We start from the raw sequence: 56317 nt of genomic DNA, 5'->3' as shown, positions 1-56317 counted from the left end.
TCGGGCACCAGGGCCGCCACGACCGTCACCCGCCCGGCGGCGGGGGAGGTGTGGGTGGCGATGGTGCCGTTCCGGGACCGCGCGGAGGCGGCCCGGCACTACTGCGTGATCGTGGGCGTCCAGCAGGGCTACGCGGAGGTCCTGCAGATCACCAGCAAGGACAAGGACCACCGCGACGACTACATCCGGATGGAGAACGAGGGCTGGGACCGCACCGGCAAGCCGTCCTGGATCGAGATCGGGATGGTGCCGCGCCGGGTGCCGTACGAGAGCTTCCTCTCCGATCGCCCGCAGGGGCCGTGCCCGCCGCGGGTCTGGCGCGAGATCCAGCGGCGCCAGGCCGCGCTCGGTCCGGGCCGGCCGCCGCGCCCGCGTCCCTCCGGCGGCCCGTCCGGCGGTCCCGCCGCCTCGGCCCGCGGTCCGCGCCGCCCCCCGAACTCGGCGCGCGGCCGGCAGTCCTGAGCCCGGCGGTCCCGGGCCCGGCGGTGCGGGCGGGTGCGGGGCGCGTGCGCCGGCCGTCCGGGGTACGTTCCTCCCGCGGTTCTGTCACACGGAGCGGCCGGGATCCGTCAAGGAACCGACGGATCCCGACGCGAGGGTGTGACGGATGAGCGGGGAAGAGTTCCTGGCCGAGCGCTTCGAGGAGCACCGGCCGCATCTGCGGGCGGTCGCCTACCGGATGCTCGGCTCGCTCGGCGAGGCCGAGGACGCCGTCCAGGAGGCGTGGTTCAGGCTGAGCCGCTCGGACGCCGGCGGGGTCGTCAACCTGGGCGGCTGGCTGACCACCGTGGTCGGCCGGGTCTGCCTGGACCTGCTGCGCTCGCGCGCCGCCCGGCGGGAGGACCCGCTGCAGGACCCGGAGGGACGGCCGGTCCGGCTGCCCGACCCGGTCGTCTCCGGGGCGTCGGCCGTCGACCCGGAGCAGGAGGTCCTGATCGCCGACTCGGTCGGCATCGCGCTGATGATCGTGCTGGAGACGCTCTCCCCGGCGGAGCGGCTGGCCTTCGTGCTGCACGACACGTTCTCGGTGCCGTTCGACGAGATCGCCCCGGTCCTCGGCCGCACCACCGTCTCCACCCGTCAGCTCGCCAGCCGCGCCCGCCGCCGCGTCCAGGGTGCCGCGCCCGCGCCGGACGCCGACCTGGCGCTGCGCCGCGCGGTCGTGGACGCGTTCCTGGCCGCCGCCCGGGGCGGGGACTTCGACGCCCTGCTCGCCGTGCTGGACCCGGACGTGGTGGCCCGCGCCGAGGGCGGTGGCCTGCGGCCGGCGGTCCTGCGGCGCGGCGCGGCCGAGGTGGCGGCCGGGGCGAGCCGGTTCGGGGTGCAGTTCACCGGCGAGTCCCGCCCGGTGCTGGTCAACGGCGAACCGGCGGTGGCCACGTTCGTCGACGGCCGTCCGGTCTCGCTCGCGGCGTTCACCGTGCGTGGCGGCCGGGTGGTCGGGCTCGACGTCTTCACGGACCCGGAGCGGCTGGCCCGGCTGGGCCTGGCGGCGTACTGACGGCCGCCGGGTGCTGCCGCCGCGGTGCCCCCCGCCGAGTGCCGTCCGGGCGGCCCCTCACCCCCGGGCGGCCCCGAGCGGCCGGTACAGCAGCCACCACAGCGCCGACCAGCAGACCGCCACCCCCAGGCAGGCCCCGGCCGTCATGGTCAGGTACAGCGCGTCGGTGGAGTGCCGGGCGGCGCTGAGCGGCCCGCCCACCGCGACCACGGCGCCGAAGTACACGACGTTCAGGGCGAACGCGACGCCGCCGTGCCCGGTCTGCTCCAGCAGGGTCAGCGCGGTGAGCGCCAGCGCGGTGCAGCCGAACGAAGGCCCCGCGAGGTGGAGGAAGCGGACGGCCTCCTCCGCGGTGGCCGGATCGGCGGAGAGCCGGGCGGCCAGCCGCGCACCCGCCGGCCACAGCACCGCCGTCACGGCCAGGTAGCAGCCCGCCGTCAGCAGCCCGCCGGTGCGCACGGCCCGCCGGGCGGCGGCGCGGTCGCCGGCCGCGCCCGCCTGGTTGACCAGGATCGCGACGGCCGAGCCGAACCCCACCGCCGGGACGATCACCGCGCTCTGCAGCGTCGAGCCGAGCGTGAACCCGGCCACCGCGCCCGGCCCGAACGGGGTGACGACCCGCAGAAGCGCCAGGTTCACGACGCAGAGCAGCAGGAACGAGGCACCGACCGGCACCCCGACGGACACCACCGCCGCCCGGACCTCCGCGCCGCGTCCGGTCCCGTCGCCCCGCCCTGCCCCGCCGCCGCTCCTCCCGCCCCGCCCCAGCAGGCCCGCCCGCCGCAGCAGCACGGCGCCGAGCAGCACCTCCACCACCCCGGCGCCCAGCGAGGCGACCGGCAGCGCGGTCAGCCCCCAGCCGGCGCCGAGCCCCAGACCGCCGACCCCGGCCAGCAGCAGCCCCGCCGAGGTGAGCGTCAGCAGCATGCCCCGCCCGGTCGCGCCGGAGCCCCGAAGGACGGCGGCGCACAGCTCGCCCAGCGCGCCGACCGCGTTCACCGCCACCATCGCGGCGAGGAAGGCGAGGAACGGCGTCCGGTCGGCACCCGGCACGTCGAGCAGCGCGCCCAGCGGCTCGGCCCCGGCCAGCACGGCGGCGCCGCAGACCAGGTAGCAGAGCGCCCCGATCCGGGTGGCCGCGGCGAGGTGCCCGGGCAGGTCGCCGCGCCGCCCGCAACCGGCGGCCCGCGCGGCCACCACCTGGAGCGCGACCGAGAGGCCGGAGTTGAGGGCGACCAGCAGGAAGCCGACGGGCGTGTAGAGGGAGCGCAGGTAGAGGGCGTGCCCGCCGGCCGCGCCCAGCATCGCCACCACGGCGAACTGCGCGCCGAGGGCGACCGCCTCGCTCAGCACGACGGGCGCGGCGAAGCCGGTGATCCGGCGGACCGTCGGCGGCGGGACGCCCGTCGGCGCCGCCGCCTCGGTGGTGGGACTCGCCACGGATGCACCGCCCCCTTCGCGCCGCTGTCCGTCGACCATCCCAAAGGTGCACGCTCCGGCGGAACCCCGTACGCGCCACAAGTGCGCTGCAAGCGCTCCCCGTTGACGGCCGCCCCGGCGTTTCCGGCCGCCCCGGCCCCCGGCCCCGCTCACCCGTCGGGCCGCCCCGTTCCGCGCGCCTTCCCCACCGCGCGGAAGGATGTCGAAAAAATCCCGGTCAAGGATGTCGAGTCCGCGTACCCGGCTCCGACCGAGGGGTGGGAGCACGCCGGACGAGGCGGGCCGAACGGGAGGGACACCCGACATGAAGTACCTCGCGATGATCTACGGCAACCAGGCCAAGTGGGACGCCTTCCCGGCGGAGGAGTGGCCGGCCGCGATCGCCCGGCAGGAGGCGTTCAACACCCGCTACCGCGAGAGCGGCGAGCTGCTCGGCGCCTACGGCCTGGCCGACGCCGCCGCCGCCCAGCTGGTCCGGCGGGCCGACGGGCTGCCGGTGGTCACCGACGGGCCGTACCTGGAGACCAAGGAGTACCTCGCCAGCTTCTACCTCCTCGACTGCGAGAGCCTGGAGCGCGCCCAGGAGATCGCCGCCGACATGCCGTTCGCGGACGTCGACCCGGTGGAGCTGTGGCCGGTCCTGCACGAGTCCCCGGCGAACGCGGCGGACGTGTGAGCGGGCGGGAGCCGTCGTGGCCGGCCGGCCCGGCCGACCTGGAGGGCCTGCTGCGCGACCTCGCGCCGCAGGCCCTCGGGGCGCTGGTCCGGCGGTACGGCCGGGGGCTGTTCGACGCCTGCGAGGACGCCGTGCAGGAGGCCCTGCTGGCCGCCGCCACCCAGTGGCCGGCCGACGGGGTGCCGCAGAACCCGCGCGGCTGGCTGGTGACGGTCGCCGGCCGCCGGCTGACCGACACCGTGCGCAGCGAGGTCGCCCGCCGGCGCCGCGAGGACGCCCTCGCCCTGGCCACCCCGCAGTCGGCGCTGCTCGGCCCGGCTCCGGACGCCACGTCGCCCGCCGACCGGGACGACTCCCTCCAGCTGCTGTTCCTCTGCTGCCACCCGGACCTGTCCGCGCCCAGCCGGATCGCGCTCACCCTGCGGGCGGTCGGCGGCCTGACGACGGCGCAGATCGCGGCGGCGTTCCTGGTGCCGGAGTCCACGATGGCGCAGCGGATCAGCCGGGCCAAGCAGACCGTGCGGACGGCCGGACTGCCCGCCCGGCGGCTCCCCGAGGGCCTCGCCGAGGTCCGCCAGGTGCTCTACCTGATCTTCAACGAGGGATACGCGTCGAGCGGCGGCGACGCCCTCACGGCGCCCGCGCTCTCCACCGAGGCGATCCGGCTGGCCCGGCTGCTGCTGCGCCTCGCCCCGGACGACGCCGAGACCGCCGGGCTGCTCGCCCTGATGCTGCTGACGGACGCCCGCCGCCCGGCGCGGACGGGGCCGGCCGGGGAGCTGGTCCCGCTGGCGGACCAGGACCGCTCGCGCTGGGACAGCGCGCTCGTCGACGAGGGCGTCGCACTGATCAGCCGGACCCTGCCGCGCGGCAGGGTGGGGCCGTACCAGGTGCAGGCGGCGATCGCGGCCGTCCACGACGAGGCGCCGGACGCGAAGTCCACGGACTGGCCGCAGATCCTGGCGCTCTACGACGTGCTGGCCGGGTTCGGCGAGAACCCATTCGTCACCCTCAACCGGGCGGTGGCGCTGGCGATGACCGACGGCCCGGAGGCCGGTCTGGCCGCGCTGGCCCCGCTCGAAGCGGACCGGCGCCTCGCCCGCCACCACCGCCTCTTCGCCACCCGGGCCCACCTGCTGGAACTCCTCGGCGACCCGTCCGCCGGGGGCGTCTACCGCGAGGCCGCCCGCCGCGCCACCAGCGCCCCGGAACGCCGCCACCTCACCGAACAGGCCCGCCGGCTCGAAGCGGGCGCCGATCCCGACCGCACCTGAGGAAGACCGTGACCCAACTGCTGAGAGTCCAGAACTTCAACGTCTCGGCCGACGGCATCGCCGCCGGCGAGGACCAGAGCCTCGAACGGCCCTTCGGCCTCGACGGCGCCGAACGGCTGTTCTCCTGGGCCGGCGCGACGGCGAGCTGGCCGATGCGCGGCGACGCCGGGGGCAGCCGGGGGCTCGACGACTACTTCACCCGGGACTTCACCCACAACATCGGCGCCGAGATCATGGGCCGCAACAAGTTCGGCCCCCAGCGCGGGCCGTGGAAGGACGAGGAGTGGCGCGGCTGGTGGGGCGACGAGCCGCCGTTCCGCACCCCGGTGTTCGTCCTGACCCACCACGAGCGCCCGTCGATCACGCTCTCCGACACCACCTTCCACTTCGTGGACGCCGACCCGGCCACGGTGCTCGCCCGCGCGAAGGAGGCGGCCCGGGGCAGGGACGTCCGCCTCGGCGGCGGCGTCACCACCGTCCGCGAGTTCCTGGACGCGGACCTGGTGGACACCCTGCACGTGGCGGTGGCCCCGGTGGAGTTCGGCACCGGCCTGCGCCTCTGGGAGTCCCCCGACGACCTGCGCGACCGCTTCCACCTGGACGTGGTCCCCAGCCCCAGCGGCGTCACCCACCACCTCTTCTGGCGGAAGTGACCCCCCTCCGGAACCGCCCCGGGAGGCCCCTCCGCCTCCCGGGGCCGCCCGGCCGCCGGGGCCGGACCCCGGCGGGCCCCGGCGGTCGTGGGGTGCCGTGCGGGGCTCAGGAGCCGGAGAGGCCGCCGCCCTCCGGGCCGGCGCCGTTGGTCATCAGCTCGGCGACGCGGTCCACGAAGCGCTTCATCACGTCGAACGGGACGATCTGCCCCGGGTCGAAGCGGAAGTAGGGCGGTTTCTCCTCCTCCGGATCGTGGGCGACGACCGTCACCATCACGACGCCCGGCATCACCACCCCCTCGCTCGCCGAGCCCGACCAGGAGGCCGGTGCCCGGCGGGCCTCGCTCAGTTCGAAGACCCACGCCCCCTCGGCGTCCACGTGCGTCGACTGGAAGCAGTAGAGCTCGTCCTCGTCTTCCCACACCTCAGTAGCCATGGGGGGATCATCGCAAGCCGCGGTGTCCGCCGGGTGTCGTACGGGCCGACGGTCTCAGGAGGGCGGGCCCGCCGCGGGGCCGGGCCCGGAGTGGAGGATCTCGCGGGCCTGTTCGGCGGCGCGGACGATGGCCTCGGAGACGAAGTCGACGAAGCGGGCGATGTTTTCGAGACGCGCGCCGGCCGGGGTGGCGGGGCCGAGGACGCCGACGCCCTGCCGGGCGGTCTCGGCGAGGTGGGCGGTGCCGCGGGCGCTGGCCATCATCGACTGGTAGAAGACGTCGTTGTCGACGACGTAGCGCTCGCGGCGGCGCTCGTCGCGTTCGCGGCGCACCAGGCCCTGTTCGTCGAGGAACGCGATCGCCTTGGAGACGGACGCCGGGCTGACCTGGAGTCGCAGGGCCAGCTCGGAGGCGGTGAGGCTGCCCGCGTCGTTGGTGAAGAGGCAGGTCAGCACCCGGGCCGTCATCCTGGGCATGCCCGAGTGGACGAGGACGGTGGTGAGCACCTCCTCGTACGCCAGCACCGCCCCGGGGTCGCGCCCGTGCGGCTGCGGGGCTGTTTCCGGGTCGCGGGGCGCGGTCCGGGGGCGGCGCTGGGCGCGGCGTTCGGTCGCGCGGTGGGCGAGGTCGGCGCGGTAGGCGGTGGGGCCCCCGTTGCGCATCACCTCGCGGGTGACCGTCGAGGTCGGCCGGCCGATGCCCCGGGCGATCTCCGCGTAGGCGAGGCCGTCGGCCAGCCCGACGGCGATCTGGCGGCGTTCCTGCTGGGTGAGCCTGCCTCCCGGCATCGCGTCTCCTTCGTCCCCGTCCGTGCCCGACGGCTCCCAGCATAGCGTTCACCGTCAATTCATTGCAACGAGTGATCATCGGATTGTTGCATTGACGTTCAGATCGTTGCAATGAAATGACGTTCATGACCTGCAAAAACAGGGAAGTTGAGCAATAAGCGTGTTGCCTGAATCGTGAATGCTACGTAGCGTTTCCTTCATCGGAAACAACGAGTCACAGGAGCGCACGATGCAGAGGTTCGACACCCCCGCCGCCGTCTCGGTCGTCCTCGACGTCCCCGCCGGGCACATCCGGCTGATCGCCGCCGACCGGGCCGACACCACGGTCGAGATCCGTCCCGCCGACGCCTCCCGGGCCCGTGACGTCAGGGCGGCGGAGGAGACCGGGGTCGCCTTCGCCGACGGCGTCCTGCGGATCGGGGTCCCGTCGGGGCCCCGGATCCTCGGAGCCTCCGGGGCCGTCGAGGTGACCGTTCAACTGCCCGCCGGCTCCCGCGTCGAGGCGAAGGCGGCGGCCGCCGAACTCCGCGGCGTCGGACGGCTCGGAGACGTCGCCTTCGAGGGCGCGCAGGGCACGGTCAAGCTCGACGAGACCGCCGGTGCCCGCCTCGCCGTCCAGGACGGTGACATCACCGTCGGCCGGCTCGGCGGCCCGGCGGAGATCACCACCGCCAAGGGCGGCATCCGGATCGCCGAGGCCGTCGCGGGCGAGGTCGTGCTGCGCACCGGGTCCGGCGACATCACGGTCGGCGCCGCCCGCGGGGTCTCCGCCGTCCTCGACGCCGGCACCGGCCACGGCCGGATCCGCAACTCCCTCGGCAACAGCGGGGGCGCCGCCGCCGGTCTGCGGATCCGCGCGACCACCTCGTACGGCGACATCACCGCCGCCGGCCGCTGAGCCCCGCCACCCTGCCGGCCCCCGCCCCGCCACCCTCCTTCCCACCGAAATCCCTCCCACCGAACAGAGGAACCACCATGAGCGAGTCACGTCCGGAACTGCAGCAGGCCGCCCGGGAGTTCGTCGACGCCGGCTTCGCCGGGATGCAGCTCCGGGTCCGCGACGACCGGGGCGAGTGGACCGGCAGCGCCGGGGTACGCGCCCTCGGCGAGCCCGGACCGCCGCCGACCGACGGGACGTTCTGGGTGGGCAGCAGCACCAAGACCTTCGTCGCGGCCCTGGTGCTGCACCTGGTCGCCGACGGCCTGACCGGGCTGGACGCCCCGGTGGCCGGCCACCTGCCCGGACTCGGTCTGGACGGGCGGATCACCGTGCGGATGCTGCTGCGGCACACCAGCGGCCTGGCCAGTTACACCGGGGACCCGGGCCCCGACGGGGTGTTCGTGCCGGGGCTCCCCGCTACCGGCCGGGCGTGGGTGGAGAACCGGTTCCACGACTACCGGCCGGAGGAGCTCGTGCGGTTCGCCCTCGCCCTGCCGCAGCGGTTCGAACCCGGCGCCGGCCAGAGCTACTCCAACACCAACTACACGCTGGCCGTCCTGCTGGCCGAGAGCCTCACCGGCCGCCCCTGGGCCGAGGAGATGCGGCGGCGGATCCTCGACCCGCTCGGGCTGCGGGACACGCTGGTGCCGGGCGGCTCGGTCGACCTCCCGGCCCCGCACGCCCACGGCTACTGCCGCTACCAGGACGCCGACGGCACCTGGCGGGTCGTCGACGTCAGCCGCCAGAACTCCTCCCTGCTGACCGGCGCCGGGGACATGGTCTCGACCACCCGGGACCTCGGGACGTTCTTCGCCGCGCTGCTGGGCGGCAGGCTCCTGCCGGCCCCGCTGCTGGCCGGGATGCTGGAGCCGCACGGCCCGCTCGGCTACGGACTGGGACTGTTCGTCCAGGACCTCGGCACGGGCGCCGGCACCGTCGTCCACCACCACGGCGGGGCCCCGGGCGGCTACGGGGCGCTGATGATCGCCACCCCCGACGGCCGGACCGTGCTGACCGCCGGGCTGACCATGGGCGACGCCCCGATCGACCCGGCGCAGGTGTTCCCGGCGGCCCTGGACCGGCTCGTCACCGCCGTCTTCCGCACCGGCCGGCCGCGGGACTGACGGGCGGCCGGGCCGGCCGGGGCGTCCACCGGTCGGTGGACACGGGGTTCAGTCCGGCGGGCGTGCCGGCGGGAGGGGCCGGGCGCGAAGGATCGGGGGCATGAGTCAACTCCCCGTGCGGATCGCCCGCTGGAGCGCCCGGCACGCCCGGACCGCCATCGCCGGCTGGTTCGCCTTCGTCGTCCTCTGCCTCGCCGCCGGCGCCGCCGTCGGCACCAACGAGGCCACCGGCGTGGACTACCGGGTCGGCGAGGCCGGCCGGGCCGAGGCCCTCGCCGCCGGAGCCGGCCTGGAACGCAGGCCCGTGGAGCACGTCGTCCTGCGCACCGCCGCGGGAGGACCGGCCGGGGAGGCCGCCGCCGCGGCGGCCCGGGAGATCACCGAGCGGATGCGGGCCCTGCCCGAGGTCGCCGAGGTGGCGGCGCCCGTCCGCTCGGAGGACGGCGAGGTCCTGCGCGTCTCCGTGGTGCTCAGGGGTCCGGAGCTGGCGGCGCGGAAGAACGTCGGCCCGCTCCTCGCCCGGACCGCGGAGGTGCGGGCGGCCCACCCGGAGCTGGTGGTGGAGGAGACCGGGTCGCCCTCCATCAGCAAGGGAGTCAACGAGCAGCGCGGGGCGGACCTCGCGCTCTCCGAGCGGATCACCCTGCCGGTGACCCTGGTGACGCTGCTGCTGGTCTTCGGTTCGGTGGTGACGGCCTGTGTGCCGCTGCTGCTGGCGCTCTCCTCGATCGCCGCCGCGCTCGGGCTGTCGATGGTGGCGTCGCACCTGGCCCCCGACGCCGGGGTCGGCACCAACATGATCCTGCTCATCGGCCTGGCGGTGGGCGTCGACTACACCCTCTTCCACCTGGAGCGCGAACGCGAGGAGCGGGAGCGCGCCGGCGGGCGGCTCGGGCCGGAGGCCCTGGTGGAGCTGGCTGCCGCCACCGCGGGACGGGCCGTGGTGGTCTCCGGGCTGGCCGTGATCGTCTCCACCGCGACCCTCTACGTGGCCTCCGACGTCATCTTCTCCTCCCTGGCGACCGGCACGATCCTGGTCGTGGCGGTCGCCGTGGCCAGCTCGCTCACCGTCCTGCCCGCCCTGCTGGTGACGATCGGCCGCCGGGCCGAGCGGCGGGCGGAGCGCCGGGCGGGCCGGCCGTCCGGGCGGCGTGCGGCCCGCCGGTCCGCCCGGCGCCCGGCGGCCGGGACGGGCCGGCTGGTCGGTGCCCTGCTCCGGCCGGCCCGGCGGCGCCCCGCGCTCACCCTGGCCCTCTCGGGCCTGCTGATGCTCGGCCTGGCGGCGCCCGCGCTCGGGCTGAGGCTCGTCGACCCGGGCAAGGACACCTTCTCCCGCGACATCCCCGCGATGCAGGTCCACGACCGGCTCACCGCGGCCTTCCCCGGGCTCCTGACCCGGCACGAGGTCGTCGTCCGCGCCGACGCCGGCCGGTCCGGGCAGGTGCGGCAGGCGCTGGCCGATCTCGGCCGGCGGGCCCGGGCCGACGCCCTGTTCGCCACGGACACCGAGCCGGTGCTGCGCACGTCCGCCGACGGCCGGACCGGCGTGCTCGAACTGTCCGTTCCGTTCCCCGCCTCGTCCACCGGGGCGATCGCCTCCCTCGACCGCCTCCGGCACGTCCATCTCCCCGCCGCCCTGGGGCCGGTGGCCGGGGCCGAGAGCGCGGTGAGCGGCGACGTGGCCCGGGGGCGCGACTACGTGGCGCACGAGCGGCGGACGCTGCCGCTGGTCGTCGGGCTGCTGCTGCTGGCGACCTTCCTGATGACCCTCTGGGCCTTCCGCTCGCCGGCGCTGGGGCTGATCGGCGTCGTCCTCAACCTGCTGTCCGCCGGGGCCTCGCTCGGCCTGCTGGTGGTGGTCTTCCAGGGGACCTGGGCCGAGGGGCTGCTCGGCTTCGACTCGCTCGGCGCGATCGCCTCCCGGGTGCCGCTGTTCCTCTTCGTGATCCTCTTCGGCCTGTCGATGGACTACCAGGTGTTCGTGGTCAGCCGGATCCAGGAGGCCGTGCGCGACGGGATGCCGGCCCGGGAGGCGGTGCTGACCGGGATCGGCCGGTCGGCCCGGGTGGTCACCAGTGCGGCGGTCGTGATGGTGACGGTGTTCGGCGCCTTCGTCGCCCTGCACCTCACCGAGATGAAGCAGATGGGCTTCTGCCTGGCCGCGGCCGTGCTGCTGGACGCCGTGGTCGTCCGGCTGATGCTGCTGCCCTCGGTCCTGCTGCTGCTCGGCGACCGGGCCTGGTGGCCGTCCCGCCCGAACCCGGGCCCGAACCCTGGCCCGAACCCGGGTGAGGACCCGGGCCGGAGCCCGAACCCGGGCCCGGGGTCCGGCCCGGCCCACGCCCTAGGCTGACCGGCATGAGCCGACGCCCGCAGCCCGACGACCCGTTCCGGTTACGGTCGCTCCGCCGCTGGTACGAGGTCGCGTGGATCGTCCTGGGGATCGCCCCGCCGGTCGTCTCCGTGCTCGGCGACCCCGGTGCCACCACGTTCTGGTCGATCGGGCTGGCGGCCGCCCTCGCGCTCTGCCGGGCGGCCGTGTCGGAGCGCCCGGCCCGTCCGCCACTCCCGCCGCACGTCTTCCTGGGGGCGCTCGTCCTGGGGATGGGAGCGCTGGCGCTGGTGCGCGGCGACGGCGCGGCCCTGTACATCGTCTCCCTGCCGCACTTCTGGCTCCTGACGGGGAGCCCGGGCCGCGCGATCGCCGCCGGCACCGCCGCCGCGGCGGCCACCGTGGCCGGAATCCTCCGTCACCAGGCCTGGGAGGCACAGCAGTTCGCGGCCGGCAACGTCGTCTTCACGCTCATCGGCTGGGCCGCGGGCGTGCTGGTCGGGCTCGGGGTGGTGCGGATCGTCGAGCAGGGCGACGAGCGCGCCCGGCGGCTGGGCACCGAGCTGGAGGCCGCCCGGCTGCGGCTGGCCGAGGCGCACCGGCTCCGGGGGGCCACCGAGGAGCGCGAGCGGCTCGCCCGGGAGATCCACGACACCCTCGCGCAGGGCTTCGCCTCCATCATCGTGCTGGCGGAGGCGGCCGCGTCCGGGCTCGCCGCCGATCCCGGACGGACCGCCCGGCAACTGCTCTCGATCGAGCAGACCGCCCGGGAGAACCTCGCCGAGGCGCGGGTGCTGGTGGGGGCGGCCCCGCAGAGCGGGCTCGCCCCGGGCTCGATCGCGGCGACCCTGCGCCGGACCCTGGACCGGTTCACCGAGGACACCGGACTGCCCGTCACGGCGGAGCTGGCGGAGGTCGCCTGCGACCCGCCGACCCGGATCGCGCTCCTGCGGTGCACCCAGGAGTCCCTGGCCAACATCCGCCGGCACGCCGGGGCCTCCCAGGTGGCGGTCGTCCTCGCGCCCGCGCCCGGCGGCGTCGAACTGGAGATCACCGACGACGGGAAGGGGTTCGTGGTGGCGGACTCGGACGGCTTCGGACTGAACGGCATGCGCCGACGGCTGGCCGAACTGGGCGGCGAGCTCAGGGTGACCAGCTCGGTCGGCGACGGCACCCGGGTGCTCGCCGCGCTTCCCACGGACGGCCGGGCGTGAACGGGGTGCGGGCGGAACCGGGGCGGGTCCGGATCGTCGTGGCCGACGACCACACCGTGATGCGCGCCGGGCTGGTCGCGCTGCTGTCCTCGGAGCCCACCGTCGAGATCGTCGGCGAGGGCGGCGACGGCCGCGCGGCCGTCGAGCTGGTCGCCCGCCTGCGGCCCGATCTGGCCCTGCTCGACCTGCGGATGCCGGTGCTCGACGGCGTGGGCGCCACCGCCGCGATCACCGCCGCGGGCTCCGCCACCCGGGTGCTGATCCTGACCACCTACGACACCGACGAGGAGATCGAGCGCGCCGTCGAGGCCGGGGCCATCGGCTACCTGCTCAAGGACGCCACCCGTGACCAGCTCGTCGACGCCATCCACTCCGCCGCCAGGGGCGAGACGGTCCTGGCCCCGCGGGTCGCCGCACGCCTGGTCGCCCGCCTGCGCCGGCCGGCCCCCGTCGCCCTGACCGCCCGGGAGACCGAGGTGCTGACCGCGGTGGCCGACGGCCTGTCCAACGCGGAGATCGGCCGCCGCCTCGTCATCACGGAGGCCACGGTGAAGACCCACCTGCTGCGGATCTTCGCCAAGCTCGACGTCGGGGACCGCACCCACGCCGTCGTCACCGCCCTCGACCGGGGCCTCCTGGCGCGGCCCTAGTAGTGCTTTGTTAGGTGGTGTCGTAGGGCTGCCATGGGGCGGGTTGTCGGCAGGTGGGGCAGTGGCCGGTCCAGGTGGCGACGAGGTGTTGGAGGAGGTCCAGGGCCTGGCCGGAGGTCAGGCCCTGGACAGGGCTTTTGGGAGGGTGCGCTGTTCGGTGAGGAACAGGTGGGCGGCGCTGACGAGGGTGACGTGGCGGTGCCAGCCGGTCCAGGAGCGGCCCTCGAAGTGGTCCAGCCCGAGGCGGGTCTTCAGCTCGCGGTAGTCGTGCTCGATCCGCCATCGTGACTTCGCGAGTCGGACGAGGTCCCTGGCTGGGATGTCGTCGGGGAGGTTCGAGATCCAGTACTTGACCGGCTCGGCCTCGCCCTCGGGCCACTGGGCGATCAGCCAGGTGAGGGGGATCGTGCCGTCGGCGGCCGGTTTGGGTCGGCGTCCGGCGAGCCGGACGCGCAGGAGGACGAAGTGCGCGCTCATCGCGGCTCTGGAGCCCTTGCGCCAGGTCACGCTCCGCCCGGCCCCACGGCCGGCGGCCAGCACGTGCTCGCGCAGCGGAAGCGGGCGGGTTCGGTAGCGGGCGAGTGGCCGCGGCCCCAGGCCGCCGTAGAGCGGCCGGTGCGGTTCGGCGTCCTCCCGGTGGGCGGTCATCTCGCCCTTGGCCTGCAGCACGTAGGCCAGGTGCCGGTCCTCCAGGCCGTGGCGGAAGTCCGCGTTCGCGCCGTAGGCGGTGTCCGCGACCAGCACGGCGGGCCGCAGCCCGGTGGCGGCGAGTTCGTCGGGCATGTCCAGGGCCGGCTGCCATTTCGGCCGGTGGTGCTCGCCGTCGGGGATCCGGCAGGCCTCCCTGCGTGCGGCGGCCTCGGGCCCGTCCCAGGACCCGGGCAGGAACAGGCGCCAGGACAGCGGGCAGGAAGCGGTGCCGGACAGAGCGTGGACACTGACACCGATCTGGCAGTTGCCGACCTTGCCCAGCGTGCCCGAGTACTGCCGCGCGACCCCGGGCGAGGCCTTGCCGTCCTTGGGGAAACCGGTGTCGTCCACCGCCCACACCTCGGGCCGCACCGCCCGCACCGCTCGCCGCGCCAGACGGGCCCGGACGTCCTCGACCGGCCAGGTCGAGGACGTCATGAACTGCTGCAACCGCTGGTGGTCGACCCCGAGGCGTTCGGCCATCGGCTGCATCGACTTGCGCCGGCCCTCCAGCAGCAGCCCCCGCAGATACAGCCCGCCCTTGGCCCGCTGATCACGCCGGGCCAAGGGCGCGAACACCTCCGCCGCGAACTCCTCCAACCGCCCCCGCCACAACGCAAGCTCCCCAGCCCTCATACCAACAGAGAACTACCGACCACACGACGTGACAAGCCTCCTAACAAAGCACTACTAGCTCCGTGAACGCGCCCGACCGGCAGGCCCGGTGGGCGCCTCCCGGGCCGGGGGCCACAGCGCCACCCGCTGCCAGGCCCCGCCGGGGCCGGCCGCCACCGGGGCCGCGGCGAAGTCGTAGCGGACGTCCCCGGCGCCCGGGTCGCCGCCGCCGAGGGCGAGCAGCGAGATCGAGGACGAGCCCCAGATCCGCCCGTCCCCGAACTCGCGCCGCTGGACCAGGGCGGCCGGGTCGTCCAGCGCCAGCCCGTCGCCGGCGACGACGGGCAGCCAGCCGCCCCACGCCTGCTCGGCCGTCCCGGCGCCGGGACGGGGATCCGGCCGGGGCACGGCCTCGAAGCGGGCGCGGAAGCGGGCGGCGCGGGCGGCCATCAGGGCGCGGATCCGTTCGGAGGCGGTGCGGTTCTCGGCCGCCCCCTCCGGCCCGTCGTTGAGGACGACGCTCAGGCCGGTCGGCAGGTCGAGTTCGGCGAGCCGGCTGCCGGGGCCGCCCCAGCTGAGCACCCGCGCGCCGGCCGGGCCGGCGGCCACCAGGTGGAACGGGTCGTACCGGTCGAGGTCCAGGCCGTCGAGCCGCCCGCCCCGGGCGGCGAACAGCGGCAGCCCGCCGCGGGAGAGGCGCCCCTCCTGCGGAGCCGGGGTGCCGAAGCCGTTCAGCAGGCAGGCCGCGACCGGGCCGCTCCCCGCGCCGCTCGGTTCCACCGCCAGCCAGGTGCCGCCCGCGACCAGGTCCAGCCCGCCGACGGCCGACGGCTGCGCGGGCCAGTGGTGCCCGGGCGGCGCCCACCGCCGTCCGGCGTACTCGTCCCGCACCGACAGCAGCAGTACCGGCACCGCCGCCGCCGGCTCCACGCTCACGAAGGCCGTACACACGTCCCGTCCCCCTGACCCCGGCCGAACCGTCCCTCCCGCGATCCTCGCACGCCTGTTCGCCCACCGGGAGGGCACCGGGCCCCCGCCGGGGGCGGACCGGGGGGGCGGACCGGGCGGCGGAGCGCCGCCCCGCCCGAAGTGGCCCACGGTCCCCGTGCCCGAACGTACCCCCGCACCGGACCGCCGGGTCCCTAGGCTGGCGGTCATGACGACCACGAACGACGACACCGCCGGCGCGACCGCCCCGGCCGCCACCGGCGCCCCCGTGCCCGCCCCCGCCCAGCGGATCTCGCTGCCCGACCTCGCGCCGGACTTCTACCGGGCGATGTCCGCGCTGGAGCGCGCCTCCCGCCAGGGCGTGGACCCGGTCCTCGCGGAACTGGTCAAGGTGCACGCCTCGATGATCAACGGCTGCGCGTTCTGCATCGACATGCACGCCACCGACGGGCTGAAGGCCGGTGAGCAGAACCACCGCCTGCTCTCCCTCCCGGCCTGGCGCGAGACGCCCTGGTTCACCGCCAGGGAGCGCGCCGCCCTCGCGCTGACCGAGTCGGTCACCCTGCTCACCGAGGGCCACGTGCCGGACGCCGTCTACGACGAGGCCGCCGCGCACTTCGCGCCGGCCGAGCTGGCGCAGCTGATCGCGCTGATCGTCACCATCAACGCGTGGAACCGGATCGGCGTCACCTCCCGCCTCAGCCCGGCCGCGAAGTAGGGCGGCGGCCGTGTCGACGGAACAGCGGGAGAAGGCGCGCGTCCTGCGGGAGCTCCACCGCCCCGGCGAGCCGCTGGTGCTCGCCAACGTCTGGGACGCGCTGAGCGCCCGGGTGGTCGCGGCCACCGGCGCCCGGGCGCTGGCCACGGCCAGCGCGGGCGTCAGCTGGGCGCTCGGCAGCGCGGACGGCGAGGCCGCCGACCGGGACGCGGTGCTGGCGCAGACCGCGCTGATCGTCCGGGCCGCCGGGCCGCTGCCGGTCAGCGCCGACCTGGAAGGCGGGTTCGCCGGCACCGCCGAGGGCGTCGGCGGGACGATCACCGCGCTGCTCGCCACCGGGGCGGCGGGCGTCAACCTGGAGGACGGCCTGCCGGCCGCCGAGGGGGTGGGCGTCCGGCCGCTCGCCGAGGCGGCCGGACGGATCGCGGCGGCCCGGGAGGCGGCCGGGGCGGCCGGGGTGCCGCTGTTCGTCAACGGCCGCACCGACGTCTTCCTGCGGCAGGTCGGCGAGCCGGAGGGCCGGCTGGACGAGGCGGTCACCCGGCTGCGGGCCTACGTCGAGGCGGGCGCGGACGGCGTGTTCGTGCCGGGCGTGGCCGATCCGGCGGTGATCGCCGCCCTGGTGGAGGCCGTTCCGGCACCGCTCAACGTGCTGGCCGGGCCGGGCTCGCCGTCCGTGCCGGAGCTGGCGGCGCTGGGGGTGGCCCGGGTCAGCCTGGGGCCGGGCCCGGCGAAGGCGGCGTACGCGGCGGTGCGCCGCGCCGCCGAGGAGGTGCACGCGCGGGGCACGTACACCGCGCTCGACGGCGGGCTCACCTACCCGGAGCTGCAGGGCCTGTACGTCAGGCCGTGAGCGACCCGACCGTGCCGACGGCGTGGTCGAGCAGGGAGCCGTGGGCGCAGGCCGAGGGGCCGGCGGCGTGGCTGCCGAGCGCCGGGACGACCGCCACCTCCTGGAGGCAGGTGGCCGCCGCGCCGAAGCCGGGGGCGGGCGCGGGGGCCGTCGGGCCGCCCCCGGTGAACGCGGACGCGGGCGCCGGAGCGGCGGCCAGCGCCAGCGCGGCCAGGGAGAGCGCGCCGGCCCACCGCGCGCCGGTCACAGGCCGTGCCCGATCTGGCCGCTGAGGCCCGGGTGGGACATCTGGTCGGTGCCGATCGCCTCGACCTCGCTCGCGGCCTTGCCGACCAGCGGCAGGCTCTTGGCCTCGTGGATGACGAGGTCGGCGGGGGAGAGGGTGAGCCCGTTGGACAGGCCGCCGAGCGCGTCCGGCGAGGCGGCGGTGGAGGTGGCGGCGGACGCGGCCGGCACGGCGGCGGCGAGACCGGCCATGGTGAGGGCGGCCAGGGTGGCGAGTTTCTTCATGAACCCCCCAACGACCCCGGCCGCCCTCGGTCACAGCAATCCCCGGTCCGTCACCCGGAGTCCGTCACCCGCAGCGCTTCACCCGGTGACCGTCACCGGGAGCGTCCGCACGCTGTTGCTGACGAACGACCCGATCGGCTCCGGCGCCGGCCCGTCCGCGAGCGCCAGCGCGGGGTAGCGCTCGAACAGCAGCCGCAGCGCCGTCTCCGCCTCCAGCCGGGCCAGTCCGGAGCCCAGGCAGAAGTGCGGGCCGTGCCCGAAGGACAGGTGCCGGTTGGGCTGCCGGGTGATGTCGAAGCGGTCCGCGTCCGGGTAGTGGGTGCCGTCCCGCCCGGCGGCCGCGTACGAGGCGAGCAGCGCCTCGCCCCGGCGGATCACCACGTCGCCGACCGGGATGTCCTCGGCGGCGTAGCGCAGCGGGAACTGGCCGACCGGCGAGTCGTGGCGCAGCGTCTCCTCGACCGCCGCCGACCACGGCACCGTCCCGTCCAGCACCAGCCGCAGCTGGTCCGGGTGGGCGAGCAGGGCGCGGACGGCGTTGGTGATCAGGTTGAGCGTGGTCTCGTGACCGGCCACCAGCATCAGCAGCAGCGTGCCGACCAGCTCGGCCTCGCCGAGCCGGTCGTCGTCGCTGCGGGCGGCGATCAGGTCGGTGGTGAGGTCGTCGCCGGGCTCGGCCCGCTTGGCGGCCACCACCGAGGCGAGCAGCGCGAACAGCGAGCGCTGCGCGGCGACGGCGCTCTCGGGCGTGGCGGAGCTGGAGACCAGGGTGTCGGAGAGCTCGTGCAGCTCGTCCTGCTGCCTGGGCGGCAGGCCGAGCAGCTCGCCGATCACCTGCATCGGCAGCGGGTAGGCGAAGTGCTCGCGCAGGTCGAACGGGCCCTCCAGCTCCGCCGTCCGGTCGAGCAGGGCGGTGGCCCGGGCCTCGATCGCGGGCCGCAGGGCGGCGACCCGGCGCGGGGTGAACGCCTGGGTGACCAGCGCGCGCAGCCGCCGGTGGTCCTCCCCGTCGGCGGTGATCATGCCGGGGACGGTGACGAAGGTGATCAGCGGCCAGCCCTCGGGCAGCCGGCCCTCCCGGAACGTCGTCCACAGCCGCGGGTCCTTGCCGACGCGCGGGTCGGCGAGCAGCCCTTGCAGGGTGTCGTGGTGGGTCACTGCCCAGACCACCACCCCGCCAGGGAGCTCCACCAGGACCGCCGGCCCGGCTTCCCGGAGCCGGGCGTTCTCCCCGTGCTGGTCGCGTCCGAAGGCGTCGAGCCGGACGGGAGCGCTCCCGTCCCCGCCGGTTCCGGTCGCCCGGTCGGGTCTGCCGGTGCCGGCGTCGGCTGCGGTACCTGCGGCGGTGTCCATGCGGAGGGCCTCTCGGGGGCTGGCGGGCGGGGCGGGGTGAAGGCGCTGTAGAGCACCGGCAGGCTGGCCAGGGCGCGCGACCACGGGGACGGCCGCCAGGCCAGCTCGTTCGGGGGCACGGCCAGTTGGAGGTCCGGCAGGCGGTGCAGCAGGGTCTCGACGGCGGTCTCGACGATGATCCGGGCCGGCTGCTGGGCCGGGCAGACGTGTTTGCCCGCGCCCCACGCGAGGTGCGCTCGGTTGCCGCCGAACGCGGTGTGCCCGGGCGTGCCGGGGCCCTGGGCGGCCGGGTCGGCGTTGGCCGCGGCCAGGCCGAGGACGAGCATGTCGCCCCGGGCGATGTACTGGCCGCCGAGGATGGTGTCGCCGGTGGCCCAGCGGCCGGGGAAGTTCTGCGTCGGCGGGTCGCGCCACAGCACCTCCTCCAGCGCGTCGGCGACGGTCAGCCGGCCGCCGGTGAGGGTGGCCCGGAAGCGGCGGTCGGTGAGCAGCAGCCGCAGCGTGTTGCCGGTCCAGCAGATGGTGGTCTCGTTCCCGGCGACCATCATCACCACCAGGTGGTGCACCGCCTCCTCGTCGGTCAGCGCGGCCGGGTGGGCCAGCAGCCAGGAGGTGAGGTCCGCGCCGGGCGTGGCCCGGCGCTGCCGCACCAGGTCGACCAGGAGCGTCTGGAACTCCTGGTTGGCGCGCACCGATTCGGCCCCGCTGTCGGCGATGTGGCTGATCAGCCGGATGAGGTGGGTGCCGGCGTCGGCGGGCAGGCCGAGCAGCTGGGTGAAGACCAGCAGCGGCAGCCGGCGCGCGTACTGGGTGACCAGGTCGGCGGTGCCGTCCGGGCCCCAGCTGTCGATCAGTGCGTCGGCGGCGGCCTCGGTGGTCTCGCGCAGCTGCCGGTGGTCGATCCGGGCGAGCGTGTCGGCGACGGCGGCGCGCAGCCGCTGGTGCTCGGCGCCGTCCAGGTTGAGCAGGGTGGGGCGCCAGGAGGTCATCGGCTGGAGCCGCGAGTCGGCGGCCAGCCGGCCTTCGGCGGGCACCCGCCAGCGGCGCGAGTCCTTGGAGAACAGCGCCTCGTTGCGGGTGAGTTCGAGCAGTTCGGGGTAGCCGAGGACGAGCCAGGCCTCGACGCCGGGCTCCAGCTCGATCGGTGCCACCGGGCCGTACCGGGCGCGCAGCCGGGCGTACAGGCCGTGCGGGTCGTCGGCGACGGCGGCCCCGTACAGCGGGGTGAGCGGCACGCCGACGGGCAGCCCGCCGGGCACCGTCCCGGCGTGGGCGGTCCCGGCGTGGGCCGCACCGCCGTGGGCCCCGCCGCCCGCGTGCGCGGGGCAGCCGGGCGGCGGCACGGCGGCCCCCGGCGCACCGGGCGCACCGGGCTCGGGAACGTTCATCGCTGCAGCTCCAGGACGGAGGTGCGGTGCAGGTGGTCGACGAAGTCGATCAGCAGGTCGTACGAGGCCCGCCGGTCCCGGGCGTCGGCGTACAGGATCGGGGCCTCGGGCAGCAGGTCCAGCGCCGAGCGCAGCTCCTCCTCCGGGTACGTGGGCGTGTCCGGGAAGGTGTTGACGGCGACCGCGAACGGGATCTGCTGCTCCTCCAGCCGGCCGAGCACGTCGAAGCTCTCGTCCGGGCGGCGCAGGTCGACCATGGCGATCGCGCCGAGCGCCCCGCGCGACAGGTCGTCCCAGAGCGGCCAGAACCGCTGCTGGCCGGGCGTGCCGAACAGGTACAGCGCGAGCCGCGGGTTGAGCGTGATCCGGCCGAAGTCCAGCGCCACCGTGGTGGTGGTCTTGCCGCCGCGCCCGGTGAGGTCGTCGACGCCGGCGCTGGCGGCGGTCATGGTCTCCTCGGTGCGCAGCGGGGTGATCTCGCTGAGCGAGCCGACCAGCGTGGTCTTGCCGACCCCGAACGGGCCGGTGACGAGGATCTTCACCGCGCCCTGGACGGACGGCGGCAGGTACTGGGGTTCGGCGGGCGGGCCGGACACCGGGTCGGGGACCGCGCCGGGAATCGTTCCGGGGACCGGCCCGGCGATCGGGTCAGCGGAGTTGGCGGAGGCCAACGAGCACCTCTTCCAGAAGAGTGGTGGGCAGGCGCTCGGCCTGCGGGACGGGCGGGAGGACCTGGACGGCGCCGAGGTCCCAGAGGTCGCCGACCAGCACCTTGACGACGCCGAGCGGCAGCCCGAGGTGGGCGGCCACCTCGGCGATCGACAGCAGGCTGCGGCAGAGGTCCAGGATCCGCTGGTGCTCGCGGTTGAGCAGGGCGTCGTCGGGCAGTGCGGGCCGGTCCGGCAGGGCGCTGACCAGGCTCTCGACGGCCAGCTCGGCGCGGGTGGACCGGCTGCGGCCACCGGTGATGACGTAGGGGCGGACCGGACCGCCGCTCACCGGTGGCCCCCCGCCGCGAGGTCTGCGCGCGGCGGGCTCGTGAGGTGGGTGCCGATCCGCTCGACGAGGACCTGCATCTGGTAGGCGACCAGGCCGGCGTCGACGCCCTCGCCGGTCACCACGGCCAGGTGGGCGCCGGCTCCGGCGGCGACGACGAAGAGGTAGCCGCCGCCGTACTCGATGATGATCTGCCGGGTGGCGCTGCCGTGACCGCCGAAGCCCTGGGCGACGCCCCGGGCCAGCGACTGCAGGCCGGAGCAGGCGGCGGCGAGCCGTTCGGCGTCCTCCCGCACGATGCCCTCGCTGCGTCCGATCTCCAGGCCGTCGTTGGACACCACGACGGCGTGCTGGACCTCGGGGACGTTGATGATGTCGGCGAGCAGCCAGCCGAGGTCAGGGGTGGTGGTCATGGAACTCTCCGGAGCGCTGGGGAAGCTGGGGGGAAGCGGGAAGGGAAGGGTCGTGCGGGGCCGGGGAGTGGCCCGGGGAGGGGAACCGGTTCTCGTCGTACCGGCCCCGGGGGTGGGCCTGGTACGCGTCCGGGCCCGGGTGGGCCTTCGGGTCCGGGTACGCCGCGGGATCCGGACGGGTGGCCGGGTCCTGCGGCGCGGCGGGGCCGGCGTACGCCTGCGGGGCGGGGGAGTTGGCCCGGGCGGCCGAACGGCCGCTGGCGGTGCCGGCCTGGAACATGGTCATGAACGCCTGCGCCTGCCGGGCCGACCGGTAGGGCGGGGCGGGCGGCGGGGTGCCGGCGTTCGCGGCGGGCCGGCCGGCGGCGCGGCCGCGGCGGTGGCTCCGGCGGGGCAGCGGCGGCGGGGCGGCGTCGGCCGGCGGCGCGGGAGGCGTCGCGGCGGGCGGCGGGCCGGCCGGGGCGGCGCGGCCGCCGGCGGGCGGGTAGCCGGTGACCGGCGGGTACGCGGGCGGGTACCCGGAGGCCGTCGCCGGGTCGTAGGGCGCCGGGTCGTGGGGCGCCTGGCCGTGGGGCGTCGGGTCGTACGGTGCCGGGGCGTCGTACGGGGCCGAGTCGTACGGCACCGCGCCGTGGGGCATCGCGTCCTGCGGGACCGCGTCGTAGGGCATCGACCCGTAGGGCGCGGGGGAGTACGGCGCCGGGTCGTGGGTTCCGCCCGGGCCCTGGACGCCCTGTCCGGGGGCGCCGGCCCGTCCGGGCCGCGCCGGGCGGTGCGGCGCGGCCGGCGGGATGTCGCGGCGCGGGCCGCTCCCGAACACCGCGTCGTCCAGGCCGAGTCCCGGCACGGTCGGCGGCAGCGGGTCGGTGAGCAGTGCGTTCGGCAGCAGCACCACGACCCGTACCCCGCCGTACGGCGAGGGCGCGGAGCCGAGGGTGACCCGGAACCCGTACTGGTCGGCGAGCCGGCCGACCGCCGCCAGGCCGAGCTGCGGGACCTCGCCGAGTCGGGACAGCTCCAGGGTGGAGCCGCCGGCCAGGGCGGCGGAGGCCTTGGCCACGGCCTGCTCGGGCATGCCGACACCGCCGTCGTCGATCTCGATGACGGCGCCGTTGTGCACGGGCATCAGCGCCACGAACACCTGGGTGCTGGGCGGGGAGTAGCGGGTGGCGTTGTCCAGCAGTTCGGCCACGGCGTGGATCAGCGCCTCGGCGGCCGCGCCGACCACGGCGGTCTCGATCCGGCTGCGGATCATCACCCGCTGGAAGGGCAGGATGCGGGACTGGGCGCCGCGCACCACGTCCTCCAGCGAGACCGGCTCGGGCCAGTGGCGTCCGGCCCGGGCGCCGCAGAGCACGGCCAGGGTCTGGGCGAGGCGGGCCTGTTGGGCGGCGGCGTGGTCGGCCTTGAGCAGGCCCTCCAGCAGGGCCGGGTCGTCGTGGGTGCGCTCCATCTCGTCCAGCAGGGCCTGCTGGTCGTGCGCCATCACCAGGATCCTGCGGGCCACGCTGAGGAAGGCGCGCTGGGTGGAGGCGTTGAGCTCCTGCTCCTGCTGGACGGCGGCCAGTTCGGCGCCGCGGCGGGCGAGTTCGGCGTCGAGCTGCTCCCTGAGCCGGGTGATCTCGCGCTGCTGCTTGACGACCCGGCGGCGCTGGGTGGCGGAGACCGCGCGGTAGCGGGCGGCGGCCACGAGGGCGAGGGCGGCGAGCACACCTGTTGCCGTTGCGCACCACTGAGTCATCGTCACGCCGCGAATTCTAGGGTGATGATCCTACGAAGGTGTGAACGGATCCCGCCAAGTGACCGGATCTCGTCGATATCCTGTCAATACCGTGCCAATCCAAATTGCTTCGGGCCCGATCGGACGGTGCGTGGACCCCCGACCGGTGTCCCGTCAGCCCCTCTGGTGCACAGCCGACAACCGGTGCAACAGCAGTAACGCGACATCGTCCGGACGCGAACGCCGTTCGGTCACGTTGAGGGTGAGCAGATCGGCCAGCCGTTCCAGGGCCGGACCGGGCTCGACCCGGACCGGACCGGCGTTGCGCGCCCACAGTTCCAGCCCGCCGAGCATCCGCTGCACGGACTCGTCGTAGTCCTCCTCGCGGTCCTCCACCAGGCCGTCGGTGTAGACGAGCAGCGTCTCGCCCGGCGACAGGTGCTCCACCGCCAGCGGGTACGGCCGGTCCGGGGCGACCCCCAGCGGCGGACCGCCGGGCAGGTCCAGCTCCACCGCCCGGGCGTCCTCGGTGACCCGCACCGGCGCCGGGTGCCCCGCCCGGGCGGCCCGCAGCGTGCCGTCGGCCGGATCGAGGGTGAGGTAGAGGCAGGTGGCGAACAGCTCGGTGTCCAGTTCGGCGAGCAGCCGGCTGGTCCGGGCCAGCGTGGCGGCCGGGTCGTGCCCGTCGGTCGCGTACGCGCGCAGGCCGCTGCGCAACTGGCCCATCACCGCGGTGGCCTCCGCGTTGTGGCCCTGGACGTCGCCGATCACCAGACCGATCCGGCCGTCCGGCAGCCGCAGCAGGTCGTACCAGTCGCCGCCGATCTGCATGCCCTCGGTGCTCGGCAGGTAGCGGGCGGCGCTGGCGATCCCGGGCAGCCGGGGCAGGGTGCGCGGCAGCATCGCGCGCTGCAGCTCGGTGGCCCGGTGGTGGTGGGTGTCGTAGAGGCGGGCCCGTTCCAGGGACTGGGCGAGGATCCCGGCGAAGGCGGAGTAGAGGGTGCGGTCGTCGCGGCTGAAGACCCGCTCGGTGGCGAAGGTGATCAGGCAGGAGCCGACCTGCCGCCCGGAGGCGACCAGCGGCAGCACCGCCCAGGCGGCCGGGGTGAGCCGGCTGCTGGCACCGTTCGTCCGCCCGCCGCCGTCCTCGCCCGCGCCGCCGCCGGTCCCGCAGATCGTCCCGGTGCCCGCCGGCCGTCCCCGGCCGCGCACCCGCACGCGTCTGGCCGGCTCGCTGAACAGCGGGGCCGAGCGGGCCAGGGCGCGCTGCATCACGCCCTCCGAGAGGTCGGCCAGCCGGGTCAGCTCGGTGCGCCGGGGCCCGCCGTAGACGGTGTGCGAGACGGGCAGCAGCCGGCCCTCGTCGACCAGGTCCAGGACGATGCTCGCCGCCCCGAAGGCGGGCCGGGCGACGTCCGTGACGGTGGTGGTGACGTCCCGGACGGTGACCGCCCGGGACAGCGCCCGGGTGAGCGCCAGCAGCAGCGCCGACCGGGCCGCGGCCGAGGAGGCCCGCTCACCGCCCACCCCGGCGGCGTGCCGGGCGGACCGCTCCCCGCGGGGACGTTCGTCGGGGGCGCGCCCGTGGTCGAGGTCGGCGATCAGCCCGGAGATCCGGACCGGCCGGCGGTGCACGTCCAGCATGACCTCGCCGGTCTCCTCGATCCGGGTCACCCCGCCCGCCCGGCGCGGCACCCGGTAGCGGATCCGGTACGGCCCGCCGGTGGCGAGCGCCTCGGCGAGCGCGGCCTGGACGTCCGGCAGGTCCTCGGGGTGGACGACGAGGTCGAGGTCGGGAGCGGGCGCCGGACCGCCGTCCTCCGGCGCGGGCCGGCCGACCAGCCGCAGCGCCTGGGCGTCCCAGTAGGTCTCGCCGGTGACCAGGTCGCGCTCGAAGGCGCCGTGCCCGGCGGCCCGGACGGCGAGCGAGAGCAGCGGGTGCGCCGTCCCGGAGGCCGGGTCGCCGCCGGGCCCCGGTCCGGGGCGCACCCCGTTCGCCGGGGTGCCGGGCGCTCCGGGGGGCCTGGCCGGGGCCGGGCGGGCATCCGTCCGGGCGTGCTCCAGCAGGTGGGCGAGCCGGTGCGCGCAGGCGTCCGCGAGGGTCTCCAGCACGTCGAGGTCGCGCCGCGGGACGGTCCCCCGGTGGGCGAGCGCGAGGGCCAGGACGCCGATCGGCCGCTCGTCGACGAGCAGCGGCAGGGTGACGATGGCGACCATGCCGGTGCCCATCCCGGCGTTGCGGTTCGGGTAGTCGACGCTGGTGCGTTCGGGGCTCAGCAGGTAGGGACGGCGCAGCTTGAGCGCCATCGCGGCGGGCAGGTCACTGGCCGGGTCGACCACGCTGTAGCGTTCGTGGGCCCAGTCGGGCAGACCGTGCGAGGCGGTGAGCCGGAGCGTTCCGGCGGGGTCCAGCAGGTAGAGCGCCGAGCCCTCGCCGGTGATCCATCCCGGCCCCTCGGCGAGCACGGTGGAGAGCAGGTCGGCGGCGCTGGTGCAGCCGAGCAGTAGGCGGACGCAGCGCATGGCGCTGCGCGCGGTGGGGCTGCTGCGCGGGTCCACGGGATTCCCGGCCTCTCCGGTTCCTTATGGGGCAGTTAATTCTTAATACCTTATTTCTTAAGCCTGTGGTGGGTGGGCAGAACGGCAGGCCCCGTGGCACCTGTTCTCCCGGTGTGCGGACACCCCCCGCGGGTCCGGTACCCTTCTCCGTACGACGTGCCGCCGTGAGGCGGGGTCGGACGGTACGGGGCTATAGCTCAGACGGTTAGAGCGCTTCCCTGATAAGGAAGAGGCCACAGGTTCAAGTCCTGTTAGCCCCACACCAGAGCGAAGGGCCCGGAGCATCCCGCTCCGGGCCCTTCGGCGTTCCCTGCCGCCGTGCTGTGCTGCCGTGCTGTGCCGCCTGCCGCTTGCCGCCGTACGGCGGCCGCGCTCAGGACCGGGGCCAGTCGCGCAGACCGGCGGTCAGCACGGTGATCAGGCGGTCCTGGGTCGTCGTGAGGTCCTCGGCGAGCCGGAAGGCGCCGCCGGTCGACAGCGCGGCGAAGCCGTGGGCCGCCGCGCGGAAGGTGCGCGCGGCGTGGATCGCCTCGGAACCCTCCAGCCCGTACTCCCGGAGCACCGCGACGATCACCCCGACCAGCCGGGCCGCGGCCGCGGCCAGGTCCTCGTCCGGCTGCGGGGCCTGCGGCAGCGCGGCGTACCGGTGCGGGTGCTCGGTGGCGTACGCGTGGTACGCGCGCAGGACGGCGGCGACCGCGGCGTCCCCGCTCCGGCCCAGCGCCGCCTCGGCGAGCCGGTCGGCCAGCTCCCCGGTCACCCGGACGGCGATCAGCCGGCGCAGCTCGGCCAGACCGCCGCTGACGTGCTTGTACAGCGAAGGGCCGGCGACCCCGGCCCGGGCGGCGACGGCGGCCAGCGTGAGGGCCTCGGGGCCCTGGTCGTCGATGAGGGCGAGGGCGTGGCCGACGACCTGCTCGGGGGTCAGTCCCACTCGGGGCATCGCGGTTCTCCTGGGAGGGCTGGGGACGGTCGGGGGGCTGCCGGGGCCGGGCCGGCCGGGGCGGCCGGGCGGTGCTCAGACCAGGTCGGCGAGGAAGGTGAGCAGCGCGTCGGCGGTGGCCCGCGGGTGGTCCGCCATCGGGTAGTGTCCCGCGCCCTCGATCATCACCTTGCGCGCGTTCAGCGCGGCGGCCTGCCGGTCGGCGACCAGCTCCGGCCGGGGGAAGTCGGGGTCCTTCGAGCCCATCACGACCAGGGCCGGGCAGCGCACGGCGGCGGTCCAGCCGGCGGGCGAGGAGTCGCCGTGCACGTAGCCGCGGGTGGCGGCCTTGCGGCCGGGGGTGCGCATCGCGGCGACCAGCCCGGCCACGTACTCCTCGTGGTCGGCCGGCCTGGGCCCCGGGTAGGCCGCCTTGCGGTGGTAGAGGCCCCAGAACGCGGGCGAGTGCACCAGCAGTGCGCCCATCGCGCCGACCACCAGGCGCTGCAGCGCGGTCGGCGGCACGTTCTCGACGAAGGCGTCCAGCAGGACGATCCCGGCGACCCTCCCGGGCGCCTCCCCGGCGGCCCGGACGACGCTGGCGCCGGTGTACGAGTTGCCCGCCAGCACGGCCCGGTCGATGTCCAGGTGGTCCAGCAGGGCGAGGACGTCACCGGCGATCGCCGCGGGGGAGTAGTCGTCCCAGTGGATCGAGGACTCGCCGAACCCGCGCAGATCCATGGTGATCACCCGGCGCCCGGCGGCGGTCAGCAGCGGGCGCAGGTGGCGGTAGGCGGCCCGGCTGTCGAGCATCCCGGGGAGCAGGACGACCGGGACGCCCTCGCCGTGGCCGGTGTCGTCGAAGGCGATCCGCCCGCCGGGCAGATCCAGGTGACGGGTGGCGGGGGCGACGGTGCCGTTCATGGGTGCCTCCTCGGGCGGGGATCGTCGGCGAAGCGCCGATAGCCATAAAGCTAAGGCTAATAGCCTTAGCCGTCAAGCTATTGCGCCTCTCTTCCGGTCCGCCGGCCGGGCGGACCGGTCAGACCCCCTCCACCCTGAACGGGTCGTGCTCGGTCAGCAGCTTGTCCAGCCGGGCCTGGTCGACCCTGGTGACGAGCTCGGTGGTCTCCTGCCGGTCCCGGACCACCTTGGCGAGGGTGAAGGTGGAGGTGATCGTGTAGAGCAGGCCGACGGCGAGGAAGGCCCGGGTCCACGGCCCCACCGGGAGGAAGGCGATCCCGAAGCCGAGGGCGGTGGCGGAGAGGGCGAAGGAGAGCACGGCCTGGATGTGATAGGCGGCCGTGGTGCGGGACTGCATCGGTGTGCTCATGGCGCCAGGATGGCCGCGGATCCGCGCCCGGCACATGAGTAGGGGTACTCAGATGGGGGGTCGTTCGTTGACGTCCTATCACGTTCGGTAGTGTCAGTTGTCGTCAAACGTCCCAAAACGCCCATCGGGCCGCGTGGTGCCCGGTCCGTATCCCGCCGTCACCAACGGATGGCTTGGAATCGGGGGCCTCTCGGATTAACGTTTGATAACGCAGCGCGGTCCTCAACGCCGTACCCAGACGGCACCGTGCGCCGTCGCCTAATCCCGCCGGCCGGCCCAAGGGCAGGCCAGGGAGCCGGGGAACCACGTTCCTTGGGGTGAATCGGCAGGCCCCGGCACCGTCCGGGACCAGCCGTAGGAGACCTTCCTGCTCCGAACCCGTCAGCTAACCCGGTAGGCGCGAAGGAAGGAAAGGAGCGCGCCTCCGTGGCGTCGACGCACACCCCGGCACACCCCTCCGGCTCCGCCGGTACCCAGCTGCTCGACCACCCGGGCCCCTTCGGCGGTCCCGGTCCGTTCGCGGGCCCCGCCGACGAGACGGCCCCGCCCGCCGTCGAGACCAACCGGCACCGGATGCCCCGTCAGGGCCGCGGCACCGCTCCGCTGCTCGGCGTCACCGCCGTCGCCGCCACCCTGGGCGCCACCGGCTTCGCCTCGGCCACCCCGGCCGCCGCGCCCGCCGTCGAGTCGCCCGACGAGGCCCCGGTCGCGCTCTCCGCGGACCCCGGCCTCGCCCTCGCCGCCCGGATCCAGCTGCAGGCCGACAGCCAGCGCACCGCGGCCGAGGAGCAGGCCCGCGTCCAGGCCGCCCAGGAAGCCGAGGCCAAGCGCGCCGCCCAGGTCGCCCAGCAGGAGCAGGCCAAGCGGGTCGCCGAGGAGGCCGAGAAGGCCAAGCTCGCCGCCATCACCCTGCCGGTGCGCAACTACCGGCTCTCCGCCCACTACGGCCAGAGCGCCCGCTACTGGGCCAAGCTGCACACCGGCCTCGACTTCGCCGCCGACACCGGCGAGCCCGTCCTCGCGGTCGGCCAGGGCACCATCACCTCGGCCGGCTGGGCCGGTTCCTACGGCTACCGGATCGTCGAGACCCTGCCCGACGGCACCGAGATCTGGTACTGCCACCTCTACTCGATCAGCAAGGCCTCCGGGAAGGTCCTCCCCGGCCAGCAGATCGGCAAGGTCGGCGCGACCGGCAACGTCACCGGCTCGCACCTGCACGTCGAGGTCCGCCCCGGCGGCGGCGCCCCCGTCGACCCGGAGAGCTGGTTCGAGCAGCGCGGCGTCAGCCTCTGACGCCTCCCGGCCCGGAGACCCCGGCCCCTCCCGGGAGCGGTGCCGCTACTCCCCGGGGCCCACCGGCCCCCCGGCGTGCCCGTCCTCCTGCTCGTGCCCGTCCTCGCTCCCGTCCGCCTGCTCCAGGCCCGCCAGATAGGCGTCGATCTCCGCCTGCCCCGGCTCCGGCGCCAGCTCCGGGAACTCGTTCACCAGCAGGCCCGGCAGCCCCGGCACCGTCCACGTGCCCGCCAGCTCCAGCGCCGCCAGGGCCGCGGCCTCCTCGAACGCCCCGAAGTCCCCGGCCAGTTCGTCCGGCATCGGCCGGCCCAGCGTGGTCAGCTCCGCCAGGTTCCGGTAGCTGCGCCGCATCAGGCCCTGCTCCAGCAGCCGCCGCGCGCCGTCCGTCGCCATCCCCACCGCCAGCGTCCGGGCCCCGGCGTACCAGCCCCCGTCGTCCACCGGATCCAGGGTGCCGTCCTCCTCCAGCGCCGAGAACGCCGCCGACCGCTCCTCCTCCGGCAGCGCCCGGAAACCCTCCAGCCAGGCCCGCACCGCCGCCCCGTCGCCGGTGTCCACCCCGGCCGCGCGCAGCAGCAGCGTGTACAGCCGGGGCCAGGTCACCAGGTCCGCCCGGCGCAGCAGCCCGGCCGCCACCTCGCCCTGCCACTCGGCCTCGGCGTGCAGCCGCTCCTGCCGCTTGGCGTTCAGCCGCTTCGCCGCCCGCTGGTGGTCGATCAACAGCCGCACCGCCGCGCCGTACGCCAGCGGGTCCTGGCCCGGCTCCGGCTGGACGTACAGGTACAGCCGCTCGTACAGCAGGTGCTCCACCGCGGCGGAGGTCAGCTCGGGCCAGCCGTCGTGCACCCTGCCCCCGCCCAGCTCCAGCAGCGCCAGCACCGCGCGCAGCGGGGCCCCGGCGACCGGCTCGCGGCCCTGCGCCTCCGCCCAGGCGAGCAGGTCGGCGGCCTTGGTGCGCGGGGCGAGCCGCAGGTCTTCGTCTTCCATAACCACGAACCGTAACCGCTGGTCGGGGATAGGGTCGGGAGCCATGGTCCCCGTCCGACTCACCGGCCCCCGGCTGGCCATCCGCGAGTTCCACCAGACCCCCGAGGACGCGGACGCGCTGCACGCGGTGTTCGGCGACCCGGAGGCGACCCGCTTCCTCCCGTTCGAACCGCGCGACCGCGAGACCTGCGCCGACCAGATCGCCCTCTTCCTGGAGGAGGCGGAGAAGGAGGAGCGGGAGGTCTACCGGCTGGCCGTCACCCGCCTCGCCGACGCCGACGACCCGGCCCGCGCCGTCCCGATCGGCAGCGCCGCGCTCGGCCTCGCCCCGAACCGCGCCGCGTCCCTCGGGTACGCGCTGCGCCGCGACGTGTGGGGGCTCGGCTACGCGGGCGAGGTCGTCGGGCTGCTGTGCGGCCTGGCCTTCGGGACGCTCGGCCTGCACCGGCTGGAGGCCCGGACGGACGTCGGCAACACCGCCTCGGTCCGGGTGCTGACCAGGGCGGGCTTCCGGCTGGAGGGCCGGGTCCGGCACGACTTCCCGCGCCACGACGGGTGGCGCGACGCGTACCAGTACGCGCTCCTCGCCGACGACGTCCGGCCGGGCGCCGGGCCGGGGTCCGCCGCGGGTCCGGCGGTGCGCGGGCGCGCCGTTCAGGGGGGGATAACCCCACCCCGGTCCGGCGGGGAGCCGGATGTCGGCCGCCTCGCGTTCCTGACAGGCTTCAGGGGTCGGAAGGACCCGTCCGACGAGCCCGAACCGCGACCGACCCGAGGGACCGAGAGCCGGCCATGAGCACCCACACCATGTACCGCACCGAGGACGACGCGTACGACGGCCGCCCCGGGTACGACGCGTACGGCGGTGACGACGGCGGTCAAGGCCGCCGCGCCGTCGCCCGGCGCACCGAGGACCCGCCGTACGCCTGGCGGGCCCCCTTCACCTCCTACTTCTACCGGGAGGTCGGCTTCACGCTGACCGGCCTGCCGGTGGCACTCGCCGGCTTCGCCGTCTCCGTGGCGATGTTCTCCATCGGCCTCGGCACCTTCGTCACCGTGCTCGGCGTGCCGGTGCTGGCCGCGCTGACCACCACCGCCCGGGGCTTCGGACGGCTGGAGCGCTCCCGGGTGCGCGGCCTGCTCGCCCTGGACGTGCCCGCGCCGGCGCCGGTCAAGCCCGCCCGGCCGGGCTTCTGGGGCGCCGCCGTCGCCCGCCTCGCGGACGCGGCCGGCTGGAAGGCCGTCGTCCACCAGGTGGTGATGTTCCCCTGGGCGATCCTCAGCGCGGTGATGTCGGTGACCTTCCTCTGCATCGGTTGGTCCCTGGCGCTCTACCCCGTCTACCACTGGGTCTTCCCGCGGTACACCGACTGGCCGGGCTACCGGATCGTCAACTTCGTCGAGGACGACGGCAGCCAGTACGCCTACTACATCCAGTCGCCGCTGCAGATCGCCGCCGTCTGCCTGCTCGGGATGCTGTTCGTCTTCCTCACCCCGCAGCTGGTGCGCGGTCTGACCAACGTGAACCGCCTCGCCGCCCGCGGCCTCCTCGGCCGCTGAGGGCGGGCCGCCCGGCGGCCGGAGCGCCCCCGCCCGCGCGGACGCCCCCGGGTGCAGTGCCCGGACGCGGTCCGGGTGCGGCCCCGGCCGGCCCGTGGTCGGATGGCCGCGATGGCCGACCGAACCGCCCGCACCCCGCCCGCCGGCCCGCCCGCGCCCCTGGTGACCTCCCGCTCGCTGGACGAGTACTGCGGCCTCTTCGGCCTCACCCGCGCCGCGATCGCCGCCCTCCCGGGCCCGCTGCTCGACTGCCCGGGGGGCGCCGCCGCGCTCGTCGCGGAGGCCCGCCCGCTCGGCTGCCGGGTGATCGCCGCCGACCCGGTCTACGCCCGGCCGGCCGAGGAGGTCTCCGCCCGGGCGCTGGCCGCCCGGTTCGCGATGGCCGCCGCGATGGAGGCCCGACCCGACCTCTACCCGGGCCGCCGTCACCGCCCGCCCGAGCGCTACCTGCGCGGCTGGGACCGGGCCCGCCGCCTCTTCGCCGCCGACCGGGCCGCCCACCCCGGCCAGTACGTCGCCGCCGCGCTGCCCCGGCTCCCGTTCGCCGACGGCACCTTCGCCCTCGCGCTGAGCGGCTACCTGGTCTTCGCCTATCCGGACCTCTTCGGGCCGGAGCGGCAGGTGGCCGCGCTGGCCGAGCTGGTCCGGGTGACCGCGCCCGGCGGCGAGGTCCGCGTCCACCCGCTGTACGACGGCGCGGGGCGCCGGGCGGCCCACCTGGACGCCGTCCGGCACGCGCTCGGCGAGCGGCGGATCACCAGCGAGGTCCTCCTCGTGCCGGCGGGCGGCCCGGCGGACGGCCGGCCCCGGCGGGTGCTCCTGCTGCACCGGGCGGACCACCGGGCCCGGGCAGCTGGGTAAGGGGTGACAGGGGCCTGTGCCCCTATACTTCTGCCCATGACCGAGATGACGATCAGGCCGGCCGCCGCCCGGGACGCCGACCGGCTCACCGCGCTGGTCCAGAACTGTTCCGCCTACCGCGGCGAGTACGCGCCGATGATCGCCGGGTACCGGGTGACACCCGGGTACCTGGCCCGGCACGAGGTCCACCTCGCCGCCCGCGCCGGCGACGACCACCTGCTCGGCTTCTACGCGCTGATCACCGATCCGGCCGAACTCGACCTCATGTTCGTCGCCGACGAGGCGCAGGGGCTCGGTGTCGGCCGGCGGCTCGTCGCCCACCTGCTCGACCGGGCCCGCGCCCTCGGCGTCACCGGCGGCATCAGGGTGGTCTCCCACCCGCCGGCCGAGGCCTTCTACCGGCGGATGGGCGCCGAGCGGACCGGAACCTTCCCGGCGCGGCCGCCGATCGGCTGGGACCGGCCCGAGCTGCGCTTCGTGCTCTGAGCCCGTCCGCGGCGGCGGGACCCGGTCAGCCGCCGGCCGCGCCGACCGCCCCGTTCGTCCCGGTGGCCGGTGCTCCCGGCCCGTTCGCCCCATTCGCCCCGCTCACCTCCGCAGCGGTCCCGTCCGCGGTCGGCCCGCCCTGCTGCTGCGGAAGGAACACCGGAGCCTCCAGCCCGGACAGGATCTTCTCCGCCAGCCAGCTCCGGTCCGAGCCGTACGGGATCCCGTCCGCCGCCATCAGCCGCCCCGCCACCGCGTCCCGCAGCCGCCGCGCCTCCTCGGCCGGCAGCCGGGACATCAGTCCGCGCGCGGCCAGCAGCGCGTGGTACTGCTCGAAGCCGGAGCGCGGACGCTCTATGGCCTCCAGCACGCTGGGCAGGTCGGCGAGCGCCGGATCGCCCTGCATCAGGGCGAGCGCCTGGATCCGCCGCCCCTCCGAGCCGTCCGCGAACAGCTCCTGCACCTGCGTCGCGGTCAGTGCCGAGCGCCGGGCGGTCGACCGCACCTCGGCCACCACCCGCTCCGGCCCGGCCGTCCGGTCGACCGGAAGCATCGAGCCCGGCAGGTCGCCCGGCTTCTCCGTGCTGGCGCCGACCAGGCCCAGGTGCTGCATCGCCCGCATCCGCAGGTCGTCGGCGCCCACCTTGTCGCCCTTGCGGTCGTGGTCCTGCCCGGCCAGGAAGAGGTCCAGGGCCCGGTCCGCGTCGGAGAGCACCCGCGGCAGCGTCAGCCGGGTCAGCAGCCAGCCGGCCAGGAAGCCGAGCAGCAGGAAGTAGAGGACGAGCGCCGCCGCGAACGGTGCCGTGCCCGTGCCCCCGCCCAGGGCCGGGGCGAGCGCCTTGCCGAGCCGGTCGAGCCGCTCGCCCAGTGAGCCCAGCTGGGTCAGCCCGACGCCCAGCAGCACCTTGGTGAGCCAGTCCGAGACCTGTTCGAGGTTGGTGTTCGGCGCGTACGGGCCCCGGCCGCCCCCGCCCTTCCCGGTGCCGCCGTCGCCGCCGTCACCGTCCCCGGTGGAACCGCCGCGCACCCGGGGCACCCCGAACAGGAAGCCCAGCGCGCCGCCGGCCAGCGTCGCCGCGCAGGACACCACCAGCCCGCCGCCCAGCGCCTGCCAGGGGTGCGGGCGTCCCAGCGAGAACAGCACCAGCCCCAGCAGTCCCGAGCCCAGCAGCGCCCCGGCCGCCGCCCGCTGTGCCGTCCGTACGACCGCCGCGCCGCCGGCCCGTCCCGTCGCCCTCGCCATCGCCCATCACCCCCGGTGCCCGCGCCCCGCCCCTGCGGAGCGCGCGCCGACTCTAGCGGGGACGCGGTCCCCCCGACGTCCAGCGGCATGCCCCGCCGGGACCGCGGGAACACCCGCGCCGGTCCCGGAAACGCAGACAGCCCGCGGGCTGCTCCTCGGTGCCGCGGCCCGCGAGGGGCCGGGCGCCGGGGCACCGGGGATGTTCCGGTGAGCCCGCGGGCCGGGTGACTGCTGGGAATTTCGCCTGCCGGAGGCCTGGGGCCCCACCCTGCGCAGGCAGGGGCGGCTCTAGCGAGCAGCCACCTCACACATCCTGACGGAACTCAATTCAGGATCACCTCCTTTCAGTGTGCCGCCACCATAGGCAGCCCGCCGGAGGGAGGGCAACGCATTTAACGCGGGGCGTCCGACGACCGGCCCCGGCGGTCCGGGAAGGCCGGCGGAGGCCGGTCAGGCGGTCTTCGACTGGGACTTGAACACCGAGTAGTCGATGACCTGGTCGGCCGGCGGGGCCTGGACGGTCAGCGGCTTGTTGATCTCGGTGAAGTCCACCTTGCCGCTGTCCTTGCCGGTCTTCTCCAGCCGCAGCGGGTACGGGGTGCCCTCGGTGGCGACGTGCAGGACGGTCTCGCCGCCGTCGCTCTTGGACTTCACGCTGAAGGTCTTCGCGCCGTTGACGGTGCCGGCCGAGCCCTTGGTGATGTTGCTGGCGCCGCCGTCCTCGGTGAAGCTCTTGGAGAGCTCCTTGAGGTTGCACACGGTGGTGAGCTCCTTCATCTCCGGGTCGTTCTGCACGCCCGAGATGTAGCGGCCCTTGAGCAGCTCGGCGGCCTTGGCGGCCTCCGGGCCACCGCCGGCGACGTTCTTCACGAAGTCGGAGTCCGGCTTCAGGAAGACCTGCTTGCCGTCGCCCAGGAGCTCGAACCTGCCCGCGCCCGGCATGGTGACGCTGCCCTTGCACTGGCCCTGGGTGTCCACCGCGAGGTCGAGGGCCACCTTGGCGCTGTCGTTGACGATCTCGCCCACGACCTTGACCGAGGAGGCACCGGCCAGGGCCTCCTTGGCCTTCTTCTGGATCTCCTCGGCGCTGAGCTTGTCGGTGTCCAGCTTCGCCGCCGAGGAGGCCTTGTCGTCGCCGCAGGCGGTCGCCCCGGCTGCCAGCAGCAGACAGATCGCAACGGTGCCGGCAAGGCGCTTCGTGAGCATGGGTGCTTCCTAACCCGGCGCGACGATGCGCGGCCGAACGGGTGACTTGTCCGCTCAGTATGGTTGAAGCACTTTTTGGCCGATCTTGACTCGCCGCGCTGTTACAGCTTCGTGGCAGGACCGTGCCGTCCCCGCACCCGGCGAGCACGACGAAGGCCCGGAGGACGAGTCCTCCGGGCCTTCGGTGCTACTGAGTAGCGGGGACAGGATTTGAACCTGCGACCTCTGGGTTATGAGCCCAGCGAGCTACCGAGCTGCTCCACCCCGCGTCGGTGAACACCACCATACGGGGAAGTCGCGGGAATGGGAAATCCGTTCCCCGCCGCCCCGTCCACCGCTCCCGCACCACCGGTCGGACCGCGCTCCGCGCCGCCGGTCCCGCCGCCCGGCGTCACCGCCGGGCGGGCCCCCGCACGGGGTGCCGCCCGGCCCGCGACCGGGCCCAGACGGCGAAGCAGACCAGCACCGCGAAGCAGGGCACCATCAGTGCCGCGTACACCAGCAGGAAGCCGCGGGTGCCGAGGTCGGCCGCGGCGTTCCAGGTGCCGTGCAGGGCCGTCGCCAGGACGAGCCCGCCCGGCGCCGCCAGCCGGGCCGGCAGCCGGCGCCGGGCGGTGAGGGCCAGCGCCAGGCCCAGTCCGGTCAGCGCGGTGAACAGCGGGTGGGCGAACGGCGAGAGCAGGGCGCGCAGGACGAAGGTCTGCACGGTGCCGTCGAAGTCCCGCAGGCTGGGCGGCTCGCCGAGGCCGATGCTGTCCAGCCGCTGCTGCTGGTCGTCCGTGAACGCCCGCCCGAGGTAGAGCGCGTTCTCGGTGAAGGCGAAGCCGCAGGCGGTGATGCCGCCGAGGACCACCCCGGCGGCCAGCGTGCGGGGCCGGGAGCGGCCCCGCCGGTCGTCGGCGAGCGGCGGTCGGCCGCCGGGGCGCGCACCCGTCGGCGGGCGGGGGAGGGGCATCGGCCGCAGGTAGGGGCGCAGCCGCAGCCGGGCCCGGGCGTGCGGCAGCGCGAGCCGGCGCCGGTAGCCGCGCGGCGGCCGGGGGCCGGGCCGCCGGTACGGACCGCCGGGGCGGCCGCCGGGGCGCACCGTGCAGCGCGGCCGGACCCCGGGCGGCAGCAGCAGGACGAGCAGGGCGGCGCCCTTCGCGCCCTCCTCGATCACTGGGGTGACCAGGTCGGCGCCCAGCGCCTCGCCGAGGCCGCCCTGGTGGGCGGTCAGGTGGGTGCTGACCCAGCCGTTGGCGAGGATGGCCACCGTGGTGGCGGCGCAGGCGCCCCAGCCAAGGCAGAAGGCGGTGTACCGCAGCGGCACCCGGGCGGTCTGGTTCAGCCAGGCGAGGCCGCCGAGCACGAAGGGCAGCGGGACCATCGCCAGGCCGAGGCCGACCAGCAGTCCGGTGGTGCCGGTCTGGCGGCGGACCAGGTGGAGGATCAGCACGCCGCAGCCGGCCAGGGCAAGCGCGGCCGTCGCCGTGAGGGAGGAGAAGGCGACCGGTCGGAGGCCGCGGCGGGCGGCGGAGATCCGGGGCGTTCCGGTGTCCCCGGCCGCGGGGGGCGGGGCGCCGGTGGGGCCGGGGGCGTCCGTGGCGCCGGCGGAGCTCCCGGCCCGTCGCGGCCGGGGGACGCACGAGGCCGCGAACCCGGGCAGGAGCAGCCGGGCCCGGCGCCTCCGGGGCCCCGGGACGCTCCGGGTGCCCGGGCGGGGTGTCTCTCGGTCGTCGGCGGCCCGCACGGTGAGGTGGTACCCACCGTCGGACGGGGTGCTCACCCGGCACAGGGTAGGCCACGCCGCCGGCCGGCCGGGAGACGCCGGTACGGGCACCCCGGCCGGGCCGCCCGGCGGGCGTTCGGCAGCGGTCCAGCAGTGGTTCGGGAGCGGTTCGGGAGCGGTTCGGCGAGGGCTCAGCGCCGGCGGAACAGCAGGTCGTGCACCACGTGGCCCTTGGCGATGCCGGCCCGTTCGAACTTGGTGACCGGGCGCCACGCGGGCCGCGGCGCGTAGCCGGGCACGGAGCCGTCCGGGTGGTCGGCCGGCTCCAGCCAGCCGGTGCCGTCGCCCTCGGGGTGGAGGTTCTCCAGCTCGGGCGCGGCGGACAGCACGGCGAGCATCTGCTCGGCGTAGGGCTCCCAGTCGGTGGCGCAGTGCACCAGCGCGCCGGGTGCCAGCCGGGGGAGGACCAGCTCCAGGAAGGACGGCTGGATCAGCCGGCGCTTGTGGTGCTTCGGCTTGGGCCACGGGTCGGCGAAGTAGACCCGCAGACCGGCCAGCGAGGCGTCAGGCAGCATGTCGCGCAGCAGGATCACGGCGTCGCCGGCGGCCGGGCGGACATTGGTGCTGCCGTCGCGCTCCAGCAGCCCGAGCAGGTTGCCGTGCCCGGGGGTGTGGACGTCCGCCGCCAGGATGCCGGTGCCGGGGTCGGCGGCGGCCATCGCGGCGGTGGTCTCGCCCATGCCGAAGCCGATCTCCAGGGTGACCGGGAGCCCGTCGAACAGCGCCGGCAGGTCGAGCGGGGTGCCGTCGATCGCGATGCCGTACCGCTCCCAGCCCCGGTCGAGGGCACCCGCCTGGGCGTTGGTCATCCGGCCCCGGCGCGGCTGGAAGCTGCGGATGCGCCGCTCGCTGTGCTGGGCCTCGGTGGCCTTGTGCGGGTACATCGGCGCGGGGTACGCGGCGGGCGCCGCGGAGAGCCGGGCGGAGGGCGATTGCTGGGGGATCGGGGCGGTGGCAGTCACAATCACCCGAGTCTACGGGGCGGCCGGTGCCGGGCCGCGGGCTCTGTGACCGGACCCACGTCCGGCCCGTCCGGCCCGTCCGGCCGCGGCCCGGCCGTCACCGTCCGTCCCCCGGCGCGTCCGCGTCACCGTCCGGCCGTCACCGTCCGGCCGTCGGTGCCCGGGGTGCCACCGCCCGTCCTCACCGCCCGCCCGCCTCCAGCGCGGCCAGCGCCCGGCGGGCCACCTCCCGGCCGATCGGCAGCGAGGCGGTCGCCGCCGGGGAGGGTGCGTTCAGCACGTGCACCAGCCGACGGGTGGAATGCGGCCGGTCCGGGTCGAAGCCGGCGAAGGCGAAGTCGTCCAGCAGCGTGCCGTCCCGGGCCACCGCCTGGGCACGGACGCCCGCCGTGGTGCGGACCAGGTCGGCGGCGGTGACGGCGGGCAGCAGCCGCCGCACAGCGGTGGTGAACGCCCGCTTGGAGAGCGAGCGGTGCAGTTCGCCCAGCTCGTAGCGCCAGTGCCGGCGGGCGATCCGCCAGGTGCCGGGGAAGGCGGCCGTGCCGGCGAGTTCGCGCGGCCGGACGGTGCGCCAGTCGTAGCCCTCGCGGGCCAGCGCCGGCACCGCGTTCGGCCCGACGTGCACGTCCCCGTGCACGCCCCGGGTCAGGTGGACGCCCAGGAACGGGAAGGCCGGGTCGGGCACCGGGTACACCAGGCCCCGGACCAACTCCCGCCGCTCCTTGACGAGTTCGTAGTACTCGCCGCGGAACGGCACGATCCGCACCCCCGGGTCGTCCCCGGCCATCCGGGCGATCCGGTCGCTGTGCAGACCGGCGCAGTTCACCAGCACCCGGCAGCGCAGCTCGCCCGCCGACGTCTGCACGGTGACGCCGTCGGCCCGCCGGGCGACCGCCCGCAGCTCGGCACCCGTGCGGATCTCCGCCCCGGCCTCGCGGGCCAGCCGCGCGTAGGCGGCGGCCACGGCGGGGAAGTCGCAGATGCCGGTGGTCCCGATGTGGAGCCCGGCGATGCCGGTGACCTGGGGCTCGTACCCGGCGATGCCCCGGCGGTCCAGCTCGGTGACCGGGATGCCGTTGGCCCGGCCGCGCTCGGCCAGCGTGCGCAGCCGGTCCAGTTCGGCGGGCCCGGTGGCGACGATCAGCTTTCCGGTGATCTCGTGCGGGATGTCGTGGGCGCGGCAGAACTCCACCATCTCGGCGGCGCCGGCCACCGCGTACTGCGCCTTGAGCGAGCCCGGCCGGTAGTAGACCCCGCTGTGGATCACCCCGCTGTTGCGCCCGGTCTGGTGGGCGGCCAGGCCGGGTTCCTTCTCCAGCACGGTGATCCGCAGCCCGGACCGGGCCCCGGTCAGCGCGTACGCCGTGGAGAGCCCGACGATCCCGCCCCCCACCACCAGCACGTCGACGTCGTACCGCACGGCTCGCTCCTCGCCTCGCCTCGTCCGACCGTCCCCCGTCCGTCGGCGATGCTGCCACGGCGCGGGAGACCGGTCGAGGGGGCCTCGGCGGCGGCGCCGCCGCTCCGGCCGCGCCCGGCGCGCGTCCCGCCCGGCCGCCGGCGGCGGTACCGGCCGGAAGGCCGGGGCGGCCGGGACCGCCGAGGCCGTGCCGGTGCGCGCTCCCGTTCGGGGCGTGCGCCGGGGCGCGACCGACGCCCTTCCCGTGGTGGGTGTCCTGCGGTGGGTGTCCTGCCCGACGGGGCCGGCGCCGGCCGGCGGGAGGAGTGCCGGCCCGGCGTTCCGCAGGTGCCCGGGGCCGTGGTCGCGGCCGATCGCCCGCTGCCCGGCCGTCGTCCTCACGGGCGGGAGACTGCACCGAGCTGTACCAACCTGTACCGGCCTGCACCGGCGCCTGAACCGGCCCGGCGGCCGTTGGCGGGAACGCGAGACCGCGCCCTGCCCGGGGCGGGTGGAAGCGGCGTCCGCCTGCGCCGCGGCCGGGACGTGCACGGCCGCGGCAGGTGCCCGCGGGGCCGTGCGCCCTGAACGGCTACGCCCGCTCCTCCGTCTCCGCCCCTCCGCCCCTCCGTCTCCGTCCCCGTCGCCGCACGTACGCTGCTGCGGCGGGTGGTTCACGCCGGGGCGACGATCACCGTCCGGGCCCGCTCGGCCAGTTCGCGGACGCGGCGCTCGCCGTGGAACGGCTCCAGACGGCGCAGCATCTCCACCACGTACTCGCGGCTGCGCTGGGAGGAGATCCGCCCGGCCACGTCGACGGCGCGCTCGCCCGCCGCGACCGCCGCGTCGAGGTTGCCCGCCTCGGCCTCCGCCATCGCGGAGACCACCAGGCGCAGTCCGTGCGAGCGGACGAAGCCCTCGGTCGGCCGGGCCAGTGCCTCCCGGGTGAACTGGCGGACCTTGGAGGGCACTCCGAGGTCCCGGAAGCACTCGGCGGCGTCGGCGGCGAGCCGGTCGTAGGCGTAGAAGTCGATCCACGACGGGTCGGGATCGCCGGGGCGCGCCCGTTCGAGCGCGCTCTCCGCCGCCCCGAGCGCCGTCGCGCACGCCGCCGCGTTCCGCGCCTTGGCCTGGGCCCGGGCCTCGACCAGGTGGAAGAAGCTCATGGTCCGGGCGGTGGCCAGGCCCCGGTTGCGCTCCAGGGCGGCCTGGGCGAGGTCCACGGCCTCCTCCGCGAAGCCGCGGTAGCCGGCCTGGAGGCTCATCGAGGCCAGCACGTAGCCGCCGAGCGGGACGTCGGCGGCGGCCCGGGCGAGCCGCAGGGCCTGGATGTAGTAGCGCTGGGCGGCCTCGTGCTGACCGGTGTCGAAGGCCATCCACCCGGCCAGCCTGGTGAGTTCGGCCGTCGCGCCGAACAGCGCCCGGCCCACCGCGTCGCTGTACGAGGCCAGCAGCAGCGGTGCCGCCTCGACCCGCAGACACTCGGGCACCATCGACGAACGCCAGTCCCCGCCACCGTACTTGGAGTCCCAGCGACGGGCCTCCTGGGCGGCCTCGCGGAGCTTGGCGGCGTCCGAGTGGCCGACCCGGTACGAGCCGGTCTCGGCGGGCGGCCGCGGCACGTCGCGGGCCACCGAGCCGTCGGCGGGGGTGATCAGCCAGCGGGAGACCGGCGTTGCGTACGCGGCGACCGAGAAGGTGCCGGCCAGGCTGTCGCTCCAGCGGCCGCCGCCGGGTCCGCGGCGCAGGTCGAGGTCGACCCGCCACAGGTCGGTGGCGGAGCGGACCGCGTCGGGGACCTCGCGCGGGAAGGCGAGGCCGAGTTCGGGCGCCGGGTCGGTGTCGCCGAGCCCGATCTCCTCCAGCGGCACCGGACGGCCGAGCTTGCCGCCGATGGCGGTGGCGATCAGGTGCGGGACGGGGCCCTGCGGCACCATGCCCTTGCTGACCCAGCGGGCGACCGAGGTCTTGTCGTAGCGGAGCGTCAACCCGCGCTGTGCGCCGAGGTCGTTGACGCGTCGGGCCAGCCCGGCATTGCTGATCTGAGCCAGGGTCAGGAGCGTACCGAGCCGTTCGTTCGGTCCACGTGGGCTGACGGTCATGGTGGCGGCGGCACCTCCTGCGGCCTTGTGCGCGGGGCCCGGGCGGCACCGGGCCGTAGCTGCTGTACCTAGAGTAGTCGGACGCGTTCCGAGGGTTAAGAGGCCGCATTCCGGATGGCGGGATCGCGTGCCCGGCCCCGGCCGGGGGAGGGTCCGGGGTATTGGTCCGGACCACCGGGATCCGGCCGTCCGGGGGTGTGGCGGCAGCGCGCCGGAGCGGCGTGCTCCGGTCCCGTGTCGATGTGCGCCCGGCCGTGCCCCCTGGCCCGACCGGCTGGTCGGCGATTCGCTGGTGGTCGTGGGTCGGCCCGCCGTCGAGGACCCGGCGGGCCGGGGGATGCCGCCGCCTCCATCCCCGCGGGCGGTGGCGACGTCCGGGAGGGCATGCGGATGCCCTCCCGGACAGAGCGACGCCTTTCAGCCATCTCGCGATGGCCATGACAGGGCGACGTGACGGGTGGTCCGGGCCGAGGAGGGGGAGGCCCGGGCCGCCCCGTCGGGGCGCCCGCCCGGACACCCGTGCGAGCACTCGCCCGGACGTTCGACGCCCCGCCGTCCTCCACCGCGTGCCCGGCCCCGGCTCACCACCGCGACCGGTGCCACCCCCGGCCGCCCGCAGCTGCGGATCCCACCCGCGCGCCCGGCCCCGCGCCCCACTGCCGGATCCGCCCGGCCGCATGGCTGCTCGGTGATGCGCTGCCGCCCGCCGGTTACCGACCGCGTATCCGCCTCGGGCTTGCCCGGGCGCCTCGCTTCCCGGCCGCGCTGCTGGTGCTGTGGCCGTCCCTCCGCGGGCACCCCGGGGGATCTGGTCCGTGCGCCTCCTCCGTCCGACCGCGTCGCCCGCGGATTGTCGTCGGCCGGTTCCGCCCGAGTGCACGGCTGCCCGCCGACGTTGCCGGCGCCCGCCGGTCGGCGCGCGTGCGGGGCTCGCCCGGACGCCCCGTTCGACGGCCTCGTCCGCGCGCCGTCCTTCACCGGCCCCGTCCGGGCGTCCGGCTGTGCTCCCGCGGCTGTGGGTCCGGCCCGGACACGTCGGACCTTCCCGGGCGGTGTTGCCCGGCGCCGCCGTCGCCCGCCCGTGGGCCCCGTCCGACCGACCCACCTGCGCCGGTCCCGACCCTGCGGCCGCCGCGCCGGTCCGGCATGCCGTCGGCCGTACCTGCGGCCTCGACCCCGGTCGCCCCCGGGGTGGTGCCGCCTGTCCGTGGACGCGCGTGCGGGTCTCGTCCGTGCGCCCCGCCGCCGGATCGTCATCCACCGGGCCCGGTCCGGCCCGTACCCGGCCGCCTTGCCCCCGCCGTAGGACCGCGGCCCGCTGCCCCCGCACCGTCGCCGCACCTGGCCGCCGTGCCCCCGGGCGCACGGTCGACGCCTCGGGATCCTGCCGCCTCCCCGTGGACGCACGCGCGAGGTTCGTCCCTGCGTCTGTGCGAGGTCCCTGCTGCCGGGCGTCGTCTGCCGGCAACGCCCGGGCATCTGGCCGTCGTGCCGGGTCGGCCCTGCACCCGGCCGCCTTGCCTCTGCCGCAGGACCACGGCCCGCTGCCCCGCCCCCGCCCCGGTCCTGCATGCCGCCGGCCACCCCTGTCCCACGATCGGTGGTTCAAGGTGGAGCTGCCTGTCCGTGGACGCGCGTGCGGGTCTCGTCCGTGCGCCCCTTGCGGGCGCCCCGCTGCCGGATCGCCGTCCGCCGGTGCCGTCCGGGCACTCCGCCGTCGTGCCCGGCCCGCACCCGGCCGCCCCGCCCCCGCCGCAGGACCACGGCCCGCTGCTCCCGTGCGAGGACCGGAAACGACAACTCCGGTCACCGGACGCGCAACCGGTGGCACCATGTCTTCTGACGGCGCGCCGGATCACGGTGGGCGCCCGCCGCGGCGCGCCACGGGCCGGCCATGGGGGACCGCCCGGGAACGGGCGCGCCGCGCGGTGCAGGTCCTCGTCCGGTGGAGGCGTGATGCGGTGGCTGACGGGCTGGTGCACGGCTGCGTCCCGGCCGGGCGCGCCCCGGCCCGGTGCGTCGGCCCCCGAGCCGGCCGGCGCGGTCGCCCCGATCGCCGCCCGGCCCCTGTGGCCCGGCCCCGACCCGCTCTGGGCGGTCGGCGACTGGCGCCCCGAGGAGATCCGCCTGGTCACCCTCCGGCCCGGTGCCCCCGCCCTGGTCACCACCGGCCCCACCGCACCCGACCCGGTCGAGCCCGGCCCCGCCACCGTCCGGCTCGCGGTGATCGGCCATTGCGGTGCCACCGACGCGGAGCTCGCCGCCGGCCTGGCCGCCGCGCGCGGCGGCGCCGTCCGCCACCTCACGGCCTGGCCGGGCAGCTACACCGTGGTGCTGCGCAGCGGCACCCGCTCCACCGTGCTGCTCACCGACCTCGCGGGCGTCCGGCCGGTGTTCCACACCCCGTGGGCCGGGGGCACCGCGTACGCCACGGCCGCCCTGCCGCTCGCCGACCTGGTCGGCGCACCGCTGGACACCGGCCACCTCGCCGCCCGCCTGGCCTGCCCCGAGGCGCCGGAGGCCCTCGGCACCGGCACGCCCTACCTGGGCGTCCAGCGGGTGCCGCCCGGGCACGCGCTGGGCATCCGCGACGGGCGGCCGTACCTGTCCCGGTACGACGAACCGGGCGGCGGCGGGTACGGGCGCGGCGAGGCGGCGGCCGTCCGGGAACTCACCCGGGCGCTGCTGGAGTCGGTCCGGTTCCGGGTGCGCACCGGCCCGGCCGGGGCCGTGCCCCGCCCGTACGCGCCGCCGGTGCCCGGTCCGTCGGGGCGTGCCCGGCTGGGCGTCGACCTCTCGTACGGGACGGCGTCCGCCACCGTCGCGCTGCTCGCCGCTGCCGTCCCGCTCGCGGGCGCCGGCACCGCCGTGCCGCGTCGGCCCGGACCGCCGGCCGCCGAGTCGGGACGGCCCGCCGGGCGCGGAACGTCGGCCGGGGGCGCGTTGCCTCCCGTGCCCGCCCCCGGAGACGGCCCTGCCCCGGGCGCCCCGGATGCGGCTACCGCCCGGACGGGGGCGGTCAAGGGCTCCTGGGCCCGCCGCAGCACCGCCCGGCCGCGGACCGCGCCCGAACAGCTCGCCGCCGTCACCTTCGGCGAGGCCGCGGGACCGGGCGCACCGGGCGGTTCCGGTGCGGCCGGTCCCGTTCCGCCGGCCCCGGCGCTCGTCCCGGACCTCCCGAGGCTGCGCCACACCGTGCTCGCCCCCGGCCCGGACACCCTTCCGTACGCCGCGCTGCGCACCGATCCGACAGCCGGCCGGCTCACCGACGAACCCGGGCCGGAACTCGTCACCGCCGCGTGGGCCGAGGCCCGCTTCGAGGCGGGCGGCGCCGACCACCTGACCGGCTACGGCGCCCGGCAGGTCCTGGACGGGCACCCGGCCCGGCTGGCGGACCTGGTCCGGTCCGGCCGGGCGCGCGAACTCCTCTCCCCGGTGGCCGCGTTGGCGGGCGCCGACCGGGCGTCCGCCGGCGTCCTGGCGGGTGCCCTGCGGACGCCGCTCACCGTGCTGCGCGCCGCCCACCGGCTCGCCCGGATCCGGTACGCGGACGCGCTCGACGACACGGCCGTGCGGCTGGCCCTGCGCCGCGCGTCCGACGGCGACGGCACGGCCGGCACGCGCTCGGCGGACGACCTCGCCTGGGCGGTCCCGGGGCCGGCCGCCCGCTGGCTCTCCGACGAGGCGCTCTCGTCCGTCGCGCAGCGGCTCCGGCTGGCGGCGCGCGAACCGGCGCCCGGGGAGCACCCCGGCGCGTACCGGGCCCGGCACGCCCTCCACCGGCACGCACGCGGGTTCCGCACCCTGGTGCACGCGACCGAGCAGCCCGGCCAACGGCTGCACGCGCCCTTCCTCGACAACCAGGTGGTGCGCGCCGCCCGGCTGCTCCCGGACGACGTCCGGCTCCAGCCCGGTGCCCGCCCGGCGCTGCTGCACGCCGTCCTGGTGGGGGCCGGGCGCACCGACCTGCCGTCCGACTGGGGGCGCGCGCCCCGCCCCGACCGCGCCGCCGCCGCCCGGGCCGGCCTCCGGCTCGCCGCCGACGGCCTGGCCGAGCTCTTCGACGCGCCCCTGCTCGCGGAGGCGGGTCTCATCGACCTCCCGGCCGTCCGCACCGCCCTCACCCGGGCCGCCGACCGGACCGCCCCCCTCCCGCCCGCCGCCCTCGCCGGCCTCGCCGACCTGGTCGCCACCGAACTCTGGCTCCGCCGCGTCCACGCCCGCCGCCACGGCGCCTGCTGGACCGGCCTCCCCCACCCCACCCGCCCCGCCCTCGCCCCCTCCCGCTTCTCCTGACCCCACCCCGGCCCCGCCTCACCCCACCCGCCCTGCCCCTGCACCCGTCGGCAGAAATATGCAGACCGGTCTACTTAATCTTCCTCCCTATCTCCCTCCGCCCCTTCTCGCCCGCGCAGGAAGTCGGCCCACCCGACTTCCTGCGCACATCCACTCCACCCCCGCTACGAATATGCAGACCGGTCTACTTAGTTCACCCCGTCTTTCCCTGCCGGCTCGCACAGGAAGTCGGCGGGCCCGACTTCCTGTGCGAGCCCCACCCGGCCATCCCTGAATTCCTGGCCCGACCCACCCGGCTCGCCCATTCACCTTCACGGGTGTGCACAGGAAGTCGGCGGGCCCGACTTCCTGTGCACACCGACCCCGCCATCGCTCGCAAATATGCAGACCGGTCTACCGAATCCCACTAAATCCAGTAGACCGGTCTACATAATTTCTTCCCCAGGTATTTTCTCCGACCCTCACCGGCCCTACCCCCCCCACCTCTCCCCTCCGGAGCGAAAAGTCGGCCCGTCCGACTTCCTGTGGGGCCTGTCGTCTCCGCGCCTCACGTTCGGCACCCGGCGCGGCTCGGCTGTGGGGCGGCGTGGGGCGGCGATCATGGCGGGACACCCTCCTCCCCCTGCCCACGGAGGCCGTCGTGACCAGTGCCAGCCCGGATCCGTCCGTCCCCGTCGTGCTCTCGGTCCTGGGGCGGCCGCCGACGGGGCGGCCGCCCGGGGTGCTCGCCGCGTGCGACGGGTCGGACGGCTCGCTCTGGGCCCTGGACCGGGCGATGACCGAGGCGGAGTCGCACGGCCTGCCCCTGTACGTGCTCGCCGTGGTCAACCCCGCGCCCACCGGCTACCCCCCGGGGATGGCCGAGCTGGTCCAGGAGAGCGTGGAGACCCTGGTCGAGTCGATGGCCGACGGCCTGCGCCGCTCGGTGGCCACCGTCCAGCAGGCCCGCCCCCACCCCTGCACGGCGGAGCTGTCGCTCCACGTGGTGCTCGGCAACGTGATCGAGGTCCTGCTCGCCGCCTCGGCCCGCCAGCACACCGTGGTGGCGGGCACCCGGGGCAACGGCGGCTTCACCCGCCTGCTGCTGGGCTCGGTGACCAGCGCCCTGGTCCACCACGCGGCCTGCCCCGTCCTGGTCGTCCCGGCCCCGGCTGAGGTCTGAGGGCCCGAGGGCCATAGGACCTGGGGGCCCGCGGAGGCGTCCGGATTCGAGCACCCGGGGCTCCGGACCGGCCAGGACCGGGGCGCCCGCCGGGAATGTCCGGAGTTGGTTCATCGTTCACCGACTTCGGACCGTACGCCCACCCCACCTCCCCTGGAGCCCCCGTCATGAAGGTCGAGATCTACTCCGACATCGCCTGCCCCTGGTGCTACATCGGCAAGCGCCGGTTCGAGCAGGCCCTCGAAAGCTTCTCGGGCAAGGAGAACGTCGAGGTGGTCTACCGGCCGTACCAGCTGGTGCCGGACGCGCCGGCGACGGCGAGCCCGCACCGGGAGTGGCTGGCCGAGCGCTACGGCCCGCAGTCCGTCGCGATGGACGCCCGGGTCGCCGAGCTGGGCCGCACCGAGGGCATCACCTACGACTTCGACGCCGCCCTGCACGCCAACACCTTCCTCGGCCACCGCCTGCTGCACCTTGCCGAGACCGAGTACGGCGCTGCCGCCCAGGGCCGGGTCAAGGAGGCCCTGCTCAAGGCGCACTTCACCGACGGCGTGGACGTCGGCGACCGCACCGCGCTCACCGAGGTCGCCGTCGCCGCCGGTCTGGACCGCGACCGGGTGACCGCCTACCTCGCGGGTGACGAGGGCACCGCCGAGGTCCGCGCCCAGCTGGCCGAGGCCCGCGAGATCGGGATCACCGCCGTGCCGACCTTCGTCTTCGAGGGCAAGTGGGCCGTCCAGGGCGGGCAGGAGGCCGAGACCTTCAGCCGGGTGCTGGAGCAGGTCGCCACCGAGATCGGCGAGCGCCGGCCCGCGCCGGTGCAGGTCGCCCCGGCGGGCGAGGCGTGCGCGGACGGCTCCTGCGCCGTCTGAGCCCGGGCACGCGCCCCCGAGGCCCGCTTCAACCGTCCGCCCTCGCCGGCCCGGGCTCTCCACGCCCGACCCAGGCCCCGACCCAGGCCCCGGCCCCGGCGGACGAGGCGTCCGATCGGCCGCGTCCGATCGGCCCGCCCGGTCAGACGCACCTGAAGCGGGCCTCGGCCCAGTCGGCGACGCTCAGCGCCGACCAGATGCCGTTCACCGGCGTCACCACCAGCCGGATCGACTTCTGCCCGTCCAGCGGCACGTGCACCGGCACCGCCGGGTCCCCGGCCCGCAGCGCCCGGGAACTCCACAGGGTCCGCCCGTCACCGCCCTGCACCGAGAAGACGACGCCCCCGATCGACACGGTCAGGTCGTCCACCCCGGCCACCGCGTCGAAGGACGTGCAGGTGCGGTTGAGGTCGATCAGCGTGGTCGCGGGCGCGTGCACGGTGATTCCGTGCCGGTACTCGGTGCCGTCCACCGAGACGGTGTTCCGCTGCCAGAACCAGTCGCTCCCCTTCTGCCGGATGCTCGGCTGCGGCGGCGGCACCCGGTTGTTGCCGGGCTTGACCACGGGCAGGTCGTCGGCCCAGAAGTCGGTCGGCACCGGCGGCGTCGGGATCACCGGCGGCACGCTCGGCGCGATGGTGGGCGTCGGGATCACCGGCGGCTCGGGCGTGGGCAGCTTCGGCAGTTCCGGCGTCGGCAGCGTCGGCAACGGGGGCAGGCTCGGCAGCGGCACCACCGGCACGGTGGGCGGCGGTGTGGCGGGCGCCGTGGACCTGGTCGGCCTCGGCGTCGGGGACGGCGCCGCCGTGGTCGCCCGTGAGGTGCTCGGCGCGGGTGACGGCGGGGCCTTGGGCGTCGCACCGGGCCCCGCCGGCGCGGGCGGCGCGGGCGGCGCCGACTCCTCCACCGGTTCCGGCTCGGCGCTGTCCGGTTCCGGTTCCGGGGCGGGCAGTGCGGGCGGTGCGGGTGCGGCGGCCGGCGGCGCGGGCGCGGCCGGGGCGGAGACCGGGGGAGCCGCCGCCGGGGGCTTCGCCTCTGGCGAGCCGGTGAGCGCGTATGCGGCGACGGCGGCCGCCGCCACCGCGATGGCGGCGGCGATCCCGGCCTTGGCCGCGGTGCCCAGGCCCTCCCCGGCCGCACCCGCTCCGGCACCGCCGGCCCCGCCGGAGGCCCCGGCGCCCGCGGCTCCCGCACCTCCGGCGGCACCGCCCGCCGAACCGGCGGCACCCGACGCCCCCGCCGCCGCACCTCCTGCCGCCGCGCCTCCCGTCGCCGCGCCCCCCGCCGCGACGGCCGCGGTCCCGGCGGCCGCCCCGCCGACCACCGCCGCCCCACCCACGGCGGCCGCGGCGGCACCGAAGCCGCCCACGCCGACCCAGACCAGCACCCCGCCGGGCAGCAGCGCGCGCAGCCCGTGGTTGATCTCGGCCAGCTCCAGGCACGCGGCCGTGCACCGGTCGCACTCCTTGAGGTGCCGCCCGACCTCCGCCGAGGCACGCTTGCGCAGCGAGCCCCGCGCGTACGCGCCGAGCCGGTTGGCGTACGCCTCGCAGTCCCGCTCCTGGCTGCCCGAGACATGGGCCTGCAGGAACCCGGCGGCGAGCCGGTCTCGGGCCCGGTGGGCCTGGACGGCCGTCGCGTTGGCGGTCTTGCCCAGCATCACCGCGACGGTCTTCGGGGACTCCCGTTCGACCTCGGTGTGCCAGAGCACCATCCGGTCGTCCTCGGGCAGCTCGGCGTAGGCCTGCATCACCATGCGCTGGTCGGCCAGCGCCATCGCCCACGCGTCGGCCCCCGGGTCGGCCAGGTCGAGGTCGACGACGGCGGCCGAGGTCTGTGCGAACACGCTGAAGTCGTCGACGAGTTGCTCGCGCCGCTCACTGCGGGTCCAGGCCGCCGCGACGTTCCGCACAGCGGTCAGCAGATAGGCGCGGACGGCGAACTCGGGTCCCTTGCCCGCCCTCAGCGCCTGCAGGGTGCGGGCGAACACCTCACCGGCCAGGTCCTCGGCGGTGAAGCTGTCGCGGCAGCAGGTCCGGGCGTAGCGGCGGACCGAGTCGACGTGCCGGCGGTAGATCTCCTCGTACGCGGTGTCGTCCCCCGCCCGCACGAGCGCCGTCAACTCGGCGTCGGACGGCGGGCGTTCGCCGTCGACGGGATCGGCGGGCGCGGGCACGGTCGGCCGCACCGGGGCGCCGGCGCCGACGAAGGCCTCCGGGGCGACTCCGCCGCGCCCGGCGGGGGCCTGTCCCGGCACCCGGCCCGGGGGGAGCGCGGCGGCGGAGGCGGAGAGCGTCTCGCGGCTGGGCATCCCGGCCTGGTCCGGGACCTGGCCCGCCGGAAGGTGGCCGGGCGGAAGGTGGCCGGGCGGAAGGTGGCCGGGCGCGCCGGTGCCGCCGGCCGGGCCGTCGGCGCTCCGGTCGGGCCCGCCCCCGGCGGACCGTCCGAAGTCGAGGCCGTAGCCGTGGTCGTTCTGTTCCTCGGCGCTCACAACGGTCCCCAGATTCCACGACAGCCCCCGTAGTGTGGCAGGGCGCGCGGGAGTGCGTGGGCGCACGATTCCCCGCTGCACGGCGCCGAGAGCGCGCGAACGGCGCGCATCGGGACATTGGCTCCAACCACGGGCAAAGGATGGCATAGCGCAGAGTTGGGCGGTAGCCGGACCGGCCGTGACCCACTCTTCCGTGGGGCCGTCGCGGATGTGTTCGCCCCGTGCCCGGTGTCCCGGGTGACCTCGGTCGCTCCGGGCGCGCGACCCGTTCCCGTGCGCAGCCCGGTTCTCAACCTCCTTGCCCCGTCAGGACGGTGGCCGTCCGGTGCGGTGACCTTCAGCGGGCCCGCAGGCCGTCCAGCAGGATCTGCAGCAGCCGGTCGGACGGGCCCTCGGCGGGTTGACCGTCCGCCTGCCGACCACTCGCCGACAGCGGGGCGTCGAGCGCCCCGGGCACCTGGCCCGCCGCCACGCCGGAGGCCGCCGGAACCGGGCCGCCCGCCGCACCACCGCGCCAGGCGTGCACCGGCACGGACGCCGTCAGCACCAGCACCACGTCCGCGACGGTGACGCCGGGCCGCAGCTCGCCGGCCGCACCCGCGCGCGCCACCAGCGCCGCGAGCAGCTGCAGCAGCAGCCGCGGGTCGGCGTCGGCGACCAGTGCCGCCTCGCTCTCCGCCGGGGAGGTCCCGACGGCGGTGTACCCGGCGCCCACGGCCGCGCCGGCCGACGGCTCGTACCGTGGCGGCCCGAACCCGCCGCCCGCGCCGCCCGAACCGGCGCTACCCGCGCCGCCGCCGGGGCCCACGCCACCGGTGCCCGCGCCGGCCGGACCGGCGGCCTCCGGCGAGCGCTGCTCGGGCACCCGCCCCAGCTCCTCCGCGTACCGGAACGCCTCCGGCGGCAGCAGCCGCCCGGCCCCGGTGGACACCGCGCGCGCCAGGTACCCGGCCAGCGCGTCCCACGCGCCCGAGCCGCCGTACAGCGACTCGCGCGCCTGCGCCGTCAGCCACGCGACCTCCTCGGCCGCGATCCGCTGGACCAGCACCTCCTTGCTCGGGAAGCGCCGGTACACCGTGCCGACACCGACCCCGGCCCGCCGCGCCACCTCCTCCATCGGCGCGCCGTAGCCGAACTCGCCGAACACCTCGCGCGCCGCACGCAGCACGCTCTCCAGGTTCCGGCGGGCGTCGACCCGCAGCCGCGCCCCCGGCGGGGGCCCGCCGGCCGGTGTCAGCTCGCCGGCCCGGTACGGGACCGCCGCGTACGCCGTCCCGGACGCCCCGGCACTCGCGGGCAGCCCGGATCCACCGGACAGCCCGGACCCGCCGGGCAGACCGGAGCCACCGGACAGCCCGGATCCTCCGTGCAGCCCCGCTCCGCCGGGCAGTCCGGGGACGCCGGTGAGACCCGGCACTCCGCCCGCCCCGGGCGGCCCGGCCGCCTCGGCCGGGCCGCGTTGCTCCGGCACCACACCCTGGCCAGGGTGTGCCGCACCCGTTCGCCCCAACAGTCGCTCCTGTTCCATCATCCCAACTCTCCCCCGCAGGCACCCGGTTCCGGGCCCTGCCGTCGCCCGCCCCTGCACCCCCCGGTGCAGCTAAGCCTGAAGGAAATGACCGATGACCCATCGCTCGTGCCGTTGGTGGTGCCGCCCAGGTGACGCCCGGCCGTGGGTGCGGCCGTACGCAGGACCACCCGGACCCCGATCAGGCGGGCGCCGCCGGTCCGATCGGTGCGATCGGGCCGGTACAACGGCGCCCGTCCGGGGCCCTGTCCGGGGACTACCCTTCCCCGGATCACGGTCCCGCAGTCGGGTTCCCCAGCCAACACTAGAACTGGCCGTAATGGCCGCTCCACGGTGCGTCGCCGCCAGTTGACATGGCAGTGGCCGCGCCGCCACACAATCCGACCATAGTTCACCGCAGTTCGCGGCCGAAAGTGCGTCAGAAACTCACCCCGGCAGCACATCCGTCCCCTCCCGGCGCGATCCGCCCCGTCCGTCACGGTACGGATGGTGGACAAGACGCCGCCGACGGTCCTTTATTGGGGGTCGTGATGGGGGCATGCCCGGTCGAAGGCGGGTGGCGGACCCCCGGGACGGGAGGTGCGCCATCAGGATCCTGATCGTCGGCGGAGGGTGTGCGGGCATGTCCACCGCGCTCCACCTCCAGCGCGCCCTGCGCGAGCGGCTGCGCCGCGGGGAGGCCCGTATCACCCTGGTCGAGCCGCAGGCCTACCTCACCTACCACCCGCTGCTCGCGGAGGTCGCGGCCGGCAGCATCGACCCCCGTCACGTGGTCGTCCCGCTCCGCCGCGAACTCACCGGGTGCAGGGTGCTCACCGCGCGGATCACCCGGATCGAGCACACCACCCGCCGGGCCTGGGCCGACGCCGCCGCCCCGGGTGAGCCGCCCGCGCCGGTCGAGCTCGACTACGACGTCCTGGTGCTCGCCCCCGGCTCGGTCTCCCGCACCGCGTCGGTGCCCGGGCTGGCCGAGCACGGCCGCGGCTTCTCCACCGTCGGCGAGGCCGTCGGCCTGCGCAACCACGTCCTGGAGCAGCTCGACCTGGCCGCCACCACCCGTGACCCCGCGCTCCGCCAGGCGGCGCTCACCTTCGTCTTCGTCGGGGCCGGCTACGCGGGCGTCGGCGCGCTCGGCGAACTGGAGGACATGGCCAGGTACGCGGTCCGCGGCCACCACAACATCACCCCCGACGACCTGCGCTGGGTGCTGGTCGAGGCCACCGGCCGGATCCTCGCCGAGGAGTCCCCGGAACTCGCCGACCACACCCTGGCCCAGCTGCGCGAACGCAGCGTCGACGTCCGGCTCCGCACCACCCTGGAGTCGGCCGCCGGAGGAGTGATGACGCTCTCCGACGGCAGCCGCTTCGCCGCCCGCACCCTGGTCTGGACGGCCGGGATCCGTCCGAACCCGCTGCTGCGCGACACCGATCTGCCACTGGACACCGCCGGCCGGGTCCGCTGTCTGCCCACCCTCCAGGTGCTCGGCCCGGACGGCCGCGCGCTCCCGGGGGCCTGGGCGGCCGGGGACTGCGCCGCGGTGCCCGACCCCCGCGCGGACGGGGCGCCGTGCGCGCCGAACGCCCAGCACGCCTTCGCCCAGGCCGAGCTGCTGGCCGCCAACGTGCTCGTCGCGCTGGAGGGCGGGCCGCACGCGCCGGGCATCACCGCGTACCGGCCCGAGGCCCCGGCCTGCTCCACCTCGCTGGGTCTCGGCCGGGCGGTCGCGCACACCAGGCGCGGCGGACGGCTCACCGGCCGCCGCGCCTGGTGGCTGCACCGGGCCCGCCACCTGCGACGGCTGCCGAGCGGCGAGCGGCGGGTGCGGGTCCTGGTGGACTGGGCGCTGGCCGGACTCTTCTCCCGCGAGGTCGTCCCGATCGGCCGCCCCGACCTGCCGGAGGCGGCCGGCGAGCGGCCCGTGTGAGCCACTCCGGCGGGTGACCCGGGGCCACCCGATCGGAGTACGGAGGAGGCCTCCGGACGGACCCGACGACCGGGCCTGGCGCGGACGACTTCCGGAATCGGGCCTCCGCCTGACAGGATCTGCCCGACCGAGTCATTACCCCGTGTGCTGACGAGTGCACAAAAAGTGATGATATGCCCGGAACCCGAGGAAGCGGCCGTCGTTTGAACCTCATGCGCTGGAGCGCCCGGCTCACCGGAGTCCCGTGGCGTGCCACCCCGCCGTCCGGGGCCGCCACCGGACGCGGCACGCCGTGCGGCGACGCCGTCGTGGTGCCCGGCCCCCGTGATCCCACCGGCCCCGCCGGACCGGCCGACACCCCGGACGCCCTCGACCCCACCGGAGTGCTCGACCCCCACCGGCCCCAGGACCTCCGCGAGGTCCTTAACCGGATCCCCGCCCCGGTCGCGGTCACCTACGGCCCGCTGCACCAGCTCGGCTACGCCAACCGCGCCTACCGCGAACTCTTCGGCGAGCGCCCCACCGGCCTGCCGGCCTGCGACGCGCTGCCCGAGCTCGGCACCCTCGGCGTCCTGCCGCTCATGGACCAGGTGATCCGCGGCGGCAGCCCCCGCAGCGTCAAGGCCCGCTGCATCCTCGGCCTCACCGGCAACCGCTACTACAACGTCTCCTGCGTCCCGCTCACCCGCGACCCGGTCCGCACCGGCCCGGACGAGCCCGTCGCGGCCGTCCCCGCCACCCACGACCCCACCACCGGCGTCCTGGTCTTCGCCGCCGAGGTCACCGACCAGGTCCTCGCCGCCGCCCGGCTCCGCGAGGCCGAACGCCGCCAGCGCGAGGCGGCCGTCACCCTCCAGCGCAGCCTCCTCCCGCAGAAGCTCGACCAGCCGGCCGGCCTCCGGGTCGCCGCCACCTACCAGCCGGGCGGTGCCGACGCCGCGGTCGGGGGCGACTGGTACGACGTCATCGCCGTCGACGGGGGCCGCACCGCCCTGGTGATCGGCGACGTGATGGGCCGCGGCCTGCGCGCCGCCGCCGTCATGGGCCAGCTGCGCACCGCCGTCCGCGCCTACGCCCGCCTCGACCTCCCGCCGCACAAGGTGATGAGCCTGCTCGACGGCCTCGCCATGGAGATCGACGCCAACCAGATCGCCACCTGCACCTACGCCGTCTGGGACCCGCAGCGCCACACCCTCGGCTACGCCTCCGCGGGTCACCTCCCGATACTGCTGCGCTGCCCCGACGGAACCGTCCTGCGCAGCGAGGAACAGAACGGTCCGCCCCTGGGCACCGGGGGAGGCGTCCACATCACGCACACCCTCCGCCTGCTGCCCGGCACCACCGGCGTCCTCTACACCGACGGCCTGGTCGAGCGCCGCGACGAGGACATCGACCAGGGCCTGGACCTCCTCGCCCGGACCCTGGCCGGCGCGGTCGGCGCCCCCGACGTCGTCTGCTCCCGCCTGCTCCGGGCGATGGGGGTGAGCTCCGACCACGACGACGACGTCGCGGTCCTCGCCTTCCAGCTCCCGGCCGGGGAGGGATCCCCCGAACGGACCCCGGAGCTTGACCCGGCCACCCAAGAGGTCTAGTGTTCTTCGAGCTGCCTGGCTGGGAGCACCGGACACGCGTCTGCGCGGACGGTCCCGGGGCGGCCAATCCTCTGAAACACCACCTCTTCCCTGTTCGGGCCGAGGCGTGTCGCGTTTTGTTTCGATGCGTTCCGGCTCAGGGTTTGTTCGGTGTGCCTGTTTTCGGGGATTGCGGTCGGATTCGCTTTTCGGAGCGGGGTTCGGCTAGAGTTTGAAACGTCGGACGGGGCGTCAAGCCGCAGAAGACGCCAGCGAGTTGGATGAGGGAAGCGCCGGAAACGGCACGGAAAACATCTGATAAGCTGGAGACACGAAAGAACGAAGCGCCCGGAGGGCCGGTGTGAAAGCCGCCTGAAGGAAGCGTCCGTTCCTTGAGAACTCAACAGCGTGCCAAAAGTCAACGCCAGATATGTTGACATCCCCGGCCTCGGTCTTCGGATCGTGGTTGGAGATTCCTTTTGAAATAACACTAGCGAGGACGCAGTGCGCGGGGCCATCCATTCCGGTGGTTGCCGTGCCGCTCTGCGCGGGTGTGAAC

The 56317-nt window shown here is 76.0% G+C and carries 48 protein-coding genes, 2 tRNA genes, 1 pseudogene and 1 riboswitch (1 of these 52 cut by a window edge); of the genes and pseudogenes, 23 read left to right on the top strand and 28 right to left on the bottom strand.

The genetic code is table 11. From position 1 onward, the window contains the following. Window positions 1-462, top strand: the 3' portion of a protein-coding gene (locus tag ACFCX4_RS02490; protein ID WP_376138201.1) for a hypothetical protein. Its footprint begins 420 nt before the window's first position; the window shows 462 of its 882 coding nt (coding positions 421-882); the start codon falls outside the window, past its left edge; its stop codon occupies window positions 460-462. Window positions 463-607: 145 nt separating this feature from the next. Further along, entirely contained in the window at window positions 608-1501 is an 894-nt protein-coding gene (locus ACFCX4_RS02485) for a sigma-70 family RNA polymerase sigma factor (RefSeq protein ID WP_376138199.1), read from the top strand. 57 nt (window positions 1502-1558) lie between these two features. Here ACFCX4_RS02485 and ACFCX4_RS02480 read toward each other — a convergent pair whose 3' ends face one another. Beyond that, window positions 1559-2941, bottom strand: coding sequence for an MATE family efflux transporter (locus tag ACFCX4_RS02480; protein WP_376138198.1), 1383 nt, complete (start codon window positions 2939-2941; stop codon window positions 1559-1561). Between the two features lie 304 nt (window positions 2942-3245). Here ACFCX4_RS02480 and ACFCX4_RS02475 point away from each other — a divergent pair, with 304 nt between their 5' ends. From ACFCX4_RS02475 to ACFCX4_RS02465, 3 genes are read left to right on the top strand one after another with little or no spacing between them, the layout of a single operon-like run. Continuing rightward, on the top strand, window positions 3246-3617 hold the full coding sequence (locus ACFCX4_RS02475) for a YciI family protein (RefSeq protein ID WP_376138197.1): 372 nt from the start codon (window positions 3246-3248) through the stop codon (window positions 3615-3617). Further along, window positions 3614-4891, top strand: coding sequence for an RNA polymerase sigma factor (locus ACFCX4_RS02470; RefSeq protein ID WP_376138196.1), 1278 nt, complete (start codon window positions 3614-3616; stop codon window positions 4889-4891). Before ACFCX4_RS02475 ends, ACFCX4_RS02470 begins: the two co-directional genes overlap by 4 nt. A gap of 8 nt (window positions 4892-4899) precedes the next feature. Beyond that, window positions 4900-5544, top strand: a complete 645-nt coding sequence (locus ACFCX4_RS02465) for a dihydrofolate reductase family protein (RefSeq protein ID WP_376138195.1) — start codon at window positions 4900-4902, stop codon at window positions 5542-5544. A gap of 106 nt (window positions 5545-5650) precedes the next feature. Here ACFCX4_RS02465 and ACFCX4_RS02460 read toward each other — a convergent pair whose 3' ends face one another. Beyond that, window positions 5651-5980, bottom strand: coding sequence for a hypothetical protein (locus tag ACFCX4_RS02460; protein ID WP_376138194.1), 330 nt, complete (start codon window positions 5978-5980; stop codon window positions 5651-5653). 54 nt (window positions 5981-6034) lie between these two features. Continuing rightward, window positions 6035-6769, bottom strand: coding sequence for a helix-turn-helix domain-containing protein (locus tag ACFCX4_RS02455; protein ID WP_376138192.1), 735 nt, complete (start codon window positions 6767-6769; stop codon window positions 6035-6037). 229 nt (window positions 6770-6998) lie between these two features. Between ACFCX4_RS02455 and ACFCX4_RS02450 the strand changes: the two genes are divergently transcribed. The 5 genes from ACFCX4_RS02450 (at window position 6999) to ACFCX4_RS02430 (ending at window position 13029) form a co-directional block, all read left to right on the top strand. Next, window positions 6999-7667 carry a DUF4097 family beta strand repeat-containing protein gene (locus ACFCX4_RS02450; RefSeq protein WP_376138191.1) on the top strand — a complete coding sequence of 223 codons (669 nt, stop codon included), beginning with the start codon at window positions 6999-7001 and terminating at the stop codon, window positions 7665-7667. Window positions 7668-7744: 77 nt separating this feature from the next. Then, window positions 7745-8833, top strand: coding sequence for a serine hydrolase domain-containing protein (locus tag ACFCX4_RS02445; RefSeq protein ID WP_376138189.1), 1089 nt, complete (start codon window positions 7745-7747; stop codon window positions 8831-8833). Between the two features lie 100 nt (window positions 8834-8933). Further along, a complete protein-coding gene (locus tag ACFCX4_RS02440) occupies window positions 8934-11186 on the top strand; it encodes an MMPL family transporter (protein WP_376138188.1) in 2253 nt (750 codons plus the stop codon). A gap of 5 nt (window positions 11187-11191) precedes the next feature. Continuing rightward, complete coding sequence (locus ACFCX4_RS02435; RefSeq protein ID WP_376138187.1) at window positions 11192-12379, top strand: sensor histidine kinase; 1188 nt, start codon at window positions 11192-11194, stop codon at window positions 12377-12379. Then, window positions 12376-13029 carry a response regulator gene (locus ACFCX4_RS02430; RefSeq protein WP_376138186.1) on the top strand — a complete coding sequence of 218 codons (654 nt, stop codon included), beginning with the start codon at window positions 12376-12378 and terminating at the stop codon, window positions 13027-13029. Before ACFCX4_RS02435 ends, ACFCX4_RS02430 begins: the two co-directional genes overlap by 4 nt. Window positions 13030-13146: 117 nt before the next feature. Here ACFCX4_RS02430 and ACFCX4_RS02425 read toward each other — a convergent pair whose 3' ends face one another. Both ACFCX4_RS02425 and ACFCX4_RS02420 read right to left on the bottom strand, forming a co-directional pair. Continuing rightward, the gene (locus tag ACFCX4_RS02425; RefSeq protein WP_376138185.1) at window positions 13147-14355 is read right to left on the bottom strand and encodes an IS701 family transposase; all 1209 of its coding nucleotides are present in this window, start codon (window positions 14353-14355) and stop codon (window positions 13147-13149) included. Between the two features lie 54 nt (window positions 14356-14409). Further along, window positions 14410-15270, bottom strand: coding sequence for an NRDE family protein (locus tag ACFCX4_RS02420; protein ID WP_376138184.1), 861 nt, complete (start codon window positions 15268-15270; stop codon window positions 14410-14412). A gap of 220 nt (window positions 15271-15490) precedes the next feature. On the opposite strand from ACFCX4_RS02420, the gene ACFCX4_RS02415 reads away from it, so the two are divergent. Then, complete coding sequence (locus ACFCX4_RS02415; protein WP_376138183.1) at window positions 15491-16000, top strand: carboxymuconolactone decarboxylase family protein; 510 nt, start codon at window positions 15491-15493, stop codon at window positions 15998-16000. A gap of 10 nt (window positions 16001-16010) precedes the next feature. Continuing rightward, window positions 16011-16853 (top strand): isocitrate lyase/phosphoenolpyruvate mutase family protein, encoded by an 843-nt coding sequence (locus tag ACFCX4_RS02410; protein WP_376138182.1) that lies wholly within the window; start codon window positions 16011-16013, stop codon window positions 16851-16853. Here the strand turns inward: ACFCX4_RS02410 and ACFCX4_RS02405 are convergent. The 9 genes from ACFCX4_RS02405 to ACFCX4_RS02365 all read right to left on the bottom strand — a co-directional run bounded on the left by ACFCX4_RS02405 (window position 16843) and on the right by ACFCX4_RS02365 (window position 25792). After that, entirely contained in the window at window positions 16843-17100 is a 258-nt protein-coding gene (locus tag ACFCX4_RS02405; protein ID WP_376138181.1) for a hypothetical protein, read from the bottom strand. The genes ACFCX4_RS02410 and ACFCX4_RS02405 overlap by 11 nt on opposite strands. Continuing rightward, window positions 17097-17363 carry a hypothetical protein gene (locus tag ACFCX4_RS02400; RefSeq protein ID WP_376138180.1) on the bottom strand — a complete coding sequence of 89 codons (267 nt, stop codon included), beginning with the start codon at window positions 17361-17363 and terminating at the stop codon, window positions 17097-17099. Before ACFCX4_RS02400 ends, ACFCX4_RS02405 begins: the two co-directional genes overlap by 4 nt. A gap of 78 nt (window positions 17364-17441) precedes the next feature. Continuing rightward, on the bottom strand, window positions 17442-18521 hold the full coding sequence (locus tag ACFCX4_RS02395) for a cytochrome P450 (RefSeq protein ID WP_376138179.1): 1080 nt from the start codon (window positions 18519-18521) through the stop codon (window positions 17442-17444). Beyond that, window positions 18518-20104 (bottom strand): cytochrome P450, encoded by a 1587-nt coding sequence (locus ACFCX4_RS02390; protein WP_376138177.1) that lies wholly within the window; start codon window positions 20102-20104, stop codon window positions 18518-18520. The genes ACFCX4_RS02395 and ACFCX4_RS02390 overlap by 4 nt, the downstream gene beginning before the upstream one ends. After that, a complete protein-coding gene (locus ACFCX4_RS02385; protein ID WP_376138222.1) occupies window positions 20101-20700 on the bottom strand; it encodes an ATP/GTP-binding protein in 600 nt (199 codons plus the stop codon). The genes ACFCX4_RS02390 and ACFCX4_RS02385 overlap by 4 nt, the downstream gene beginning before the upstream one ends. A 52-nt stretch (window positions 20701-20752) precedes the next feature. Then, a complete protein-coding gene (locus ACFCX4_RS02380; protein ID WP_376138176.1) occupies window positions 20753-21103 on the bottom strand; it encodes a DUF742 domain-containing protein in 351 nt (116 codons plus the stop codon). After that, window positions 21100-21513 (bottom strand): roadblock/LC7 domain-containing protein, encoded by a 414-nt coding sequence (locus tag ACFCX4_RS02375; RefSeq protein ID WP_376138175.1) that lies wholly within the window; start codon window positions 21511-21513, stop codon window positions 21100-21102. The genes ACFCX4_RS02380 and ACFCX4_RS02375 overlap by 4 nt, the downstream gene beginning before the upstream one ends. Continuing rightward, window positions 21497-23254, bottom strand: a complete 1758-nt coding sequence (locus tag ACFCX4_RS02370) for an ATP-binding protein (RefSeq protein ID WP_376138221.1) — start codon at window positions 23252-23254, stop codon at window positions 21497-21499. Before ACFCX4_RS02370 ends, ACFCX4_RS02375 begins: the two co-directional genes overlap by 17 nt. A 153-nt stretch (window positions 23255-23407) precedes the next feature. Then, window positions 23408-25792 (bottom strand): SpoIIE family protein phosphatase, encoded by a 2385-nt coding sequence (locus tag ACFCX4_RS02365; protein ID WP_376138174.1) that lies wholly within the window; start codon window positions 25790-25792, stop codon window positions 23408-23410. Window positions 25793-25978: 186 nt separating this feature from the next. On the opposite strand from ACFCX4_RS02365, the gene ACFCX4_RS02360 reads away from it, so the two are divergent. After that, window positions 25979-26052 (top strand) — tRNA-Ile (locus ACFCX4_RS02360). Window positions 26053-26165: 113 nt separating this feature from the next. Here the strand turns inward: ACFCX4_RS02360 and ACFCX4_RS02355 are convergent. The 3 genes from ACFCX4_RS02355 to ACFCX4_RS02345 all read right to left on the bottom strand — a co-directional run bounded on the left by ACFCX4_RS02355 (window position 26166) and on the right by ACFCX4_RS02345 (window position 28047). Further along, the gene (locus ACFCX4_RS02355) at window positions 26166-26735 is read right to left on the bottom strand and encodes a TetR/AcrR family transcriptional regulator (protein WP_376138172.1); all 570 of its coding nucleotides are present in this window, start codon (window positions 26733-26735) and stop codon (window positions 26166-26168) included. 75 nt (window positions 26736-26810) lie between these two features. Beyond that, complete coding sequence (locus ACFCX4_RS02350; RefSeq protein ID WP_376138171.1) at window positions 26811-27638, bottom strand: alpha/beta fold hydrolase; 828 nt, start codon at window positions 27636-27638, stop codon at window positions 26811-26813. A 118-nt stretch (window positions 27639-27756) separates the two neighbouring features. After that, window positions 27757-28047 (bottom strand): YiaA/YiaB family inner membrane protein, encoded by a 291-nt coding sequence (locus tag ACFCX4_RS02345; RefSeq protein WP_376138169.1) that lies wholly within the window; start codon window positions 28045-28047, stop codon window positions 27757-27759. Window positions 28048-28292: 245 nt separating this feature from the next. Beyond that, window positions 28293-28461: riboswitch (cyclic di-AMP (ydaO/yuaA leader) on the top strand. A 12-nt stretch (window positions 28462-28473) separates the two neighbouring features. On the opposite strand from ACFCX4_RS02345, the gene ACFCX4_RS02340 reads away from it, so the two are divergent. Further along, on the top strand, window positions 28474-29340 hold the full coding sequence (locus tag ACFCX4_RS02340) for a M23 family metallopeptidase (protein ID WP_376138168.1): 867 nt from the start codon (window positions 28474-28476) through the stop codon (window positions 29338-29340). A 45-nt stretch (window positions 29341-29385) separates the two neighbouring features. Here the strand turns inward: ACFCX4_RS02340 and ACFCX4_RS02335 are convergent, their stop codons facing one another. Then, window positions 29386-30327: a hypothetical protein gene (locus tag ACFCX4_RS02335; protein WP_376138166.1), complete on the bottom strand. Its 942-nt coding sequence runs from the start codon at window positions 30325-30327 to the stop codon at window positions 29386-29388. Window positions 30328-30370: 43 nt separating this feature from the next. Between ACFCX4_RS02335 and ACFCX4_RS02330 the strand changes: the two genes are divergently transcribed. The 4 genes from ACFCX4_RS02330 (at window position 30371) to ACFCX4_RS02315 (ending at window position 33234) form a co-directional block, all read left to right on the top strand. Then, window positions 30371-31123 (top strand): GNAT family N-acetyltransferase, encoded by a 753-nt coding sequence (locus ACFCX4_RS02330; protein WP_376138165.1) that lies wholly within the window; start codon window positions 30371-30373, stop codon window positions 31121-31123. Beyond that, complete coding sequence (locus ACFCX4_RS02325) at window positions 31120-31887, top strand: sensor domain-containing protein (protein WP_376138164.1); 768 nt, start codon at window positions 31120-31122, stop codon at window positions 31885-31887. The genes ACFCX4_RS02330 and ACFCX4_RS02325 overlap by 4 nt, the downstream gene beginning before the upstream one ends. Window positions 31888-31998: 111 nt before the next feature. After that, complete coding sequence (locus ACFCX4_RS02320) at window positions 31999-32748, top strand: class I SAM-dependent methyltransferase (RefSeq protein ID WP_376138163.1); 750 nt, start codon at window positions 31999-32001, stop codon at window positions 32746-32748. Window positions 32749-32784: 36 nt separating this feature from the next. Further along, complete coding sequence (locus ACFCX4_RS02315) at window positions 32785-33234, top strand: GNAT family N-acetyltransferase (protein ID WP_376138162.1); 450 nt, start codon at window positions 32785-32787, stop codon at window positions 33232-33234. A gap of 25 nt (window positions 33235-33259) precedes the next feature. Here ACFCX4_RS02315 and ACFCX4_RS02310 read toward each other — a convergent pair whose 3' ends face one another. The 7 genes from ACFCX4_RS02310 to ACFCX4_RS02280 form a co-directional block, all read right to left on the bottom strand. Further along, window positions 33260-34477 carry a hypothetical protein gene (locus ACFCX4_RS02310; protein WP_376138161.1) on the bottom strand — a complete coding sequence of 406 codons (1218 nt, stop codon included), beginning with the start codon at window positions 34475-34477 and terminating at the stop codon, window positions 33260-33262. Window positions 34478-34927: 450 nt separating this feature from the next. Continuing rightward, window positions 34928-35683 carry a hypothetical protein gene (locus tag ACFCX4_RS02305; RefSeq protein WP_376138160.1) on the bottom strand — a complete coding sequence of 252 codons (756 nt, stop codon included), beginning with the start codon at window positions 35681-35683 and terminating at the stop codon, window positions 34928-34930. Between the two features lie 195 nt (window positions 35684-35878). Continuing rightward, window positions 35879-35952 (bottom strand) — tRNA-Met (locus ACFCX4_RS02300). Between the two features lie 122 nt (window positions 35953-36074). After that, complete coding sequence (locus tag ACFCX4_RS02295) at window positions 36075-37448, bottom strand: PrsW family intramembrane metalloprotease (protein ID WP_376138159.1); 1374 nt, start codon at window positions 37446-37448, stop codon at window positions 36075-36077. Between the two features lie 134 nt (window positions 37449-37582). Then, window positions 37583-38413, bottom strand: a complete 831-nt coding sequence (trmB, locus tag ACFCX4_RS02290) for a tRNA (guanosine(46)-N7)-methyltransferase TrmB (protein ID WP_376138158.1) — start codon at window positions 38411-38413, stop codon at window positions 37583-37585. Between the two features lie 181 nt (window positions 38414-38594). Beyond that, on the bottom strand, window positions 38595-39833 hold the full coding sequence (gene lhgO / locus ACFCX4_RS02285; RefSeq protein ID WP_376138157.1) for an L-2-hydroxyglutarate oxidase: 1239 nt from the start codon (window positions 39831-39833) through the stop codon (window positions 38595-38597). Between the two features lie 653 nt (window positions 39834-40486). Beyond that, window positions 40487-41914: an MFS transporter gene (locus ACFCX4_RS02280; RefSeq protein ID WP_376138155.1), complete on the bottom strand. Its 1428-nt coding sequence runs from the start codon at window positions 41912-41914 to the stop codon at window positions 40487-40489. A gap of 1956 nt (window positions 41915-43870) precedes the next feature. On the opposite strand from ACFCX4_RS02280, the gene ACFCX4_RS02275 reads away from it, so the two are divergent. The 3 genes from ACFCX4_RS02275 (at window position 43871) to ACFCX4_RS02265 (ending at window position 48244) form a co-directional block, all read left to right on the top strand. Continuing rightward, a complete protein-coding gene (locus ACFCX4_RS02275) occupies window positions 43871-46210 on the top strand; it encodes an asparagine synthase-related protein (RefSeq protein ID WP_376138154.1) in 2340 nt (779 codons plus the stop codon). 640 nt (window positions 46211-46850) lie between these two features. Then, window positions 46851-47372, top strand: coding sequence for a universal stress protein (locus ACFCX4_RS02270; protein WP_376138153.1), 522 nt, complete (start codon window positions 46851-46853; stop codon window positions 47370-47372). A 167-nt stretch (window positions 47373-47539) separates the two neighbouring features. Beyond that, entirely contained in the window at window positions 47540-48244 is a 705-nt protein-coding gene (locus ACFCX4_RS02265) for a DsbA family oxidoreductase (RefSeq protein ID WP_376138152.1), read from the top strand. Window positions 48245-48386: 142 nt separating this feature from the next. Here ACFCX4_RS02265 and ACFCX4_RS02260 read toward each other — a convergent pair whose 3' ends face one another. Next, window positions 48387-50735 carry a sigma-70 family RNA polymerase sigma factor gene (locus tag ACFCX4_RS02260; protein WP_376138151.1) on the bottom strand — a complete coding sequence of 783 codons (2349 nt, stop codon included), beginning with the start codon at window positions 50733-50735 and terminating at the stop codon, window positions 48387-48389. 337 nt (window positions 50736-51072) lie between these two features. Continuing rightward, window positions 51073-52206, bottom strand: a complete 1134-nt coding sequence (locus ACFCX4_RS02255; RefSeq protein ID WP_376138149.1) for a TetR/AcrR family transcriptional regulator — start codon at window positions 52204-52206, stop codon at window positions 51073-51075. A gap of 595 nt (window positions 52207-52801) precedes the next feature. Between ACFCX4_RS02255 and ACFCX4_RS02250 the strand changes: the two genes are divergently transcribed. Continuing rightward, window positions 52802-54187, top strand: a complete 1386-nt coding sequence (locus ACFCX4_RS02250) for an NAD(P)/FAD-dependent oxidoreductase (protein ID WP_376138148.1) — start codon at window positions 52802-52804, stop codon at window positions 54185-54187. A gap of 203 nt (window positions 54188-54390) precedes the next feature. Further along, window positions 54391-55731 (top strand): annotated as a pseudogene (locus ACFCX4_RS02245) (PP2C family protein-serine/threonine phosphatase); the annotation flags it as partial. A 279-nt stretch (window positions 55732-56010) separates the two neighbouring features. On the opposite strand, the gene ACFCX4_RS02240 reads toward ACFCX4_RS02245, so the two are convergent. Then, window positions 56011-56317: hypothetical protein (locus ACFCX4_RS02240; RefSeq protein WP_376138147.1), on the bottom strand; the 307-nt coding region annotated here is incomplete at its 5' end.

The sequence above is a fragment of the Kitasatospora sp. NPDC056327 genome, from assembly GCF_042261735.1.
GTDB lineage: Bacteria > Actinomycetota > Actinomycetes > Streptomycetales > Streptomycetaceae > Kitasatospora.
This window is presented reverse-complemented; position numbering and strand designations above follow the sequence as displayed.

Excerpts from the sequence above, each read along its gene's own strand:
- ACFCX4_RS02485 (WP_376138199.1), top strand. The coding sequence starts at position 608 with ATGAGCGGGGAAGAGTTCCTGGCCGAGCGCTTCGAGGAGCACCGGCCG.
- ACFCX4_RS02475 (WP_376138197.1), top strand. The coding sequence starts at position 3,246 with ATGAAGTACCTCGCGATGATCTACGGCAACCAGGCCAAGTGGGACGCC.
- ACFCX4_RS02460 (WP_376138194.1), bottom strand. The coding sequence starts at position 5,980 with ATGGCTACTGAGGTGTGGGAAGACGAGGACGAGCTCTACTGCTTCCAG.
- ACFCX4_RS02455 (WP_376138192.1), bottom strand. The coding sequence starts at position 6,769 with ATGCCGGGAGGCAGGCTCACCCAGCAGGAACGCCGCCAGATCGCCGTC.
- ACFCX4_RS02450 (WP_376138191.1), top strand. The coding sequence starts at position 6,999 with ATGCAGAGGTTCGACACCCCCGCCGCCGTCTCGGTCGTCCTCGACGTC.
- ACFCX4_RS02445 (WP_376138189.1), top strand. The coding sequence starts at position 7,745 with ATGAGCGAGTCACGTCCGGAACTGCAGCAGGCCGCCCGGGAGTTCGTC.
- ACFCX4_RS02440 (WP_376138188.1), top strand. The coding sequence starts at position 8,934 with ATGAGTCAACTCCCCGTGCGGATCGCCCGCTGGAGCGCCCGGCACGCC.
- ACFCX4_RS02435 (WP_376138187.1), top strand. The coding sequence starts at position 11,192 with ATGAGCCGACGCCCGCAGCCCGACGACCCGTTCCGGTTACGGTCGCTC.
- ACFCX4_RS02425 (WP_376138185.1), bottom strand. The coding sequence starts at position 14,355 with ATGAGGGCTGGGGAGCTTGCGTTGTGGCGGGGGCGGTTGGAGGAGTTC.
- ACFCX4_RS02415 (WP_376138183.1), top strand. The coding sequence starts at position 15,491 with ATGACGACCACGAACGACGACACCGCCGGCGCGACCGCCCCGGCCGCC.
- ACFCX4_RS02400 (WP_376138180.1), bottom strand. The coding sequence starts at position 17,363 with ATGAAGAAACTCGCCACCCTGGCCGCCCTCACCATGGCCGGTCTCGCC.
- ACFCX4_RS02390 (WP_376138177.1), bottom strand. The coding sequence starts at position 20,104 with ATGAACGTTCCCGAGCCCGGTGCGCCCGGTGCGCCGGGGGCCGCCGTG.
- ACFCX4_RS02375 (WP_376138175.1), bottom strand. The coding sequence starts at position 21,513 with ATGACCACCACCCCTGACCTCGGCTGGCTGCTCGCCGACATCATCAAC.
- ACFCX4_RS02370 (WP_376138221.1), bottom strand. The coding sequence starts at position 23,254 with ATGACTCAGTGGTGCGCAACGGCAACAGGTGTGCTCGCCGCCCTCGCC.
- ACFCX4_RS02355 (WP_376138172.1), bottom strand. The coding sequence starts at position 26,735 with ATGCCCCGAGTGGGACTGACCCCCGAGCAGGTCGTCGGCCACGCCCTC.
- ACFCX4_RS02350 (WP_376138171.1), bottom strand. The coding sequence starts at position 27,638 with ATGAACGGCACCGTCGCCCCCGCCACCCGTCACCTGGATCTGCCCGGC.
- ACFCX4_RS02345 (WP_376138169.1), bottom strand. The coding sequence starts at position 28,047 with ATGAGCACACCGATGCAGTCCCGCACCACGGCCGCCTATCACATCCAG.
- ACFCX4_RS02335 (WP_376138166.1), bottom strand. The coding sequence starts at position 30,327 with ATGGAAGACGAAGACCTGCGGCTCGCCCCGCGCACCAAGGCCGCCGAC.
- ACFCX4_RS02330 (WP_376138165.1), top strand. The coding sequence starts at position 30,371 with ATGGTCCCCGTCCGACTCACCGGCCCCCGGCTGGCCATCCGCGAGTTC.
- ACFCX4_RS02325 (WP_376138164.1), top strand. The coding sequence starts at position 31,120 with ATGAGCACCCACACCATGTACCGCACCGAGGACGACGCGTACGACGGC.
- ACFCX4_RS02320 (WP_376138163.1), top strand. The coding sequence starts at position 31,999 with ATGGCCGACCGAACCGCCCGCACCCCGCCCGCCGGCCCGCCCGCGCCC.
- ACFCX4_RS02315 (WP_376138162.1), top strand. The coding sequence starts at position 32,785 with ATGACCGAGATGACGATCAGGCCGGCCGCCGCCCGGGACGCCGACCGG.
- ACFCX4_RS02310 (WP_376138161.1), bottom strand. The coding sequence starts at position 34,477 with ATGGCGAGGGCGACGGGACGGGCCGGCGGCGCGGCGGTCGTACGGACG.
- ACFCX4_RS02305 (WP_376138160.1), bottom strand. The coding sequence starts at position 35,683 with ATGCTCACGAAGCGCCTTGCCGGCACCGTTGCGATCTGTCTGCTGCTG.
- ACFCX4_RS02280 (WP_376138155.1), bottom strand. The coding sequence starts at position 41,914 with ATGACCGTCAGCCCACGTGGACCGAACGAACGGCTCGGTACGCTCCTG.
- ACFCX4_RS02275 (WP_376138154.1), top strand. The coding sequence starts at position 43,871 with ATGCGGTGGCTGACGGGCTGGTGCACGGCTGCGTCCCGGCCGGGCGCG.
- ACFCX4_RS02265 (WP_376138152.1), top strand. The coding sequence starts at position 47,540 with ATGAAGGTCGAGATCTACTCCGACATCGCCTGCCCCTGGTGCTACATC.
- ACFCX4_RS02250 (WP_376138148.1), top strand. The coding sequence starts at position 52,802 with ATGCCCGGTCGAAGGCGGGTGGCGGACCCCCGGGACGGGAGGTGCGCC.